This is a genomic window from Streptomyces sp. NPDC107521, from assembly GCF_055598485.1.
This window is the reverse complement of the sequence record NZ_JBVKAT010000012.1, coordinates 57,672-115,342: the sequence shown is the minus strand read 5'-3', so window position 1 is coordinate 115,342 and position 57,671 is coordinate 57,672. Positions and strand designations below refer to the sequence as shown.

At 74.2% G+C, this 57,671-nt stretch carries 43 protein-coding genes (2 of these 43 cut by a window edge); 6 read left to right on the top strand and 37 right to left on the bottom strand.

The window, feature by feature from the left end; genetic code table 11:
• Positions 1 to 369, bottom strand: partial view of an acyl-CoA carboxylase subunit beta gene (locus ACZ7LB_RS19350; protein ID WP_471469667.1) — the 5' end (the start) only. It extends 1,215 nt beyond the left edge of the window; the window shows 369 of its 1,584 coding nt (coding positions 1-369); it begins with the start codon at positions 367 to 369; its stop codon lies off the left edge, out of view.
• 298 nt (positions 370 to 667) lie between these two features.
• Between ACZ7LB_RS19350 and ACZ7LB_RS19345 the strand changes: the two genes are divergently transcribed.
• A complete protein-coding gene (locus ACZ7LB_RS19345; RefSeq protein ID WP_471469803.1) occupies positions 668 to 1,273 on the top strand; it encodes a YceI family protein in 606 nt (201 codons plus the stop codon).
• 1,648 nt (positions 1,274 to 2,921) lie between these two features.
• On the opposite strand, the gene ACZ7LB_RS19340 is transcribed toward ACZ7LB_RS19345, so the two are convergent.
• From ACZ7LB_RS19340 to ACZ7LB_RS19305, 8 genes are all read right to left on the bottom strand, one after another.
• Positions 2,922 to 4,355 (bottom strand): hypothetical protein, encoded by a 1,434-nt coding sequence (locus tag ACZ7LB_RS19340; protein WP_471469665.1) that lies wholly within the window; start codon positions 4,353 to 4,355, stop codon positions 2,922 to 2,924.
• Between the two features lie 97 nt (positions 4,356 to 4,452).
• Positions 4,453 to 6,057 (bottom strand): citramalate synthase, encoded by a 1,605-nt coding sequence (cimA, locus tag ACZ7LB_RS19335; protein ID WP_161224789.1) that lies wholly within the window; start codon positions 6,055 to 6,057, stop codon positions 4,453 to 4,455.
• A 336-nt stretch (positions 6,058 to 6,393) separates the two neighbouring features.
• Positions 6,394 to 7,482, bottom strand: coding sequence for a branched-chain amino acid aminotransferase (locus ACZ7LB_RS19330; protein ID WP_471469663.1), 1,089 nt, complete (start codon positions 7,480 to 7,482; stop codon positions 6,394 to 6,396).
• A gap of 273 nt (positions 7,483 to 7,755) precedes the next feature.
• On the bottom strand, positions 7,756 to 8,799 hold the full coding sequence (locus tag ACZ7LB_RS19325) for a 3-isopropylmalate dehydrogenase (RefSeq protein ID WP_471469661.1): 1,044 nt from the start codon (positions 8,797 to 8,799) through the stop codon (positions 7,756 to 7,758).
• A 75-nt stretch (positions 8,800 to 8,874) separates the two neighbouring features.
• The gene (locus tag ACZ7LB_RS19320; protein WP_265294565.1) at positions 8,875 to 9,006 is read right to left on the bottom strand and encodes a hypothetical protein; all 132 of its coding nucleotides are present in this window, start codon (positions 9,004 to 9,006) and stop codon (positions 8,875 to 8,877) included.
• A 266-nt stretch (positions 9,007 to 9,272) separates the two neighbouring features.
• Positions 9,273 to 9,806: a GNAT family N-acetyltransferase gene (locus ACZ7LB_RS19315; RefSeq protein WP_471469660.1), complete on the bottom strand. Its 534-nt coding sequence runs from the start codon at positions 9,804 to 9,806 to the stop codon at positions 9,273 to 9,275.
• An 88-nt stretch (positions 9,807 to 9,894) separates the two neighbouring features.
• Positions 9,895 to 11,526, bottom strand: a complete 1,632-nt coding sequence (gene pruA, locus ACZ7LB_RS19310) for an L-glutamate gamma-semialdehyde dehydrogenase (protein ID WP_471469659.1) — start codon at positions 11,524 to 11,526, stop codon at positions 9,895 to 9,897.
• Between the two features lie 91 nt (positions 11,527 to 11,617).
• Positions 11,618 to 12,544, bottom strand: coding sequence for a proline dehydrogenase family protein (locus ACZ7LB_RS19305; protein ID WP_471469657.1), 927 nt, complete (start codon positions 12,542 to 12,544; stop codon positions 11,618 to 11,620).
• 172 nt (positions 12,545 to 12,716) lie between these two features.
• Between ACZ7LB_RS19305 and ACZ7LB_RS19300 the strand changes: the two genes are divergently transcribed.
• Positions 12,717 to 14,000, top strand: coding sequence for a PucR family transcriptional regulator (locus ACZ7LB_RS19300; protein WP_471469656.1), 1,284 nt, complete (start codon positions 12,717 to 12,719; stop codon positions 13,998 to 14,000).
• A gap of 385 nt (positions 14,001 to 14,385) precedes the next feature.
• Here the strand turns inward: ACZ7LB_RS19300 and serA are convergent, their stop codons facing one another.
• The 6 genes from serA to ACZ7LB_RS19270 form a co-directional block, all read right to left on the bottom strand.
• A complete protein-coding gene (gene serA / locus ACZ7LB_RS19295; protein ID WP_471469654.1) occupies positions 14,386 to 15,975 on the bottom strand; it encodes a phosphoglycerate dehydrogenase in 1,590 nt (529 codons plus the stop codon).
• A gap of 267 nt (positions 15,976 to 16,242) precedes the next feature.
• Positions 16,243 to 17,241: a ketol-acid reductoisomerase gene (gene ilvC / locus ACZ7LB_RS19290; RefSeq protein ID WP_471469653.1), complete on the bottom strand. Its 999-nt coding sequence runs from the start codon at positions 17,239 to 17,241 to the stop codon at positions 16,243 to 16,245.
• Between the two features lie 115 nt (positions 17,242 to 17,356).
• Positions 17,357 to 17,881: an acetolactate synthase small subunit gene (gene ilvN, locus ACZ7LB_RS19285; protein WP_161224780.1), complete on the bottom strand. Its 525-nt coding sequence runs from the start codon at positions 17,879 to 17,881 to the stop codon at positions 17,357 to 17,359.
• 34 nt (positions 17,882 to 17,915) lie between these two features.
• Positions 17,916 to 19,763, bottom strand: coding sequence for an acetolactate synthase large subunit (locus tag ACZ7LB_RS19280; RefSeq protein WP_471469651.1), 1,848 nt, complete (start codon positions 19,761 to 19,763; stop codon positions 17,916 to 17,918).
• 241 nt (positions 19,764 to 20,004) lie between these two features.
• Entirely contained in the window at positions 20,005 to 23,238 is a 3,234-nt protein-coding gene (locus tag ACZ7LB_RS19275) for a putative bifunctional diguanylate cyclase/phosphodiesterase (RefSeq protein ID WP_471469649.1), read from the bottom strand.
• Positions 23,239 to 23,678: 440 nt separating this feature from the next.
• Complete coding sequence (locus ACZ7LB_RS19270) at positions 23,679 to 24,620, bottom strand: 2-hydroxyacid dehydrogenase (RefSeq protein WP_471469647.1); 942 nt, start codon at positions 24,618 to 24,620, stop codon at positions 23,679 to 23,681.
• A 74-nt stretch (positions 24,621 to 24,694) separates the two neighbouring features.
• Here ACZ7LB_RS19270 and ACZ7LB_RS19265 point away from each other — a divergent pair, with 74 nt between their 5' ends.
• Together ACZ7LB_RS19265 and ACZ7LB_RS19260 are read left to right on the top strand one after the other, a co-directional pair.
• Entirely contained in the window at positions 24,695 to 25,693 is a 999-nt protein-coding gene (locus ACZ7LB_RS19265) for an aldo/keto reductase (RefSeq protein WP_471469646.1), read from the top strand.
• Positions 25,694 to 26,194: 501 nt separating this feature from the next.
• On the top strand, positions 26,195 to 27,367 hold the full coding sequence (locus tag ACZ7LB_RS19260; RefSeq protein ID WP_471469802.1) for a PQQ-dependent sugar dehydrogenase: 1,173 nt from the start codon (positions 26,195 to 26,197) through the stop codon (positions 27,365 to 27,367).
• A gap of 591 nt (positions 27,368 to 27,958) precedes the next feature.
• Here the strand turns inward: ACZ7LB_RS19260 and ACZ7LB_RS19255 are convergent.
• The 15 genes from ACZ7LB_RS19255 to ACZ7LB_RS19185 form a co-directional block, all read right to left on the bottom strand.
• Complete coding sequence (locus ACZ7LB_RS19255) at positions 27,959 to 28,189, bottom strand: DUF6191 domain-containing protein (RefSeq protein ID WP_471469644.1); 231 nt, start codon at positions 28,187 to 28,189, stop codon at positions 27,959 to 27,961.
• Between the two features lie 40 nt (positions 28,190 to 28,229).
• Positions 28,230 to 31,349 carry a helix-turn-helix transcriptional regulator gene (locus ACZ7LB_RS19250; RefSeq protein ID WP_471469643.1) on the bottom strand — a complete coding sequence of 1,040 codons (3,120 nt, stop codon included), beginning with the start codon at positions 31,347 to 31,349 and terminating at the stop codon, positions 28,230 to 28,232.
• A gap of 842 nt (positions 31,350 to 32,191) precedes the next feature.
• Positions 32,192 to 32,365, bottom strand: coding sequence for a hypothetical protein (locus ACZ7LB_RS19245; RefSeq protein ID WP_471469641.1), 174 nt, complete (start codon positions 32,363 to 32,365; stop codon positions 32,192 to 32,194).
• A gap of 232 nt (positions 32,366 to 32,597) precedes the next feature.
• A complete protein-coding gene (locus ACZ7LB_RS19240; protein ID WP_471469639.1) occupies positions 32,598 to 33,263 on the bottom strand; it encodes a hypothetical protein in 666 nt (221 codons plus the stop codon).
• A gap of 35 nt (positions 33,264 to 33,298) precedes the next feature.
• Positions 33,299 to 33,874 carry a GNAT family N-acetyltransferase gene (locus ACZ7LB_RS19235; protein ID WP_471469637.1) on the bottom strand — a complete coding sequence of 192 codons (576 nt, stop codon included), beginning with the start codon at positions 33,872 to 33,874 and terminating at the stop codon, positions 33,299 to 33,301.
• Positions 33,852 to 36,173, bottom strand: a complete 2,322-nt coding sequence (locus tag ACZ7LB_RS19230; protein ID WP_471469635.1) for an MMPL family transporter — start codon at positions 36,171 to 36,173, stop codon at positions 33,852 to 33,854. Before ACZ7LB_RS19230 ends, ACZ7LB_RS19235 begins: the two co-directional genes overlap by 23 nt.
• A 562-nt stretch (positions 36,174 to 36,735) precedes the next feature.
• Positions 36,736 to 38,250, bottom strand: a complete 1,515-nt coding sequence (gene gatB, locus ACZ7LB_RS19225) for an Asp-tRNA(Asn)/Glu-tRNA(Gln) amidotransferase subunit GatB (protein ID WP_471469633.1) — start codon at positions 38,248 to 38,250, stop codon at positions 36,736 to 36,738.
• Between the two features lie 15 nt (positions 38,251 to 38,265).
• Positions 38,266 to 38,508, bottom strand: coding sequence for a hypothetical protein (locus ACZ7LB_RS19220; protein WP_471469632.1), 243 nt, complete (start codon positions 38,506 to 38,508; stop codon positions 38,266 to 38,268).
• The gene (gene gatA, locus ACZ7LB_RS19215; protein WP_471469630.1) at positions 38,505 to 39,998 is read right to left on the bottom strand and encodes an Asp-tRNA(Asn)/Glu-tRNA(Gln) amidotransferase subunit GatA; all 1,494 of its coding nucleotides are present in this window, start codon (positions 39,996 to 39,998) and stop codon (positions 38,505 to 38,507) included. Before gatA ends, ACZ7LB_RS19220 begins: the two co-directional genes overlap by 4 nt.
• 5 nt (positions 39,999 to 40,003) lie before the next feature.
• A complete protein-coding gene (gatC, locus tag ACZ7LB_RS19210) occupies positions 40,004 to 40,300 on the bottom strand; it encodes an Asp-tRNA(Asn)/Glu-tRNA(Gln) amidotransferase subunit GatC (RefSeq protein ID WP_030421655.1) in 297 nt (98 codons plus the stop codon).
• A gap of 1,011 nt (positions 40,301 to 41,311) precedes the next feature.
• Positions 41,312 to 43,552 carry a putative bifunctional diguanylate cyclase/phosphodiesterase gene (locus tag ACZ7LB_RS19205; protein WP_471469628.1) on the bottom strand — a complete coding sequence of 747 codons (2,241 nt, stop codon included), beginning with the start codon at positions 43,550 to 43,552 and terminating at the stop codon, positions 41,312 to 41,314.
• Positions 43,553 to 43,811: 259 nt separating this feature from the next.
• Complete coding sequence (gene ligA, locus ACZ7LB_RS19200) at positions 43,812 to 46,016, bottom strand: NAD-dependent DNA ligase LigA (RefSeq protein ID WP_471469626.1); 2,205 nt, start codon at positions 46,014 to 46,016, stop codon at positions 43,812 to 43,814.
• A 15-nt stretch (positions 46,017 to 46,031) separates the two neighbouring features.
• Complete coding sequence (locus tag ACZ7LB_RS19195; protein WP_471469625.1) at positions 46,032 to 47,033, bottom strand: methionine synthase; 1,002 nt, start codon at positions 47,031 to 47,033, stop codon at positions 46,032 to 46,034.
• A 599-nt stretch (positions 47,034 to 47,632) separates the two neighbouring features.
• A complete protein-coding gene (locus ACZ7LB_RS19190; RefSeq protein ID WP_471469624.1) occupies positions 47,633 to 48,331 on the bottom strand; it encodes an SDR family oxidoreductase in 699 nt (232 codons plus the stop codon).
• Positions 48,332 to 48,349: 18 nt separating this feature from the next.
• On the bottom strand, positions 48,350 to 48,889 hold the full coding sequence (locus tag ACZ7LB_RS19185; protein ID WP_471469622.1) for an LOG family protein: 540 nt from the start codon (positions 48,887 to 48,889) through the stop codon (positions 48,350 to 48,352).
• A 107-nt stretch (positions 48,890 to 48,996) separates the two neighbouring features.
• Here ACZ7LB_RS19185 and ACZ7LB_RS19180 point away from each other — a divergent pair, with 107 nt between their 5' ends.
• The gene (locus tag ACZ7LB_RS19180; protein WP_471469620.1) at positions 48,997 to 49,320 is read left to right on the top strand and encodes a DUF427 domain-containing protein; all 324 of its coding nucleotides are present in this window, start codon (positions 48,997 to 48,999) and stop codon (positions 49,318 to 49,320) included.
• Positions 49,321 to 49,387: 67 nt separating this feature from the next.
• Here ACZ7LB_RS19180 and mnmA read toward each other — a convergent pair whose 3' ends face one another.
• Positions 49,388 to 50,518 (bottom strand): tRNA 2-thiouridine(34) synthase MnmA, encoded by a 1,131-nt coding sequence (mnmA, locus tag ACZ7LB_RS19175; protein ID WP_471469618.1) that lies wholly within the window; start codon positions 50,516 to 50,518, stop codon positions 49,388 to 49,390.
• Between the two features lie 59 nt (positions 50,519 to 50,577).
• On the opposite strand from mnmA, the gene ACZ7LB_RS19170 reads away from it, so the two are divergent.
• Positions 50,578 to 51,276 carry an N-acetylmuramoyl-L-alanine amidase gene (locus ACZ7LB_RS19170; protein WP_471469616.1) on the top strand — a complete coding sequence of 233 codons (699 nt, stop codon included), beginning with the start codon at positions 50,578 to 50,580 and terminating at the stop codon, positions 51,274 to 51,276.
• Between the two features lie 54 nt (positions 51,277 to 51,330).
• On the opposite strand, the gene ACZ7LB_RS19165 is transcribed toward ACZ7LB_RS19170, so the two are convergent.
• From ACZ7LB_RS19165 to ACZ7LB_RS19140, 6 genes are all read right to left on the bottom strand, one after another.
• Positions 51,331 to 52,494, bottom strand: a complete 1,164-nt coding sequence (locus ACZ7LB_RS19165) for a cysteine desulfurase family protein (RefSeq protein WP_471469614.1) — start codon at positions 52,492 to 52,494, stop codon at positions 51,331 to 51,333.
• Positions 52,495 to 52,758: 264 nt separating this feature from the next.
• Positions 52,759 to 53,619 (bottom strand): thioesterase family protein, encoded by an 861-nt coding sequence (locus ACZ7LB_RS19160; protein WP_471469613.1) that lies wholly within the window; start codon positions 53,617 to 53,619, stop codon positions 52,759 to 52,761.
• 137 nt (positions 53,620 to 53,756) lie between these two features.
• The gene (locus ACZ7LB_RS19155; RefSeq protein ID WP_471469611.1) at positions 53,757 to 54,416 is read right to left on the bottom strand and encodes a trimeric intracellular cation channel family protein; all 660 of its coding nucleotides are present in this window, start codon (positions 54,414 to 54,416) and stop codon (positions 53,757 to 53,759) included.
• 86 nt (positions 54,417 to 54,502) lie between these two features.
• Positions 54,503 to 55,822, bottom strand: a complete 1,320-nt coding sequence (locus ACZ7LB_RS19150) for an ABC transporter ATP-binding protein (RefSeq protein ID WP_471469609.1) — start codon at positions 55,820 to 55,822, stop codon at positions 54,503 to 54,505.
• A complete protein-coding gene (locus tag ACZ7LB_RS19145; protein WP_471469607.1) occupies positions 55,819 to 56,904 on the bottom strand; it encodes an ABC transporter ATP-binding protein in 1,086 nt (361 codons plus the stop codon). The genes ACZ7LB_RS19150 and ACZ7LB_RS19145 overlap by 4 nt, the downstream gene beginning before the upstream one ends.
• A protein-coding gene (locus tag ACZ7LB_RS19140; protein WP_161224756.1) for an ABC transporter permease crosses the window boundary here: on the bottom strand, positions 56,901 to 57,671 show its 3' portion. 237 nt of this gene lie beyond the right edge of the window; 771 of the gene's 1,008 nt are visible here — the last part of the coding sequence; the start codon falls outside the window, past its right edge; its stop codon occupies positions 56,901 to 56,903. The genes ACZ7LB_RS19145 and ACZ7LB_RS19140 overlap by 4 nt, the downstream gene beginning before the upstream one ends.

Below are 57,671 nucleotides of genomic sequence, written 5' to 3'. Positions count from 1 at the left end.
CTTGTGGATCTTCGCCGCATGGGCCTCGCCCAGGGCACCGCCGAAGATCCGGAAGTCGTGCGCGTAGACGAAGACCGTCCGGCCCTCCACCGTGCCCCAGCCCGTCACGACACCGTCCGTGTACGGCCGCTTCGCCTCCAGGCCGAACCCGCTCGCCCGGTGCCGCCGCAACTGCTCGACCTCACGGAACGAATCCGGGTCCAGCAGCAGCCCGATCCGCTCCCGCGCCGTCAGCTTGCCCTTGGCGTGCTGCGCCTCGGTCGCCTTCTCGCTCGGCCCGGCCAGCGCCTGCGCACGGATCCCGTGCAGCTCGGCCACCCGTCCACGCGCGTCCGTCGGCTCACCCGGCGCCTCATCCAAAACGGTCATGCAGCGACTCTACGAACCCGGACACCGTTTGCGAGCCGTCGACTCCGAACAGTCCTCAGCGCGTTTTCCTGGTAATCCTGAACAGGAGCCACCCCACTTTGGGCTGTTTCGACTGCTCAGAGCCCCCGACCCTTGTGGAGGTCACACAAAGCAGCCACCCGAGAGGCGCCTCACATTCCCCCGTGGTTCATACCACCTCCGGAGTGACGCGAGACAAAGGTTGAAACTTCAACGGAATGCCGCTACAGTCGAGCCCGTTCGATTGATTCAACGTTCAACCAAACCCCAGGAGATCATGATGGGCATCTTCGGCAAGAAGTCCGCCGCCACCCCCGCTGCCGCCCCCACCGCCGTCAACCCGGACCTCGCCGCCGTCACCGGCGACTACACGGTCGACCCGTCGCACACCACGATCGGCTTCGTCGCCCGCCATGCCATGGTCACGAACGTCAAGGGCAAGTTCCTCGACTTCAGCGGCACCCTGCACCTGGACGGCACGAACCCCTCCGCGTCCACCGCGACGCTGGACATCACGATGGACAGCATCGACACGGGTTCCGCCGACCGGGACGGCCACCTCAAGAGCGCGGACTTCTTCAAGACGGAGGAGTTCCCGACCATGACGTTCCGCTCCACCAAGGCCGAGGCCCTCGGTGGCGACGACTACCGCATCACCGGTGACCTGACCATCCTCGGCACCACCAAGTCCCTCACCATCGACCTGGAGTTCAACGGCGCCGCGACCGACCCCTTCGGCAACGAGCGCGTCGGCTTCGAGGGCAAGGCCGAGATCCTGCGCTCCGAGTGGGGCCTGACCTGGAACGCGGCCCTGGAGACCGGCGGCGTCCTGGTGTCCGACAAGATCAAGCTCAACTTCGACATCTCCGCCATCAAGCAGGCGTGAGGCCGTCGGCAGCCCCCGGGAGACCGCCCGCGGACCCTGCCGCGCCACCGCCGGAGTTGGGCCCGGGACCCGCGTCCCGCCATGACCGTCCTGCACCTCGACACGCGATACGCCGTCGGGGTGCACGGCCATGTCCGGACGGGACCGGATGCCCGGACGGGACCGGAAGGTGCCCGCGCCCCCGGGAGGCCGGCGGAAGCGCGGCGGGGAGAGGCACTCCGGGCGCATCCGGCACCGGAGAGGTGACCGTGAGGCCCGCCCGCTTCCCTGCCAGGGTCGTGCTTCCGCGGGCCGCGTCAAGGGCGCTGCGCGTCGCCTGCGGCGATGGGCCTACGGCCCACCCTTGACCCGGCCCGCTCCAGCACGGGGAAGAAGCGAGCGGGCGGCCCGGGGAAACGGGTGTCCCACCGCCGGCCACCCCCGGCCCCGGTCACAGGGCACCGGCGACACGGGACGCGACCGCGCCTCGCCAGCACGCCACGCCACCTCAGCGACACCCCACCGGTGACACGGCACACCGACGATCACCGACACGCACACCTAGATCGTCGGCACCCCCTCTCCGGACCGCCCTCCCCACCGGGACCAGAAGCCGGCCCCCGGGGAACGCGGGAGGGCACGAGGGCCCGCGGCCCGCAGGGCTCGCGGCCAACAGGACTCGCCGCCCGCAGGACTCGCGGCGGCCGGCTGATGCTGCGGGGCGGGGGAACGCATGGGCGACAGGCATCCGTACGGTCGCCGGAGGCGTGGCCCCGCCGCCACCATCCGGACACGGCAGCGCCCATCCACCCGGCCGCCGGAAGTGCCTGACGCCGCGTCGGCCGGTTCGAACGACTCACCGCACCACCCGGCCGGACACGCGTACAACCCGTCCCAGAAGCGTGACGCTCCGCCGAACCCCTTCCCCCGGAACGGATTCCGGCACCAAACTCCCTCCACGGCCTTCGTCCTGGTCACCTGCACCTTGGTCGGAGCACACGACCGGGCGAAGGCCGCCCACCCGTCCAAGACCGCCCACCATCCGTCCTCGCACCACCAAGGGGCCGGGTGCCACGTCGCCCCGCCCCCGGCCCCCGCCCGTCGTCCCCGGCCTCGGACATGAGGACGGAAGCCGGGGACGGGCGACATCGTGTGGAGGTGGCAGGGGGGCGGGTAGGTGGGGTCCGGAATCCGTGAACACTTTCCCTCGAAGTGTTCACGGATTTCGATTCACCTACCAGGACCGTGCCGACCGGTGGAGAGGTCCCGGGCGGAGAGCACGCTCCGCCCCTCGGAGACGCATCGAGAGAACCGGGTTCCGGCGGTGGACGCCGAACCGGCGGGGCGTGCCGACGGGGCGCGACGGCGTTCCCTCGACACCGGTACGGGCCGGGAGACGCAGGGGATCACCCCGTGGGACACCCCTTTCCCCGGGGCGCCCGCTCGCTTCTCCCCCGTGCTGGAGTGAGCCGGGTCAAGGGTGGCCCGCAGGGCCATCGCCGCAGGCGACGCGCAGCGCCCTTGACGCGGCTCACGGAAGCACGACACTGGCCGAGAAGCGGGCGCCCCTCCCCCGACTCAGAACCCTCCCCCGGCCCAGATCCCTCCGCCGGCCCAGCCCCTTCTCCCGGCTCAGAACGCTTCCCCGGCCCCAGCCCCTCCGCCGACCTCAGAACCCGCCCCCGAAATCGCCACCCCCACCACCACCGCCGAAGTCCCCGCCCCCACCGAACCCGCCCCCGAAGTCCCCGGGATCGAAGTCCCCGCCGGACACGTCGCCTCCCGCGGACCCACCGCCGTCGCCGTCGCCGAAGTCCCCGTACCCCGCCCCGTAGTCCGCCGCGTACGAGGGCGAGGCCATCACGCTCCCGAGCATCGTCCCCACCAGCAGACCGGGCAGCATCCCACCGCCGAAATACCCCCCGGCCCAGGGCCCGTACGACGGCCCCGCGTCCCAGTACGGCCGCCGCCCGGCATCCGTGTCCACCTCCCGGACCACCGGCTCCCGGCCGTCGGCCAGCCGCGCGCGGTCGGCGGCGCAGACCGGCACCTCCCGGGTGCTGCCTCCCGGCGGGGTCCAGGCGGCGTCCGCGACCGACGGTCCGTGGCGGGGGTCGAAGAAGCACGGCGGACGCCGTTCCGGCAGCGGCCGGCCCTCGCGGCGCGCGGCGAGCCGGGCGAGGGAGAAGCGCCCGTTCTCCAGGGCCTCCGTCACCGCGCGCACGTCCTCGGGGCGGCGGGCGGCGGCCATCTCCGCCTTCGCCCGGTCGTAGGCGTCCAGACCCCGCGCGTAGTCCTCGCGCATCGCGTCGTCCGCGCCGGGCTCGGCGGGGTGGAAGTCGAGGCGGTCGAGTTCCTCGCCGAACGCGGTGATGTCCTCGTCGACGACCACACGCAGCCGTTCCAGGGCCTCCCGCCGCTCCTCCTCCCGGCGCCGCCGTCCGCGCCGCACGACGAGGTAGGCGCCCGCGGCCCCGGCCGCGACGATGCCGCCCGCGGTGATCAGCGCGGCCGTCGGGGTGGAGCCGCCACCGCCGGGGTCCCAGGAGGAGGGCGCTGAGCCGTGCACGCTGCGCGCGGCGTCGTCGACGAAGGCGTCGAGCTGGGCCTTCGGGTCGCTGACGCCCCGGGCGGCGGTGACGAGGTTGTCCACGCCCCGGCGCCCGAGCACCGCGCCGTCGGCACGGGCGTCGAAGCGGTCGCCGAGCCGGACGCCGTACAGGCCGGTGATGCCGGTGCTGGTGCGCAGGTTCCGGAAGAGGTCCGCCGTGGGGTGGCCGGGCGGCAGGACCACGACGAGGACGGGGACGTCCGCCCGTCTGATCCGCGCGGCGAGGTCGTCGGCGTCCGCGGCGGAGAGGAGACCGGAGGCGGCGGGATCCACGTACACCGGCCCGTCGCGCAGGGCCGCGCCGATCCGGGACGGGCCGGTGTCGGCCCGGGGACCGGCCACGGTGTCGGCACGGGCACCGGGCGCGCCGGCCGTCAGCACCGCCAGCGCGGCGACGACCGGCACGGCCAGCAGCCGCAGGAGCCGCGGCCCCGGGACGGGCGGCCGCGGAAGGAGCGGCCGTGGGAGGAGCGTGGTGCGGACGCCGTTCATACGGCGGAGGTACCCGTTTCCCCCTCCGTGAGACATCGGCGGCCGCCGGGGGCCGCCGGGGCCGGGGGCCGCGGAGGGGGGAACGGGAACGGCGGGGTCACTTCGCGGGGGCGACTCCGGCGCGCAGCAGCCCGTAGGTGTAGGCGTCCTCCAGCGCCTGCCAGGAGGCGGCGATCACGTTCTCGGCGACGCCCACCGTGGACCACTCGCCGGTGCCGTCGGTGGTGGCGATCAGGACCCGGGTCGTGGACTGGGTGCCGTGCACGCCCTCCAGGATGCGGACCTTGTAGTCGACGAGGTCGAGCTTGGCCAGCTCGGGGTAGATCTTCTCCAGGGCGACCCGCAGGGCGCGGTCCAGGGCGTTGACGGGCCCGTTGCCCTCGGCGGTGGCGACGATGCGCTCGCCCTTGGCCCAGAGCTTGACGGTGGCCTCGTTGGCGTGGCTGCCGTCGGGGCGGTCCTCGACGATGGCCCGCCAGGACTCGACGCGGAAGTAGGTGAGGGGGCGGCCCTCGGCCTCGGCGCGCAGCAGCAGTTCGAAGCTGGCGTCGGCGGCCTCGTAGGTGTAGCCCCGCAGCTCGCGTTCCTTGACGCGTTCGACGACCCGGCCGACGAGTTCCCGGTCGCCGCCGAGGTCGATGCCGAGTTCCTTGCCCTTGAGCTCGATGGAGGCGCGGCCGGCCATGTCGGAGACGAGCATCCGCATGGTGTTGCCGACCAGCTCGGGGTCGATGTGCTGGTAGAGGTCCGGGTCGACCTTGATGGCGGAGGCGTGCAGCCCGGCCTTGTGGGCGAAGGCGGAGACGCCGACGTAGGGCTGGTGGGTGGAGGGGGTGAGGTTGACGACCTCGGCGATGGCGTGGGAGATCCGGGTCATCTCGCGGAGCCGGCCCTCGGGGAGGACCGTCCGGCCGTACTTGAGCTCCAGGGCGGCGACGACGGGGAAGAGGTTGGCGTTGCCGACGCGCTCGCCGTAGCCGTTGGCGGTGCACTGGACGTGGGTGGCGCCGGCGTCGACGGCGGCGAGGGTGTTGGCGACGGCGCAGCCGGTGTCGTCCTGGGCGTGGATGCCGAGGCGGGCGCCGGTCTCCGCGAGGACGTCGGCGACGGTGGCCTGGACCTGCGCGGGGAGCATGCCGCCGTTGGTGTCGCAGAGGATGACGACGTCGGCGCCCGCGTCGGCGGCGGCGCGGACGACGGCGGTGGCGTACTCCGGGTTGGCGCGGTGGCCGTCGAAGAAGTGCTCGCAGTCGACGAAGACGCGGCGGCCCTGCGCCTTGAGATGGGCGACGGTGTCGGCGACCATGGCCAGGTTCTCGTCGAGGGTGGTGCGCAGGGCCAGCTCGACATGGCGGTCGTGGGACTTGGCGACCAGGGTGATCACCTGGGCCCCGGAGTCCAGCAGGGCCTTGACCTGCGGATCGTCGGCGGCGCTGGTGCCGGCGCGGCGGGTGGAGCCGAAGGCGACGAGCTGGGCGTGCCGGAAGTCGATCTCCTGTGCGGCGCGGGCGAAGAACTCGGTGTCGCGCGGGTTGGCGCCGGGCCAGCCGCCCTCGATGAAGCCCACTCCGAAGTCGTCCAGGTGCCGTGCGATGGCCAGCTTGTCCGCGACGGTGAGATTGATGCCCTCGCGCTGGGCGCCGTCGCGGAGGGTGGTGTCGAAGACGTGGAACGAATCGTCGAGTTCGCTGGTTGCGGTCATGATCTGAGGACTCCTGTAGGGGGATCTCGGTCTACCGGAATAACCGGTTCCACCGTCCGTCTATGATCCCGCGTGCTCTCTTCCCGGTGCGGGGTGGGCCGGGAAACAGAAAAACCTCTCGCGGGTGCGAGAGGTCTGCGCGCGGGTCGAGGACGACGGTGTCCACCCGTACCTGGTCGTACGAGGTGGTCACTGCGGACCGGCGCGCCTGCTGCCAATAATCGTGGCGAACGAGAGCACGGTCGCAGTCTGGCACAGTCCGCGCCGTCTCCACCGCCCGTCTCAGGATGCGAACGGCGGGCGTCCGGGACCGGGGTCCGGACGCCCGCCGGGAGATCAGGCCAGGCGGTGCATCCAGCCGTGGGGGTCGGGGGCGGTGCCGCGCTGGATGTCGAGCAGGGCGTCCCGCAGCCGCTGGGTGACCGCACCGGTCTCGCCGCCGCTCTGCCGCCATTCGGCCCCGGCCCGCTTCACCGTGCCGACGGGGGTGATCACGGCGGCGGTGCCGCAGGCGAAGACCTCGGTGAGGGTGCCGTTCTCGGAGTCGCGCTGCCACTGGTCGACCGTGACGCGGCCCTCCTCGGCCTCGTAGCCGAGGTCGCGGGCGACGGTGAGGAGGGAGTCGCGGGTGACGCCCTCCAGGATGGAGCCGGTGAGGGACGGGGTGACGATCCGGTCGCCGTAGACGAAGTACAGGTTCATCCCGCCCAGCTCCTCGACCCAGCGGTGCTCGACGGCGTCGAGGTAGCAGACCTGGTCGCAGCCCTTGGTCGCGGCCTCGGCCTGGGCGAGCAGGGAGGCGGCGTAGTTGCCGCCGGTCTTGGCGTCGCCCATGCCGCCGGGGACGGCGCGGACGCGGTCCTCGGAGATCCAGATGGAGACGGGCTTCAGCCCGCCGGAGAAGTAGGCGCCGGCCGGGGAGGCGATGACCAGGAAGAGGTATTCGTTGGCGGGGCGGACGCCGAGGCCGACCTCGGTGGCGATCATGAAGGGCCGCAGGTAGAGGGATTCCTCGCCGCCGTGCCCGGGGACCCACTCGCGGTCCTGGCGGACCAGCGCGTCGCAGGCCTCGGTGAACGTCTCGACGGGCAGTTCGGGCATGCCGAGGCGGCGGGCGGACGCCTGGAAGCGGCGGGCGTTCTTCTCCGGCCGGAAGGTGGCGACGGAACCGTCGGGCTGCCGGTACGCCTTCAGCCCCTCGAAGATCTCCTGCGCGTAGTGCAGCACCATGGTGGCCGGGTCGAGGGCGAGGGGGGCGTACGGCACGAGCTGGCCGTCGTGCCAGCCGCGGCCCTCGGTCCACTTGACCGTCACCATGTGGTCGGTGAAGTGACGGCCGAACCCGGGGTTGGCCAGAATCGTCCGGCGTTCCGCGTCGGAGAGGGGGTGGGCGGAGGGCTTGAGCTCGATCGTGGGCGTCGTCATGGGTCGTTGTCCTCACCGGTGTGGTTGTGACGAGCCGCTGTCACGCCCGCACGGCCGGTGGCCGGTGCTGGGACGTCCGAGCATTCCCTCACGTCGCGGCTTCATGTCCGATTATCGCGCATGGGGGAACGCCGGGACGGTGACGGCCGAACGGCGTGGCAGCGGCCCGGGGTTCGATAATCGCACCCGGCGGGGACGGGAGAAAGCCGCCGGGTGCCCTGTGTCATGGACCCGGCGGCTTCGAAGGGATGTGCTCGAGGTGCTCGGCGGGTGTCAGCCTGCCACGCGTACCGCGAGCGCGTCACCGATCTCGGTGGTGCTGCGGGCGGGCTGTCCGGCGCGCTCGCCGAGGTCGGCGGCGACCGCCTCGTCGATCCGGGCGGCCTCGGCCTCGTAGCCGAGGTGGCGCAGGAGCAGGGCGACGGACAGGACCGTGGCGGTGGGGTCGGCCTTGCCCTGGCCGGCGATGTCCGGCGCGGAGCCGTGCACCGGCTCGAACATCGAGGGGAACTCGCCGGCCGGGTTGATGTTTCCGCTGGCGGCGACGCCGATGCCGCCGGAGACGGCCGCGGCGAGGTCGGTGATGATGTCGCCGAAGAGGTTGTCGGTGACGATCACGTCGAAGCGCTCGGGCTGCGTGACGAGGTAGATCGTCGCCGCGTCCACGTGCATGTACTCGGTGGTGACCTCGGGGAACTCGGCGGCCACGGCGTTGAAGACGTTCGTCCACAGGTGACCGGCGAAGGTCAGCACGTTGTTCTTGTGGATGAGCGCGAGCTTCTTGCGGGGGCGGGCCTGGGCGCGGGCGAAGGCGTCGCGGACGACGCGCTCGACACCGAAGGCGGTGTTGACGGAGACCTCGGTGGCGACCTCGTGCTCGGTGCCCTTGCGGATCGTGCCGCCGTTGCCCGTGTAGGGGCCCTCGGTGCCCTCGCGGACGACGACGAAGTCGATCTCCGGCTCTCCGGCGAGGGGGCTGGCGACCCCCGGCAGCAGCTTCGACGGACGCAGGTTCACGTGGTGGTCGAAGGCGAAGCGGAGCTTGAGCAGGAAGCCGCGCTCCAGCACGCCGGAGGGGACCGACGGGTCGCCGATCGCGCCGAGCAGGATGGCGTCGTGGCCCTTGAGGGCGTCGAGGTCGGCGTCGGTGAGGGTCTCACCGGTGGCGTGGTAGCGCCGGGCGCCGAAGTCGAATTCCCTGGTCTCCAGCTTCACGTCCTGCGGAAGGACGGCGGAGAGGACCTTCAGACCCTCGGCCACGACCTCCTGGCCGATGCCGTCACCGGGGATCACTGCGAGATTGATGCTGCGAGACATGACGGCACCGTACTCCCTGTCCCACGGGATGACACGCGGCGTCCGCGATACGGACAGCGCGGGTCGGACCGTGTCTCAGTGGCCGGTGGAGCCGCCGTTGTCGCGGCGGTCGAGGGCGCGCTGGAGCGCCGCGGCGGCGTTCCTGCGGTCGGAGTCGCTGGTACGGGAGTGGTGACGGACACGGCGGCGGACGGCGGTCTCGGCCATGGGACAGCTCCTTCGGCACGGCACACGACGGTGCGGGGAACGGTGCGGAGAAAGGGGGTTCGAGACGCCGGAGTGGGCGGGGAGCCGGTGCCGCAGGGGTTTCCTGCGCAGGGGCACGGCTCACGACCGCCATTCGCCTGGTCGGCGAGTACGTTCGGCTCCTACAAAAGTAAGGGAGCGGGGAGTGTCTGTCTGCACAATTACTCGGGCTTCCTACTATCTGAGACGGTGAACCCCCTCACACCCCGCTGACCTGCGGTGATCTCTCAGAGGACATCGCCGTCGCGCCAGTCGAAGAGCAGCTCGGGGTCCTCGGCGGCGTCCGGGGCGGGCCAGACGCGGGTGCTGCCCTCCTCGTCGGCCAGCCGGACGGGGCCGCCGGGGCCGAGGGCGAGGAGGCGTCCGCTCCACACGGTCCAGCCGCGGGAGGCGTAGAGGGCGGCGCCGTCGGCGGAGGCGGAGAGCGCGCCGAAGTCGTAGGCGCGGGTGACGACGGTCTCCAGCGCGTCCATCACCAGGCCGCCGAGGCCGGTGCGCCGGACGTCGGAGCGGACGGCGACGCCCTCCACGTAGCCGACGCGCCGCCACCGCCCGGCGTGCCGGACCCGTCGCATCACCACCGCGCCGTGCGCGGCGAGGCCCCGCCCGTCGTGGACGAGGGCGTGCAGTCCACCGAGGGTGTGGTCCCAGTCGTCGTCGCTGAAGTCGCCGTCGAAGGCGTCGTCGAGGAGGACGCGGACGGCGGCCAGCTCACCGGGGGCGAGGTCGGCGGTGTGGGCGAGGCGCGGTCGAGGGGTCATGGGGCCATTGTCGCCGCGGGCCCGGCGCGGGGACGCGGAACGGGCCAGGTCCTCGGGAGGACCCGGCCCGTCGGGATCGCGCCGGACGTCAGCCCATGTGCGGGTAGGAGTAGTCGGTCGGCGGGACCAGCGTCTCCTTGATCGCGCGGGTCAGCGTCCACCGCATGAGGTTCTGCGGGGCACCGGCCTTGTCGTTGGTGCCGGAGGCACGGCCGCCGCCGAAGGGCTGCTGGCCGACGACGGCGCCGGTCGACTTGTCGTTGATGTAGAAGTTGCCGGCCGCGTAGCGGAGCTTCTCCATGGTGTACGCGGCGGCGGCGCGGTCCGCGGAGACGACCGAGCCGGTGAGGGCGTAGTCGGAGACGGCCTCCATCTGCGTCAGCATCTCGTCGTAGGCGTCGTCCTCGTAGACGTGCACGGCGAGGATCGGGCCGAAGTACTCGGTGCGGAAGACCTCGTTCTCCGGGTCGGAGCACTCGATGACGGTCGGGCGGACGAAGTAGCCGACCGAGTCGTCGTAGGTGCCGCCGGCGACGACGGTGCAGGTCGCGTCCTCGTGGGCGCGGTCGATGGCGGCCTTGTTCTTGGCGAAGGACCGCTCGTCGATGACGGCGCCGACGAAGTGCGAGAGGTCGGTGACGTCACCCATGGTGAGCCCGTCGATCTCGGCCGCGAACTCCTCCTTGAAGCCGTCGTTCCAGATGGACGCCGGGACGTAGGCGCGGGAGGTGGCGCTGCACTTCTGGCCCTGGTACTCGAAGGCGCCGCGGGTCAGGGCGGTCTTGAGCACGGCGCGGTCGGCGCTCGGGTGGGCGACGAGGAAGTCCTTGCCGCCGGTCTCGCCGACCAGGCGCGGGTAGGTGCGGTACTTCTCGATGTTGGCGCCGACCGTCTTCCACAGGTACTGGAAGGTCCGGGTCGAGCCGGTGAAGTGGATGCCCGCGAGGTCGCGGTGGTTCAGGGTGACCTCGGAGACGTCGATGCCGTCACCGGTGACGAGGTTGATGACGCCCTTGGGCAGCCCGGCCTCCTCCAGGAGGCTCATCAGCAGCACGGCGGCGTGGGTCTGCGTCGGGGACGGCTTCCAGACCACCACGTTGCCCATGAGGGCGGGGGCGGTGGGCAGGTTGGCGGCGATGGCGCTGAAGTTGAACGGCGTGATCGCGTAGACGAAGCCCTCCAGCGGGCGGTGGTCCATGCGGTTCCACACGCCCGGCGAGTTGGCCGGGGGCTGTTCGGCGAGGATGCCGCGCGCGTAGTGGACGTTGAACCGCCAGAAGTCGACCAGCTCGCAGGGGCTGTCGATCTCGGCCTGCTGGGCGGTCTTCGACTGGCCGAGCATGGTGGAGGCGGCGATGGTCTCGCGCCAGGGGCCGGCCAGCAGCTCGGCGGCGCGCAGGATGATCGCCGCGCGGTCGTCGAAGGACATCGCGCGCCAGGCGGGGGCGGCGGCCAGGGCGGCGTCGACGGCGTCCCGGGCGTCCTGCTGGGTCGCGTTCGCGTACGTGCCCAGGCGGGCCTTGTGGTTGTGCGGCTGCACGACGTCGAAGCGCTCGCCGCCGCCCATCCGCTTCTCGCCGCCGATGGTGCAGGGCAGGTCGACGGGGTTGTCGGCCAGCTCCTTGAGCCGCGCCTCCAGACGGGCGCGCTCGGGCGAGCCGGGGGCGTAGCCGTGGACCGGCTCGTTGACGGGGGTGGGGACCTGGGTCACAGCGTCCATAAGTTCCGGGACTCCTTGACGTTGAGCGGTTTCGAGCTGTGCTGCGGGATCGGTGGGCTGCTCCGCCCCGAGGGGCGAGGGCCCCGGCCGCTCAGCCCTTGCTGACCATCGAGCGGACGAAGAAACGCAGGTTCGCCGGCTTCTCCGCCAGACGGCGCATGAAGTAGCCGTACCAGTCGGTGCCGTAGGCGGTGTAGACGCGCATGCGGTGGCCCTCGGCGGCCAGCCGCAGGTGCTCGTCGCCGCGGATGCCGTAGAGCATCTGGAACTCGTACTCGTCGAGCTTGCGGCCCGCGAGCCGGGCGAGTTCCTGGGCGATGGAGATCAGACGCGGGTCGTGGGACCCGATCATCGGATAGCCCTCGCCCTCCATCAGCGTCCTGAGGATGCGGACGTACGCCCTGTCGATCTCGTGCTTGTCCTGGTACGCGACCTCGGCGGGCTCCTTGTAGGCGCCCTTCACCAACCGTACGCGAGAGCCGCTCGCGGCGAGGCGGCGCGCGTCGTCCTCGGTGCGGAAGAGGTACGCCTGGATGACGCAGCCGGTCTCGGGGAAGTCCTTCCGCAGCTCCTCGTGGATGGCGAACATCGAGTCGAGGGTGGTGTGGTCCTCGGCGTCCAGGGTGACGGTGGTGCCGACGGCGGCGGCGGCCTCGACGACCGGGCGGACGTTCTTCAGGGCCAGCTCGTGGCCCCCGTCCAGCGCCTGGCCGAACATGGAGAGCTTGACGGACATCTCGGCACGGGTGCCCAGCTCCAGCGGGCCGAGGTGCTCGATCAGCTCCAGATAGGCGTCGCGGGCGGCCTCGGCCTGGTCGGGGCGGGTGATGTCCTCGCCGACGACGTCCATCGTCAGTTCGAGGCCCCGATCGGTCAGGTCGCGGATGATGGGGAGGATCTGGTCGACCCGCTCACCCGGGATGAAGCGGTCGACGACCGGCTTGGTCACCGGCGCGGCGGAGACCAGACGGCGCATCCGGTCGCTGCGCGACGCGGCGAGAATCACGGGACCCAGCACGGGGCACCTCCACTTACCAACCAGAACGGGGCCGGTCCGACGGGAACGGACGTTCCGGGAACGGCACGGAGAACCACCGTGAAATCTAGGTTCGCCCCGGTTCCCGGGCTATCGACAGACGTCACGCATCCGTGCCCCGGATCTCAGACATCTGTCTGAAAAGCACGGCGTCATGCGACAGAATGTCCGGGTGACGTCGGATTCCAGAGGCTCAGGAGACCCCCGGGAGGCCAGCGGTCCCGGCGCGGCCGGGGACAGCGGGGACCGGGGCGCCCCCGGGGGCACGGGGGGCGGTGCCGTCCGGGCCCGGGGCGAGTACCAGGAGCTGGTGGACGAGATCTCCGAGCTGCTGGGCGCCCCGGCCACGCTGGAGAACCGGGACTTCGAGCTGATCTCCTTCGGCGTCTACGACAGCGAGGGGGACCTCGACCCGTCCGCGCTGGACCCGGTGCGCACCCGCTCGATCCTCACCCGCCGCTCGACGGCGGCGGTGCGGGAGTGGTTCGAGGGCTTCGGCATCACCCGCGCCACCGGCCCGGTGCGCATCCCGCCGACGCCGGAGGCGGGCGTGTACCGGGGAAGGATCTGCCTGCCGGTACGCCATCGGGGTGTCGTCCTCGGCTACGTCTGGCTGCTGGACACCGAGCCGGGCCCCACGGAGCGGCAGCTCGCCGCGGCCATGGAGGTGACCGCCCGGATCGGCGCGCTGCTCGCGGACGAGGCGCAGCAGGGCGCGGACCTGAGCCGGGAGCTGCGGGCGGTGCTGACCGCCGAGCGGGACTGGCAGCGGGAGATGGCGGTGGCGGAGCTGCGCTCCGCGCTGGGGGCCCGCGCCGACACCCCGCACACGGTGGTGTGCGTGGCGCCCTGGGCCTCGGCGCCGGACGACGCGCCGTCGGTGCGCACGGTGCCGGGGGCGGAGGCGCTGTGCACGGTGCCGTGGGGGCCGGCCGGGCACGCGCTGGCGCTGCTGGTGCGGCTGCGGTCGACGGACGTGCCGGGTCCGGCGCTCGCGGCGGCGGGGCGGCTGCTGGAGCGGGCCCGGGGCGCGGCGGCGGGGGTGGCGGGGCCGCGCACCGGGCTCGCGGAGCTGGCCGAGGCGTGGCGGGAGGCGTCGGCGTCGGCGCGGGCGGCGCTGGCGGAGCCGGGGTTCGGGCCGGTGGCCCAGTGGGCGTCGATCGGGCCGTACCGCCTGCTGACCGCGCTGCCGCCGCGCGCGGGGAAGGACGTGGCGGTGCGGGCGCTGCTGGGGCCCGCCCACCGGGAGCTGGCCCGCACCGCCGAGGTGTATCTGGACCGGGCCGGGCAGGCCGGGCGCACCGCCGCCGAGCTGGGCATCCACCGCCAGACGCTGTACTACCGGCTGTCCCGGGTGGAGCAGCTCACCGGGCTGGACCTGGACGACGGCGAGGACCGGCTGCTGCTGCACATGGCACTCAAGGCGCACCGCCTGTAGCGCCTCTCCCGACGCCGCCACCCGGGGAGACGGGGCGCGGGGCCCAGGGTGACGGGGCGCGGGGCCTGTGCCCCGGACGGCCGCGGGGGCGGAGGGGCTCCGCGGGCGGCGGCTCCACGGACAGGGCTCGGGGCGGGCGGCGGTCCGCGGACAGGGGCCCGAGGACGGCGGCTCCGCGGACAGGGGCCCCGAGGACGGCGGCTCCGCGGGCGCGGACGCTGCCCGCCGGCGCCCCGTATACCCGGCGTCCGGCGGCACCCGGCCCCCAGGGGGCAGCCACCGGGCGCGGAACGGGTGCCGGAGCGGGCGCGGAAACGCCGGACGGGCCGACCTCGCTGGTCGGCCCGTCCGGCGTGGAGGGCGGCCCCGTACGGGGCCGGGCGCCTCAGGCCAGGTTCACCGAGCGGGCGGACGTGGCGCCGATCTCGGCCTCGACCTCGGCCAGCACCCCGGCGGGCACGGTGTCGTCGACGGTGAGCACGGCGAGCGCCTCGCCGCCGACGGTCGAGCGGGAGACCTGCATGCCGGCGATGTTGAGCCCGGCCTCGCCGATGACGCGGCCGACGGTGCCGACGACACCGGGGCGGTCCTCGTAGCGCAGCACCACCATGTGGTCCGCGAGGGCGAGGTCGACGTCGTACGCGCCGATGGCGACGATCTTCTGGAGGTGCTTCGGACCGGCCAGCGTGCCGGAGACGGAGACCTCCTGGCCGTCCGCGAGGGTGCCGCGCACGGTGACCACGTTGCGGTGCTCGGGCGACTCGGAGCTGGTGGTCAGCCGGACCTCGACGCCGCGCTCCTGCGCGAACAGCGGGGCGTTGACGTAGGAGACGGTCTCGTCGACGACGTCCTCGAAGACGCCCTTGAGGGCGGACAGCTCCAGCACCTTGACGTCGTGCTGGGTGATCTCGCCGTAGACCTCGACGTCGAGACGGACGGCGACCTCGCCGGCCAGCGCGGTGAAGATCCGGCCGAGGCGCTCGGCCAGCGGCAGGCCGGGCTTGACGTCCTCGGCGATGACACCGCCCTGGACGTTGACCGCGTCCGGGACCAGCTCGCCGGCGAGGGCGAGGCGCACCGACCGGGCGACGGCGATGCCGGCCTTCTCCTGGGCCTCGTCGGTGGAGGCGCCGAGGTGCGGGGTGCAGACGACCTGGTCGAACTCGAACAGCGGCGAGTCGGTGCAGGGCTCCTTGGCGTACACGTCGAGGCCGGCGCCGGCGACCCGGCCCTCCTTGAGCGCCGCGTACAGCGCCTCCTCGTCGACGATGCCGCCGCGCGCGGCGTTGACGATGCGGACGCTGGGCTTGACCTTGCGCAGCGCCTCCTCGCCGATCAGGCCGAGGGTCTCGGGGGTCTTGGGCAGGTGGACGGTGATGAAGTCGGCGACCTCCAGCAGCTCGTCCAGCGGCAGGACCTTGACGCCCATCTGGGCGGCGCGCGCGGGCTGCACGTAGGGGTCGTAGGCGACGACCTTCATGCCGAAGGCGGACATCCGCTGGGCGACCAGGGCGCCGATGCGGCCGAGGCCGACGACGCCGAGGGTCTTCTCGGCCAGCTCGACACCGGTGTACTTGCTGCGCTTCCACTCGCCGTTCTTCAGCGCGGCGTTGGCCTGCGGGATGTGGCGGGCGGTGGCGACGAGCAGACCGCAGGCCAGCTCGGCGGCGGTGACGATGTTGGAGGTCGGGGCGTTGACGACCATCACGCCGGCCTTGGTGGCGGCGGAGACGTCCACGTTGTCCAGGCCGACACCGGCGCGGGCGACGACCTTCAGCCGGGTGGCGGCGGCGATGGCCTCGGCGTCGACCTTGGTGGCGGAGCGCACCAGGATGGCGTCCACGTCGGCGATGGCGGGCAGCAGCTCGCTACGGTCCGCGCCGTTGCAGTGGCGGATCTCGAAGTCGGGGCCAAGCGCGTCCACGGTGGCGGGCGACAGCTCTTCAGCGATGAGTACGACGGGTTTCGAGCTCACGTGAGTCCTCACAGGTCCAATGCGGACGGCCGTCCCGACGGCCGCATGCGGTGGAGGGTTGAGTGGCCGCGTGGAAGACGCACGACGCTGTGAGCCTGACGCGTTGTTGTGCAGCAGTGTAGTGGCGCGGCGGGCGGCGTCCTGCGCCTCTGCCAAACGATCACCCGTTGGTGGGCGGATGAGGGGGCGGCACCGTGGGAGCGGTGCCGCCCGGCGTGGGCCGGGGGGTCCGGGACGCTCGTCCGGGACCCCCTTGCGGCCGGGGCCCTACGCCTCCTCGTCGACCCAGCTCATGAGCTTGCGCAGCTCCTTGCCGGTGGTCTCCAGCAGGTGCTCGGCGTCCTGCTGCTTGTACTCGTTGTACTTCTTCAGACCGCTGTGGTACTCGTCCATCCAGTTCTTGGCGAAGGTGCCGTCCTGGATCTCGCCGAGGACCTTCTTCATCTCGGCCTTGGTGGCGTCGGTGATGATGCGGGGGCCGGTGACGTAGTCGCCCCACTCGGCGGTCTCGGAGATCGACCAGCGCATCTTCTCCAGGCCGCCCTCGTACATGAGGTCCACGATCAGCTTCAGCTCGTGGAGGCACTCGAAGTAGGCGATCTCGGGCTGGTAGCCGGCCTCGACCAGGGTCTCGAAGCCCGCCTTGACCAGGGCGGCGGTGCCGCCGCAGAGCACGGCCTGCTCGCCGAAGAGGTCGGTCTCGGTCTCCTCGGTGAAGGTGGTCTTGATGACGCCGGCGCGGGTGCCGCCGATGCCCTTGGCGTAGGACAGGGCCAGCGCGAACGCGTCGCCGGTGGCGTCCTGCTCGACGGCCGCGATGCAGGGGACGCCGCGACCCTCCTCGTACTGGCGGCGCACCAGGTGGCCCGGGCCCTTGGGGGCGACCATGCAGACGTCGACGCCGGCCGGGGGCTTGATGAAGCCGTAGCGGATGTTCAGGCCGTGGCCGAAGAACAGGGCGTCGCCGTCCTTCAGGTTGCCGGCGATGTGCTCCTCGTAGACCTGGGCCTGGATCGGGTCCGGGACCAGGATCATGATGACGTCGGCCTCGGCGGCGGCCTCGGAGGGGCTCACCACGCGCAGGCCCTGCTCCTCGGCCTTGGCCTTGGACTTGGAGCCCTCGTGCAGACCGACGCGCACGTCGACACCGGAGTCGCGCAGCGACAGGGCGTGGGCGTGGCCCTGGCTGCCGTAACCGATGACCGCGACCTTGCGGCCCTGGATGATGGACAGGTCGGCGTCGGCGTCGTAGAACAGCTCGGCCACTGGGTATCTCCTTGTGTGCGGTGTTGCGTCCCACCGTATGCCGGTGGGGGGAGGGCGGGTCTCGGGGTCTCGGAATGCGGGCGGCGCCGGTGACCGGGGCCGCCCGCCTCCGTCGTTACGCGGAACGGTCCAGGGCGCGCAGGGAGCGGTCCGTGATCGAACGGGCACCGCGGCCGATGGCGATCGTGCCGGACTGGACGAGTTCCTTGATGCCGTACGGTTCCAGCATCCTGAGCATGGCGGCGAGCTTGTCGCTGCTGCCGGTGGCCTCGATGGTGACGGCCTCCGGGGAGACGTCGACGGTCTTGGCGCGGAAGAGCTGCACGATCTCGACGATCTGGGAGCGCGTCTCGTTGTCGGAGCGCACCTTCACCAGAACGAGTTCGCGCTGAACGGCGTGATGGGGTTCCAGCTCGACGATCTTGAGCACGTTGACCAGCTTGTTGAGCTGCTTGGTCACCTGCTCCAGGGGGAACTCCTCGACGCTCACCACGATGGTGATGCGGGAGATGTCCGGGTGCTCGGTGACGCCGACGGCGAGGGAGTCGATGTTGAAGCCGCGGCGGGAGAAGAGGGCGGCGATCCGGGCGAGGATGCCGGGGGTGTTCTCCACCAGGACGGAGAGCGTGTGCTTGGACATGGTCTTCGGGTCTCTCTCGCTCAGTCGTCTGCGGTCAGTCGTCTTCGTTGTCGCCGAAGTCGGGGCGGACGTCCCGGGCGGCCATGATCTCGTCGTTGGAGGTGCCGGCGGCGACCATCGGCCACACCATGGCGTCCTCGTGGACGATGAAGTCGACGACGACCGGACGGTCGTTGATGGAGTTCGCCTCTTCGATGACCTTGTCGAGATCGGCCGGGTCCTCGCAGCGGATGGCGTGGCAGCCCATGGCCTCCGACAGCTTCACGAAGTCGGGGACGCGGGTGCCGCGGGCCTCGGGGTTGACGTCGTCGGGGCCGGAGTGCAGCACGGTGTTGGAGTACCGCTGGTTGTAGAACAGGGTCTGCCACTGGCGGACCATCCCGAGGGCGCCGTTGTTGATGACGGCGACCTTGATCGGGATGTTGTTCAGGGCGCAGGTGGTGAGTTCCTGGTTGGTCATCTGGAAGCAGCCGTCGCCGTCGATGGCCCAGACGGCGCGCTCGGGGCGGCCGGCCTTGGCGCCCATGGCGGCGGGGACGGCGTAGCCCATGGTTCCGGCGCCGCCGGAGTTGAGCCAGGTGGCGGGCTGCTCGTACTGCACGAAGTGGGCGGCCCACATCTGGTGCTGGCCGACGCCGGCCGCGAAGATGGTGCCCTCGGGTGCGAGCTGCCCGATGCGCTCGATGACGGCCTGCGGGGAGAGCGAGCCGTCGGCGGGCTGCTCGTAGCCCAGGGGGTAGGTCTCGCGCCAGCGGTCGAGGTCCTTCCACCAGGCGGTGTAGTCGCCGCGGTTGCCCTCGCTGTGCTCCTTCTGCACGGCCTGGACCAGGTCGGCGATGACCTCGCGGGCGTCACCGACGATGGGCACGTCGGCGGCGCGGTTCTTGCCGATCTCGGCCGGGTCGATGTCGGCGTGGACGATCCGGGCGTGCGGGGCGAAGCTGTCCAGCTTGCCGGTGACGCGGTCGTCGAAGCGGGCGCCGAGGGCGACGATCAGGTCGGCCTTCTGCAGCGCGGTGACGGCGGTGACCGCACCGTGCATGCCCGGCATTCCCACGTGCAGCGGGTGGCTGTCGGGGAACGCGCCGAGCGCCATCAGGGTGGTGGTGACGGGCGCTCCGGTGAGCTCGGCGAGGACCTTCAGCTCGGTGGTGGCACCCGCCTTGATCACGCCGCCGCCGACGTAGAGGACGGGCCGCTTGGCGGCGGTGATCAGCTTGGCGGCCTCGCGGATCTGCTTGGCGTGCGGCTTGGTCACCGGGCGGTATCCGGGCAGGTCCATGACCGGCGGCCAGGAGAAGGTGGTCTTCTTCTGGAGGATGTCCTTGGGGATGTCGACCAGGACCGGGCCGGGGCGGCCGGTGGAGGCGATGTGGAACGCCTGGGCGATCACCCGGGGGATGTCCTCGGCCCTGGTCACCAGGAAGCTGTGCTTGGTGATCGGCATGCTGATGCCGACGATGTCCGCCTCCTGGAAGGCGTCCGTGCCGATCGAGGAGGAGACCACCTGGCCGGTGATCGCGACCAGCGGCACGGAGTCCATGTTGGCGTCGGCGATCGGGGTGACCAGGTTGGTGGCGCCGGGGCCGGAGGTCGCCATGCAGACGCCGACCTTGCCGGTGGCCTGGGCGTAGCCGGTGGCCGCGTGGCCGGCGCCCTGCTCGTGGCGGACGAGGACGTGGCGCACCCGGGTGGAGTCCATCAGCGGGTCGTAGGCCGGAAGGATCGTGCCGCCGGGAATGCCGAATACCGTGTCGGCGCCGACCTCCTCCAGGGAGCGGATGAGGGCCTGCGCACCCGTGACGTGCTCGGTGGCGGACTGCTGTCCTCCGGAACGGGGCCTCGGCTGCGGGTGCTGGGCCCCGGTTGCCTGCTCGGTCATCGGCATTCTCTTCTCGATGCTGAGGTGTTTTGCCAGGTTTGCGCGGTTGGTGACCGCGGTGCTGCGGTGTTTGTGCAACAAAAAACCCCTCGTGCCAAAAGGCAAGCGAGGGGAGCGCGCCGGGTGTGGGTCGCGGGGAGTCCGGTCGGCCCGGACGTCACCTGCTTCAGCCGACGCGCTTTCCAAGTACGAGAATTCGGGTGCGCATGGCTCTGACCCTCCCCCCGGCACGCGTCCACTGTCAAGTGGGTGGGACGGGAGTCTCAGCATGTGGTCGCAGGGCCGTCCCACCGGTGAGGACGGCGGGCAGCCCGGGAGGCACCGAGCCGTTGACGCCCGCAGGGTACCCGGCGGGCACGGCGCCGCCCGCGGCGCCGGGATGGACCACGGGGTGCACGGCGGGCCGGCCGGCGGGGTAGACGCCCCCGCCGCCCGCGTGGACGGGCCGGGGCGGACCGATCGGCACCGGGTAGTGCCCGGCGCCCAGGGCCCTGCGCAGCCGGTACTCCTCCAGCGGGCCGGAGAAGGCCATGCCCTGCCCGTGGGTGCAGCCCATGGCGCGCAGGGCGACGACCTGCTCGGGCAGGTCCACCCCGTCGGCCACGGACTTCAGCCCGAGGTCGGAGGCGATCCGCAGCAGCCCGCTGGTGATCTTGTGCAGCCGGGCGGACTCGACGACGCCCTCCACCAGGCCGCGGTCGAGCTTGAGGACGTCGACGGGGAGCCGCCGCAGCGCGGTGATGGCCGCGTGGCCGTTGCCGAAGCCGTCCAGCGCGATGCGCACGCCGACCCGCTTGAGGGCGTTCAGCCGGCGCTCCAGCTCGTCCAGGGCGATCCGGGGGTCGGTGTCGGACAGCTCGATCACCAGGGCGCCCGGCGGCAGCCCGTGCCGGGTCAGCAGGGCCTCCACCGAGCCCAGGGTCATCGAGCGGTCCAGCAGCCGCCCCGCGCCCAGGCGGACCGCCACGGACACCCCGAGCCCGGCCGCGGCGCGCTCGGCGGCCTGCTCGACGGCCTCCTGGAGCACCCAGCGGTCCAGCTCGGCGGTGCGGTCGCCGTCGTCCGCGACGCGCAGGAACTCGGCCGGGGTGAAGAGCACGCCCTGCGAGGAGCGCCAGCGCGCCCGCGCGCAGACCGAGTCGATCCGGCCCTCGGCCAGGGAGACCACCGGCTGGTGCAGCAGCGCGAACTCCCCGTGGTGCAGCGCGGCCCGCAGCCGCGAGGCCAGCTCCGCCCTGCGGACGACGTCCTGCTGCATCTGCGGCCGGTACAGCTCGACGCGGCCCTTCCCGGCCGCCTTGGCCCGGTACATGGCGAGGTCGGCGTTGCGCAGCAGCTCCCCCGCGCCGAGGCCCGGCTCGGCGAGGGCGACGCCGATGGAGGCGTTGACCCGGACGTCGTTGCCGTCGATGGCGTAGGGCTCGGAGAGGGTGGTTCTCAGCCGGTCGGCGAGCTCCAGGAGGTGGCCCTCGCGGGCGGCGCGGTCCCGGGTGCCGTCACCGGCGATCAGGGCCGCGAACTCGTCGCCGCCCAGCCGGGAGGCGGTGTCCCCCTGGCGGACGGAGTCCTGGAGCCTGCGGGCGGCCTGGACGAGCAGTTCGTCGCCCGCCTGGTGGCCGATGGTGTCGTTGACGGCCTTGAAGCCGTCCAGGTCGATGAAGAGGACCGCCGTGCCGCGCTGGGCGGCGCCCCGGTCGGCGGCCCGGCGGCCGGACAGGGCCTGCTGCACCCGCCGGGTGAACAGGGCCCGGTTGGGCAGGTCGGTGAGCGGGTCGTGCTCGGCGTTGTGCTGGAGCTGCGCCTGGAGGCGCACCCGCTCGGTCACGTCCCTGCTGTTGAAGATCAGGCCGCCGTGGTGGCGGTTGACGGTGGACTCGACGTTGAGCCAGCCGCCGTCGCCGGACCGGAACCGGCACTCGATGCGGGTGGTGGGCTCCTCGGCGGGGCTGGCGGCGAGGAAGCGGCGCACCTCGTGGACGACGCAGCCGAGGTCCTCGGGGTGGATGAGGCCCGCCAGCTCGCCGCCGACCAGCTCCTCGGCGGGGCGGCCGTAGACCCCGGCGGCGGCCGGGGAGACGTAGCGCAGCACACCGTTGGGGGCGGCGATCATGATGACGTCGCTGGAGCCCTGCACCAGGGAGCGGAAGTGGTTCTCCTTCTGGGCCAGTTCCTGGGTGAGGGTGATGTTGTCGAGGAGCATGATGCCCTGGCGCACGACGAGGGCGAGCACCACGGTGCCCCCGGTCAGCAGCACCACGCGGTCGACGCTGCGGCCGTTGAGCACGTTGTACAGGATGCCCAGGGTGCAGACGGCGGCGGCGAGGTAGGGCGTCAGCGCGGCCAGTGATCCGGCGAGGGGCCGGGCCCCGGGGTGCCGGCCGTGGTCGCCGCCCGGCGCGGGGGCGTCGGGGACCGCCGGGCCGCCCGCGCGCGGCCCCGCGAACACCGGGGGCGCGGAGGGCGGGTGCGCGGAGGGCGGGTGCGCGGAGGGCGGCCCGGCGAACGGCGGGGGCGCGAACACCGGGGGCGCGGAGGTCCCGTCCGGAGGGCCCGCGGCGCGCTGGGCGGGCAGGTGCTCGCGGAGCGGCCGGCCGAACCCGGCGACGGTCTCCCCCGCCGCGGGCAGGCTGTGCCGGGAGGCGGCCCAGGGCGCGTAGGCGAGCAGCAGCGATCCGGCGAACCACCCGGCGTCGAGCAACTGCCCGCTGCGGTAGCTGTTGTGCAGCAGCGGCGAGGTGAACAGGGCGTCGCACATCACCGTCAGGGCGAGCCCGCCGATGGCGGTGTTCACGGCGGACCGGTGCACCGGGGAACGCCGGAAGTGCAGCGCGAGCACCATGCTGACCAGGGCGATGTCCAGCAGCGGATAGGCGACGGAGAGCGCGGAGCGCGCCACGCCCGTGCCGCCGTCGGCCTTGGCGGCCTGGGCGAGCGCGAGGCTCCAGGCGAGGGTCAGCAGGGAGCCGCCGATCAGCCAGGCGTCGAGGCCGAGGCAGATCCAGCCCGCCTTGGTCACCGGCCGCTTGGCGAGCACCAGCAGGCCGACGATGGCGGGCGGCGCGAAGCACAGGAAGAACAGGTCGGCGTAGCTGGGGGTGGGGACGGGCCGTTCGAGCACGACCTCGTACCACCCCCACACCAGATTGCCCAGCGAGGCCATGGCCGAGGAGAGGGCGAACAGCGTCCAGGCGGGCCGGAACCGGGCCCGGCCGCTGCGCGCGTACAGCAGGCAGGAGACGGCGGCGGTGCCGGCCGCCGCGCTCAGCCCGAAGTCGCCCATGACCTGGGCCGCGTGGGGCGAGCCCCAGCCGAGCGCGGAGCCCACGGCGAAGACGGCGCAGACCAGGGCCAGCAGGAGCTGGCGGAGCAGGGACCGGCCGCCGCCGGAGGCGGGCGGGCGGCGCGGGCGCGGGGCCGGCGCGGGCCGGGCGCGCGGGGCGTCGTCCAGCGCGGTCAGGGCGGGCGGCGGGCTCATCGTGACCCCCGGGTCCGCACCGCCCCCGCGTCCCTCGGGGCGCGGTGGAGCTGTTTCCGGCGGCAGCTCGGACGGCGCTGGTGCGGGCCGCGCGGCGGGCACCCGCCGTCCTGGCGGTCGCGGTGGCCGCGGCCGGGCGGGGCCGCGTGCCAGGGCCGTCGGCGGCGGCTCCGCCGCGTCGGATCGTTCGTCCACAGGCCGTGCATTGCCCGTCGCCCCCCATCGCTGTCTGCCAAGTCCGTCCCCGGCGCCCCACGGTGTGCGGCGCTTTTCCCCTGTCGGACGATACACCAGTCTCGTCACTCAGGGACATAGGTTCTCTACGCTCCGTGACGACCAGCGGGAATGCGGGCACCGGCGGCGCCGGGGGGAGCGCGGAGGGTGCAGGAGCCGGTGGCGCGCGCCCCGGAGGGCGGGGCGGTCCGCCCCGGCCGCCGGGGTCAGCCGCCGGTCGTCAGCATCACGTTGCGCAGCGGCTCGCCCTTGACGAAGCGGGTGAGCTGGTCGGCGATCAGCCGCTTGGCGCGCGGCCAGTACGCGGCCGTCGGTCCGCCGGCGTGCGGGCTGATCAGGGTGCCGGGAGCGGTCCAGAGGGGGTGGCCGGGCGGCAGTGGCTCGGGGTCGGTGACGTCGAGGGCGGCGGTGAGGCGTCCGGCGCGCAGTTCGGCCAGCAGCGCGCCGGTGTCGACGACGGGGCCGCGGGCGACGTTGACCAGCAGGGCGCCGTCCTTCAACCGGGCCAGGAAGGCGGCGTCGGCCAGGCCCCGGGTGGCGTCGGTGAGGGGCGTGGAGAGGATGACGACGTCCGCCTCCGGCAGCAGTCCGGGCAGGTCGGTGTACGGGTGCACGGGGCCGCGCTCCGTCGTGCGCGCGGAGCGCGCGACGCGCACGACCGGCGCGACCTCGAAGGGCGTGAGCCGGTCCTCGATGGCGGCGCCGATGGAGCCGTACCCGACGATGAGCACCCTGCTGTCCGCGAGCGCGGGGCGGAAACCGGCCAGCCACTCCCCCCGGTCCTGGGCCCGGACGAAGTCGGGCAGTCCGCGCAGGGACGCCAGGATCAGGGCGAGGGTCAGCTCGGCGGTGCTGGCCTCGTGGACGCCCCGCGCGTTGCACAGCAGGACGCCCGGGGGGAGGTCCGCGAGCGCGGGCTGCACGTGGTCGATCCCGGCGGACAGCGTCTGGACCGCGCGGACGGAGCGCATCAGGGGCATCGGGCGGGTGACGACGCCGCTGGGCCTCAGATAGGGCACGACGTAGTAGGCGCAGTCGGCGGGGTCGGCCGGGTACTCCTCGCCGCCGTTCCAGAACCGGTAGGCGGGCCCCTCGGGGAGTCCCTCGATCTCGTCCGGCGGGATGGGCAGCCACACGTCAGCAGTCATGCCAGGAGGCTATGTCAGGGCGTCAGGCGGCAGAGGTTAGGTTGGGTGGCCTGACGAGGGAGGGTCACGAGCAGGTGGAGCGCAGGACGATCGGCGCGACGGCGCTCTCGGTGGGGGCCGTCGGTCTGGGCTGCATGCCGATGAACTGGGCGTACAGCGCCTCGCGGCAGCGGGGGGACGAGTCGCTCAGGACGGTGCACCGCGCCCTGGACCTCGGGGCGTCCCTGCTGGACACCGCCGACATGTACGGCCCGTTCACCAACGAGCTGCTGCTGGGGCGGGTGTTGAGGGAGCGACGGGCCGACGCGTTCGTGTCGACCAAGGTCGGGCTGCTCGTCGGCGACCAGCACGTCGTGGCCAACGGCCGCCCGGGGTACGTGCGGCGGGCCTGCGACGCCTCGCTGCGGCGGCTGCAGACGGATGTGATCGACCTCTACCAGTTGCACCGGGCCGATCCCGAGGTGCCGGTGGAGGAGACCTGGGGCGCGATGGCGGAGCTGGTGCGGGCCGGGAAGGTGCGGGCGCTGGGGCTGTGCGCGGTCGGGGCCCGGTCGTCGCGGCGGCCGGGGGCGCGGCTGCACGACCAGACCATCCGCCAACTGGAGCGGGTGCAGCAGGTGTTCCCGGTGAGCGCGGTGCAGGCCGAGCTGTCGGTGTGGTCGCCGGAGGCGCTGCGCTCGCTGCTGCCCTGGTGCGAGGCGCGCGGGATCGGCTTCCTCGCGGCGATGCCGCTCGGCAACGGCTTCCTGACCGGCACGCTGACGCCGGGCCAGGGGTTCGAGCCGCAGGACCTGCGGGCCCGGCATCCCCGGTTCACGGCCGAGATGATGGCGGCCAACCAGCCGATCGTGGCGGGGCTGCGCCGGATCGCCGCCCGGCACGGGGAGCGGGTGACCCCGGCGCAGGTGGCGCTGGCCTGGGTGCTGGCGCGGGGGCCGCACGTGGTGCCGGTGCCGGGCAGCAAGCGGGAGCGCTGGGTGACGGAGAACGCGGGGGCGGCGGAGCTGGAGCTGACCGGGGAGGACCTGGCGGAGATGGCGGCCCTGCCGCCGGCCCGCGGCTCGTGGGACTGACCGGGCCCGGGGCGGCACCGGACGGGGCGGGGCGGGGCGGGGAAGACGTGGCAGGACGGGACGGGATCGGGCGGGACGGGGCGGGACGGGGCGGGGCGGGGCGGGGTGCTCGGCCCGGTGGTCGTACGTCCGCCGACCGGCGGCGGGCCGGGATGTCGCGTCGGTCCTGAAGCGGGCCCCGTCCGGACCGGCCGGAGCGTGGACCGGCCGTGGACCGGCCAGGGTACGGACGGGTACGGACGGGCGCGGACCGGCCGGGGTACGGACCGGTCCGGACGGGGCGTGGGCCGGCCGGTCCGGACGGGAGAGCGCCCCTCCCCTGCCCGCCGCACCGGCGCGGTACCGGGCGGCCCCGGTGAGCCCCCGCGCGGGGCCGGGATCCGGGGGCGTCGGCCGGCCGGGGGCCATGGGATGCGCGGAACGGGAACCCGGGCGGCCCCGCCGGTGTATGACAGGGGGAACCGCCGCGTCGAAGGGACCGAGATCGTGCCACGTCCAACCGTGACGGCAGCGCTGGCCTGCGCCGCCCTGCTGCTGACGGCCGGCTGCTCCTCCGGCGACGGCGGATGGCCCCCGCTGACCGGGACCTCCGCGAGCCCCGGCCCCCCCGGTACGGCGGGCACCGCGCCCGGCGGCACCGGGTCGCCCCCGGGCGCGCCGACCGAGCAGGCACCGCCCGCGAAGGGCTCCGTGCGGGTGCTGCGGACGGTCGCCACGGAGCTGCGCAGCCCCTGGGGACTGGCTCCGCTGCCCGACGGCGGACTGCTGGTGTCCTCCCGCGACGACGCCACGATCACGCGGGTGGACGAGCGGACCGGGAAGCACACCGAACTGGGCGAGGTACCCGGGGTGGCGGCGGAGGGCGAGGGCGGCCTGCTCGGCATCGCCCTCTCCCCCGACCACGGCTCGGACCGCCTCGTCTACGCCTACCTCACCACGGTCTCGGACAACCGGATCGTGCGCATGCTGTACGACCCCCAGAAGCCGCCGGGACGGCAACTGGGCGCGCCCAGCACGGTGCTCCGGGGCATCCCGAAGGGCGTCGTGCACAACGGCGGCCGGATCGCCTTCGGCCCCGACCGGATGCTGTACGCGGGCACCGGCGACGGCGGCGACAAGGCGCTGTCGCAGGACAAGAAGTCGCTGGGCGGGAAGATCCTGCGGATGACGCCGGACGGCGAGCCCGCGCCCGGCAACCCGTTCCCCGGCTCCGTCGTCTACTCCTACGGCCACCGGAACGTGCAGGGCCTCGCCTGGGACGGCCGGCAGCGGCTGTTCGCCTCGGAGTTCGGGCAGGACACCTGGGACGAGCTGAACGCGATCGGGCCGGGCGGCAACTACGGCTGGCCCGACGTGGAGGGCAGGTCGGACGACCCCGCCTTCCGCAACCCGGTCGCCGAGTGGCCGACGGACCGGGCCAGTCCCAGCGGCATCGCGTTCGCCGGGGGCTCGGTCTGGATGGCGGCACTGCGCGGACAGCGGCTGTGGCGCGTCCCGCTGAAGGGCACGGAGGAGTCCGCCGCGCCGCAGGCGTTCCTCGACGGCGAGTACGGGCGGCTGCGCACGGTCGCGGCGGCGGGCGGCGGCAGGCTGTGGCTGGTCACCAGCAACACGGACGGCCGGGGCGACCCGAAGCCCGGCGACGACCGGATCCTGGAGCTGAAGGTGGACTGAGGCCGTCCGGCCACCGGCGGCGCGCCCACCGGCTCGCGGCCGGCGACGCGGGGCAGGCAGCCGGCGAACGGGGGCACGCCGCCGACACGCGGGCGGCGGGGTTCCCGGGTCTCCGAGGCACCGGGAGGATCCCGCGGTGGCCCCCGCTCCGGCGGGAGCGGCGTGGACAACCCCACGGGAACCGGACCGGACCGCCTGACCGGGGCCGGGGCGGACAGCCCCGTGGGAGCCGCCCGGCGGGGGCCAGGGCGAACCGCCCGGCGGGGGCCAGGGCGAACCGCCCGGCGGGGGCCAGGGCGAACCGCCCGGCGGGGGCCAGGGCGAACCGCCCGGCGGGGGCCAGGGCAGACCGCCTGACCGAGCCGGGGCAGACCCGCCCTGTGAGAGCCGTCCGGCGGGGGCCGGAGCGAACCGCCCGACCGGAGCCGGGGCGGTCCGCCCTGGGGGAGCCGCCCGGCAAGGGCCGGGGCGCACCGCCCGGCGGGCGGGCACGGCGGGCGAACGGGGCAGGCGGGCGGGGCAGGCGAACGTGGCCGTCGGGCCTTCGGCGGGCCGCCGTCGCGGGGCCCGCCTCCGGGCCCGGCGGTGGTTCTAAGCCGGGTCTCCCCCACCCGGCGCGGGCCGGTCGCCGGAGCGACCGGGGGGCTCCTCGGACGCCGGCGGCTGCGGGGCGCGGACGACGACCCGGCCGGAGGAGAGGTCTATCGGGCCGTGGCCCGGGTCGGCGTCCCCCACGTCCTCGCGGGTCAGTTCCAGCCGGTTCCGTTCGTCGCGGGTGTGCTCGCGGCCCGGGGCGAAGACTTCGTCGAACACGTTGAACACGGGGGGCCTCCCTGCGCCGGTGTCCCCCTCAGGGTATGCCTCACGGCCGCGCCCCGGCGGGGAGCGTACCGGGCGGGAAGAGGCCGAGGCGGTGGGCGACCGCCGCCGCCTCGCCCCGGCCGGAGACGCCCAGCTTGGCGAGGATGTTCGAGACGTGGACGCTGGCGGTCTTGGGCGAGATGAACAGTTCCCCGGCGATCTGCCGGTTGGTGCGGCCCTCGGCGACCAGGCGCAGCACGTCCCGTTCGCGGCCGGTCAGCCCCAGGGCCCCGGCCGGGTCGGCGTCCGCCCCGGCAGCCCCGGCCGCCCCGGCAGCCCCGGCCGGCCCGGCGGAGCCGGGGTCGAGGGGCAGCCGGGCCCGCTGGGCGAGCAGGGTGACGGCCTCGGCGAGGGGCCGGGCGCCGAGGCGGTCGGCGGCGGCGGCCGCGAGGCGGAGCGGTTCCCCGGCGCGGGCGCGCCCGTCCTCGCCGCCAGTGGCCAGCAGGGCGGCGGCGAGCCGGTGCCGGACGCGGGCGAGGGCGTAGGGCCGTCGCAGCGGTTCGAAGGCGGTGACCGCCGCGGACCAGGGCTCCGGTGTGTCCCGTTCCCGGGCGCGGTCCAGTTCGGCGCGGAGCCAGAGGGAGTACGCCTGCCAGAGGGGGACGCGGGTGGTGAGCCGGTCGGCGGTGCGGGCGATCCGGTCCAGCGCGGCGGAGCGGCCCTCCTCGGCCCCGGGCCGCCCGAGCGCGTCGGCCTCGGCCGCGGCGGCGGAGCGCAGCAGGGGCCAGGCGTAGCGCTCGGTGCCGGGCGGGAAGCCGGACTCCAGGACGCCGTCGAGGGCGGCGCGGGCGTCGAGGACGCGGCCCCCGGCGGCGGCGAGGTCGAGGGTGAGGGAGGCCAGCGGCAGGGTGTACTGGGGCATGGGGTCGTGGGTGCCGTAGGAGCCGCGGGCCTCGGCGAGGAGCCGTTCGGCGTCGGCCACCCGGCCCCGGGCGAGGGCGATCACGGCGAGCTTGAGGGCGGCGGCGCCGTTGGGCGTGGGGGCGCGGTGGGCGGCGACGTGTCCGGCGGCCTCGGCGGCCTCGTCCCAGCGGCCCAGGGAGATCAGGGAGTCCGCGAGGTTGCCCCAGACCCAGGCCTCGGACTCCAGCAGGCCCTTGCGGCGGGTGAGGGCGATGCCCTCGCGCAGGATGGCGACGGCCTCCTCGGAGCGGCCGACGCCCTCCAGGACCGAGGGCAGGTTGACGTGGCTGCGGCCCACCACGGCGGGGTGCCCCTCGGCGGCCACCTCCTCCCGGACCCGGGCCATCTGCGCGAGTCCGGCCTCGATGTCACCGGCGTCGACCATCAGCCCGCCGAGGGTGACGCGGGCGTTCAGCTCGATGTCGTGGGCGCCGACCCGGTGGGCGTACTCGACGGCGCGCTCGGCGGCGACGACGGCGTCGGGGCCGGGATCGCGCAGCATGGCCCAGTTGGCGGCCATGGCGAGCACCTCGGCGTGCACCTCGGAGGGCGGCAGTCCGCGCACCAGGTCCTGGGCGATGCCGAGTTCGCGCCGGCCGTCGCCGCGCCCCTGGGCCTGGACCAGCAGGGAGCGCTGGGTCCAGAACCAGGCGGCGCGCTGGGGGTCGCGTCCGGCGGGGCGGGAGCCGGGGAGGCCGGTGCCGTGGCCCTCGTCCAGCAGGGCCAGCGCCCGCTTGATGATCTTCATGGCCCGTTCCCGCTCCCCGCACAGCCGTCCTGCGACGGCGGCCTCGGCCATCAGGTCCAGGTAGGACAGCGGGGTGGTCGCCGGGTCGCCGCCGCAGGGCGGGTAGGCCTCCGCGTGATCGACCGGGCGCAGGGCGGCGCGGGTCTCCTCGGGGGCGTACTCCCAGAGCTCCATGGCCCGTTCCAGGAGCCGCAGTTGCTCGGCGTAGGCGTGCCGGCGGCGGGCCTCGACGGAGGCGCCGAGGACGGCGGGCAGTGCCTCGGCCGGGTCGTGGGCGTGGTACCAGTAGCTGGCCAGGCGCAGGGTCCGGTCGGCGGGCGGGACCAGGGCGGGGTCGGCCTCGATGGCCTCGGCGTAGCGGCGGTTGATGCGGGAGCGCTCGCCGGGCAGCAGGTCGTCGGCGACGGCCTCGCGGACGAGGGAGTGGCGGAAGCGGTAGCCGTCGCCGTCGGGCGCGGGGAGCAGGATGCCGGCGTGGACGGCGGCGCGCAGGGCCTCGATCAGGTCGTCCTCGGAGAGCCGGGAGACGGCGGCGAGCAGCCGGTGCTCGACGGTGGAGCCGCCCTCGGCGGCGACCCGGGCGATCCGCTGGGCGCTGTCGGGGAGCGCCTCGACGCGGACGAGGAGCAGGTCGCGCAGGGAGTCGGTGAGTCCGGCGCGGCGTCCGGCACGGGCGGCGACGGCGAGTTCCTCGACGAAGAAGGCGTTGCCGTCGGAGCGTTCGAAGATCTCGTCGACCTGGAGCGGGTCGGGTTCGGCGGCGAGGATGCCGGCGATCTGGCGGCCGGCCTCGTCACGGGTGAAGCGGCCGAGTTCGAGGCGGCGGACGGTGCGCAGCCGGTCGAGTTCGGCGAGCAGGGGGCGCAGCGGGTGGCGGCGGTGGATGTCGTCGGAGCGGTAGGTGGCGAGGACGACGAGGCGGCCGGTGCGCAGGATGCGGAAGAGGTAGGCGATCAGGTGGCGGGTGGAGGCGTCGGCCCAGTGCAGGTCCTCCAGGACGAGGACGACGGTGTGCCGGGCAGCGAGGCGTTCCAGCAGGCGGGCGGTGAGGTCGAAGAGGCGGGCCGTGCCCTCCTCCTCGTGCCGTCCGAGGTGGGCGGCGGGGGTGGGGTCGCCGAGTTCGGGCAGCAGCCGGGCCAGCTCCTCCTCCTGGCCCTCGGCGGCCCCGGCCAGTTCCTCGGGCAGGGCGCGGCGCAGGGCGCGCAGGGCGGCGGAGAACGGGGCGAAGGGGAGTCCGTCGGCACCGATCTCGACGCAGCCGCCGAGGGCGACGACGGCGTCCCGGCGCCGGGCCGCGGCGGCGAACTCCTCGACGAGCCGGGTCTTGCCGACCCCGGCCTCGCCGCCGAGCAGGACGGCCTGGGGTTCCCCGGCCTCGGCGCGGGCGAGCGCGTCGTCCAGGGTGTCCAGTTCGCCGGTGCGGCCGATGAACACGGGGCTTGCTGACCTGGTCTCCACGGTGCCGAGCATCGCACGGGGCCGGGGCCGGGGCGCACCGGTTTTCCGCGCACCCCCGACCGCGCGGAGCACCGCCCCGGGGGCGTCCGGGCTGGGCGCGGGGACGCCGGACGCGGCGCCGGGGGCTCGGGCGGAACCACCGGACGCGACTCCGGGGGCGGCGGCCGAACCACCGGGCACGGCACCGGGGCCGCGCGGGACCGGACGGGAACGGCGCGCATCCCCCTCCGGTACGCCCTCCACCGCGCCAGGGACGACCTCGGGAACGTCAGGGACAGGGGCGGGGACGCCGGACGCGGCGCCGGGGGCTCGGGCGGAACCGCCGAACGCGGCGCCGGAGGCGGCGGCCGAACCACCGGGCACGGCACCGGGGCCGCGCGGGACCGGACGGGAACGGCGCGCATCCTCCTTCCGTACGCCCTCCACCACGCCGGGAGCGTCCGGTGCGGGGACGCCCGGGGCGGTGCCTGGGCCGATGGCCTTCCCGGCGGATGCGGTACCCGGGGTGGTGGCGGAACCGCCCGGGGCGGGGACGCCGGACGCGGCGCCGGGGGCTCGGGCGGAACCACCGGACGCGACTCCGGGGACGGTGGCCGAACCACCGGGCACGGTGCCGGTCCCGCGCGGGACCGGGGCGGCGCGCCGGGCCGGGGCGGAGGTCCCGGGAGAGGCGGCGCCTCCGGGAAGGGCGGAGGTCCCGGGAGGGGCTGGTGCGGTGGGCGGGGGGAACGGGGCTCCCGTCGCGCCCGACGTCGTCGGTCCGGTCGGCGGCGGGTCCGGTGCGGTGGGCGGCCGGGCGGAGGGAGCGCGGTGCGGGAGGGCTGCGCGGGGGCCGTCCTCCCGCGGTGCGGTGGTCACGCGGCCCGGGGGGACCGGGACCCGCGCGGGCCGGTGTCATGGCTCTCGGCTCCGCCCGCCCTCCCGCGGGCGCCGCGGCGGGCGCGCAGGGCCTCGCGGACCAGCCGGGCCCGGTCGGCACGGCGGATCAGCTCGTCGTAGCGGTACTGGTGCAACTCGTACTCGAACATGGCGTGTCCTCACGGGCGGAAGAGGGGCGGTCGTCGCGTCGGCCGGACGGCGGTTCGGTGCCCGGACTCCGCGATGCCTCCACTCTCGTGTCCCAGGGGGGTGCGCCACATCGGGCGTCTGCCGCATCCTCGGGCCCCTCACGGGTGCCCGGACGCGTCTGAGGGGCCTTAGACGCGCGTCCGGACGGCGCCGGACGGGCTAAGGCCCCTCAGAAGGGGGGTGCGCCGGGGGTCAGCCGGCCGACGGCAGCCCCAGCAGGACATCGGTGTACTTGAGCACGGCGAGCAGCAGGCCGATCACGCCGAGGGCGATCCCGGCCCAGGAGACGGACCTGATCCAGGGGGCCTGGGGCGCGCCGGGCGCCCCGAAGGCGGGCCGGGCCAGGACGACGACGCCCACGATCAGCGCGGTCAGCGCGAACAGGCCGCCCCAGAGGGCGGTGGCCTGCCAGGCGTTGCCGTAGCCCTTCTCGATCATGGTGGCGACGTCCGAGGAGGCGCTGGTCTCCAGCTGGCCGATCACGGATTCCCGGGCGGAGGCCACGGTGCCGATCCAGCCGCCGGTCAGCGAGACCACGCCGAGCCCCGCGGAGACGACGGCGCCCGCGCCCTGGCCGACGCCGGGGGCCGGGGCGGCGGCCGCGTCGGACGCCCCGGCGACGGCGGCCCCGTCCTCGGCGGCGTCCCCGTCCGCCACGGCACCCGCGTCCCCGGCGGCGGCCACGTCCCCGGCGGTCCCGTTCGCGTCCCCGGCGGCCCCGGTGGCGGGGGCGGCCGCGGGGCCGTCCTCCCCGGTGGCCGGGCGGGTGACGCCGCCGTCGGCGGTCCCGGCCGCGGTCGTGCCGGTGGTGCTCTCGTCGGACGTCGCGCCGCTCTCGTCCACTGTCCTCGTTCCCATGTCCCGCACCGTACGGACGCTCTCTGAGAGGTCCCTTAACGGCCGGCCGCGGCCCCGTGCTCGCGCGCCGCGCGCCACTCGGGCGCGAGGACCGACCACACCTCCATGTCCTGGCGGACGCCCCGGTAGGGGAAGCTCTCGCGCCGGACGCCCTCCAGCGTCATGCCGAGCCGCCGGGCGGCGTTGACGCTGGGGAGGTTGGCGGCGGAGGCGTGCCACTCGACGCGGTGCATGCCGCGCCGGTCGAAGGCCCAGTCGATCAGGACGCGGGCGCCGCGGGCGACCAGGCCCCGGCCGGTGGCGGCGGGCTCCAGCCAGCAGCCGATCTCGCAGACCCCGGTGGCGGCGTCGAAGTCGGGGAAGAGGACCCCGCCGACGAGCGTGCCGTCCAGCCACAGCCCGTGCAGGAAGCCGGTGTCGGCGGCGTGCCGGTCGGCGTAGGAGCGGAGCAGGGCGCGGGCGGAGTCGAGGTCGGTGGCGCGGGAGCCGAACGGGACGTGCTCGTTGATGAAGTCCCGGCCGCGGTCCAGGTGGGCCAGGAACTCCTCGGCGTGCCAGGTCTCCAGGGGGCGCAGTTCGGCGCCGTCGTCACCCAGTGGTATCGCGTACATCGTGCTGCCGCTCCTCGTCCGCCGGGGCGGCGGCCGCCAGCGCGTCCCCCGTCCGGTCACCCTCGTCCAGGGGGCCCCGGGCCGGGACGCCCTCGGTCAGGACGTCCGCCACCGCGGCGTCCGTCGCGGCGGCCAGCCTCTCATGGGCCGCGCGGCACTCGGGCGGCTCGATGCTCAGGCGGGGCAGCAGGGCGTCCAGGCGGCGGGGCAGCCACCAGTTGGCGCGGCCCAGCAGGTGCATCAGGGCGGGCACCAGCAGGGTGCGCAGGACGAAGGCGTCCAGGGCGACGGCGGCGGCCAGGGCGATGCCGAACATGGCGATGATCCGCTCGCCGCTGAGCACGAAGGCGAGGAAGACCGAGATCATGATGACGGCGGCGGAGTTGATCACCCGGCTGGTCTCGGCGAGGCCGACCCGGACCGCCCGGCGGTTGTCGCCGGTCTCCAGCCACTCCTCGTACATCCGGCTGACCAGGAAGACCTGGTAGTCCATGGAGAGCCCGAAGAGGACCGACACCATGATCACCGGCAGGAAGGGCTCGATGGGACCAGCGCTGCCGAGGCCCAGCAGTTCGCTCCCCCAGCCCCACTGGAAGATCGCCACGACGACGCCGAAGGAGGCGGCGACGGCGGCGACGTTCATCGCGGCGGCCTTGAGGGGGATCCCGACGGAGCGGAAGGCCAGCAGGAGCAGCAGGCAGCCCAGGCCGATGACGACGCCGACGAACAGCGGCAGCTTGCCGATGATGACCCGGGCGAAGTCGTCGTACCCGGCCGTGACGCCGCCGACGTGGACGTCGAGGGTGGTGCCGGCCTCGGCGCGGGGCAGCACGTCGGCGCGCAGCCGCTGGACGAGGTCGCTGGTGGCCTCGGACTGCGGGGCCGACTCGGGCACCACGGCGAGCCGCGCGGTGTCGCCCCCGGCGTTGTAGGTCACGGGGCTGACGGAGGCGACGCCCTCGGTGGTGCGCAGGGCGGTGCCGAGGTTGTCCAGGGCGAGCCGGTCCCCGGCGCCGTCGACCTCGGTGACGAGGGTGAGGGGGCCGTTGACGCCGGGGCCGAAGCCGTCGGCGAGCAGGTCGTAGGCCTGGCGGGTGGTGGTGGAGCGGGGGTCGTTGCCCTGGTCGGAGGTGCCCAGGCGGAGCCCGAGGGTGGGCAGGGCGAGCAGGGTGATGACCACCAGGGCGAGGGCGCCGAGCAGCTTGGGCCGGCGCTCGACGAAGGCGGACCAGCGGGCGGCGAAGCCGGTGGGCAGTTCGGGCTGGGGCCCGGAGCGGGCCAGGCGGCGCCGTTCGCGGCGGCTCAGGGCGCGCGGGCCGATGTACGACAGCAGGGCCGGGAGGAGGGTGACGGAGGCGGCGACGGTGAGGACCACGGTGAGGCCGGCGGCAATGGCGACGCCGTTGAGGAAGCTCAGCCGGAGGATGAGCATGCCCAGCAGGGCGATGCACACGGTGGCGCCCGCGAAGACGACGGCCCGCCCGGTGGTGGCGACGGCGTTCTCGGCGGCCTCGGCGACGGACAGGCCCCGTTTCAGCCCCCGTCGGTGCCGGGTGACGATGAACAGGGCGTAGTCGATGCCGACGCCGAGCCCGATGAGGGTGCCGAGCATCGGCGCGAAGTCGGCGACGGTCATGACGTGGCCGAGCAGGGTGATCCCGGCATAGGCGGTGCCGACCGAGACCAGGGCGGTGGCGATGGGCAGCAGGGAGGCGGCGAGCGAGCCGAAGGCGACGAAGAGCACCACCGCGGCGACGGCGACCCCGACGATCTCGGCCAGGTGCCCGCCGGAGGACTGGGTGAGGGCGATGGCGCTGCCGCCCAGCTCGACCTGGAGCCCGTCGGCGCGGGCCTGCCCGGCGGTGTCGACGACGGCCTCGGCGCGGGCCGGGTCGAGGTCCTGGGCGGCGTCGGCGAAGGTGACCGTGGCGTAGGCGGTGCGGCCGTCCTCGCTGATCATCCCGGAGCCGGGACCGTCGTAGGGCCCGGTGACCGAGACCACCCCGGGCAGCTCGGCGACGCGGTCCAGGGTGCGGGTCATGGTCTGCTCGACGTCGGCGGCGCGGACGCTGCCGGAGCCGGTGTGCCAGACGATGGTGTCGCTGTCCCCGTCGAGGCCCGGGAAGCCCTCGTGGAGGAGCTGGTAGGCACGGTCGGCGTCGGTGCCGGGGATGCCGTAGTCGTTGGCGTACGAGGATCCCGCGACGAGGGCGGCCGACCCCACGCCGCCGAGGGCGAGGAGCCAGAGCAGGACGACGAGGAGCCGCCGCCGGAGACACCAGCGTGCGAGGGATGCCACGATCATGCTCCCGGGGGGTGTGATGGTGGATCTTGGCCGGAAACCGTCCGTCACGGAATGGCGGGCATTCGGGGAATGAACGGCCGACGAAGAACACATGAGCCGTGCGCATCCCACTCTCGCAGCCCGAAATGATCCTTTGCGGACTTCGTGTGCTTATTCACAGCAGTGCGGGAGGTTCTCCCCCACCCGCCGGGCGGGCCGGTTCCGGCGGACCGCGCCCGCCGGAACCGGGGCCCGATCCGGGGCCCGATCCGGGGCCCGATCCGGGGCCCGATCCGGGGCCCGATCCGGGGCCCGATCCGGGGCCCGCGGGAACGGCCCGCGGCCTGCGGGCTGCGGGCTTGCGGGCTTGCGGGCTTGCGGGCTTGCGGGCTTGCGGGCTTGCGGGCTTGCGGTGCGTATCTCCCACGGCGGTCCCGCCGTCGGCCGCGACATGGGCGGCCCGCCGTTCCCCGGCCCGGTCCCGGCGCGGGGAACGCCGAAGGGGCGGTGCTTCGGGACCGGGTCCCTCGCACCGCCCCTTCGGGCACCGCCGCCGGGCCGGGCCCGGCGGCGTGGATCAGCCCTCGGTGACGCCGAGCCGCTCCAGGATCAGCTCCTTGACCCGGGCCGCGTCCGCCTGGCCCCGGGTCGCCTTCATGACCGCGCCGACCAGGGCGCCGGCCGCGGCCACCTTGCCACCGCGGATCTTGTCCGCGATGCCCGGGTTGCCCGCGATGGCCTCGTCGACGGCAGTGGTCAGGGCGCCCTCGTCGGAGACGACCTTCAGACCGCGCCGGTCGACGACCTCGTCCGGGGTGCCCTCCCCGGCGAGCACGCCCTCGATGACCTGGCGGGCCAGCTTGTCGTTGAGATCGCCCCCGGCGACCAGCTCGGACACCCGGGCGACCTGCGCCGGGGTGATCGCCAGCTCGTCCAGCGCGGTGCCGGACTCGTTGGCGCTGCGGGCCAGCTCGCCCATCCACCACTTGCGGGCGGAGGCCGCGTCGGCACCGGCGTCGATCGTCGCGACGATCGGCTCCAGGGCACCGGCGTTGAGGATCGCCTGCATCTCGGTGCCGCTCACGCCCCACTCCTCGCGGAGCCGGCTGCGGCGCACCAGCGGCAGCTCGGGCAGCGCGGCGCGGATCTCCTCGACCCACTCGCGGGACGGGGCGACCGGCACCAGGTCGGGCTCCGGGAAGTACCGGTAGTCCTCCGCCTCCTCCTTCACGCGGCCCGAGGTGGTGGACCCCGTGTCCTCGTGGAAGTGGCGGGTCTCCTGGATGATCGTGCCGCCCGAGGAGAGGACCGCGGCGTGCCGCTGGATCTCGAAGCGGGCGGCGCGCTCCACGGAGCGCAGCGAGTTGACGTTCTTGGTCTCGCTGCGGGTGCCGAACCGCTCGCGGCCGTGCGGGCGCAGCGACAGGTTGACGTCGCAGCGCATCTGGCCCATCTCCATGCGGGCGTCGGACACGCCGAGCGCCCGGATGACCTCGCGCAGCTCCCGGACGTACGCCCGCGCGACCTCCGGGGCCCGCTCGCCCGCGCCCTCGATGGGCCTGGTGACGATCTCGATGAGCGGGATGCCGGCCCGGTTGTAGTCGAGCAGGGAGTGCGAGGCGCCGTGGATACGGCCGGTGGCGCCGCCGACGTGCGTCGACTTGCCGGTGTCCTCCTCCATGTGGGCGCGCTCGATCTGCACCCGGAAGGTCTCGCCGTCCTCCAGCTGTACGTCGAGGTAGCCGTCGAAGGCGATCGGCTCGTCGTACTGGGAGGTCTGGAAGTTCTTCGGCATGTCCGGATAGAAGTAGTTCTTCCGGGCGAAGCGGCACCACTCGGCGATCTCGCAGTTCAGCGCGAGGCCGATCCTGATCGCGGACTCCACTCCGGTCGCGTTGACGACCGGGAGCGCGCCGGGCATGCCGAGGCAGACCGGGCAGGTCTGGGTGTTCGGTCCGGAGCCGAGCGCGGTGGAGCAGCCGCAGAACATCTTGGTGCGGGTGCCGAGTTCGACATGGACCTCAAGGCCCATGACGGGGTCGTACGACGCCAGCGCGTCCTCGTACGACACCAGGTCGGTCGTGGTGGTCACGGTGAAACTTCCCTCTCAGCCCAGCAGGACGTCGTCGTCGCCGAGGCGCTTCACCTCGCGGTAGAGGATGGCGAGGCCGGTGACGATCGCGGCGGCGGACACGGCGGCGTCGACCAGCCGGAGCGTGTCGCTCTCGGCGCGGGCCTGCCTGGCCTGCTTGGCGATGCCGAGCGCGCCGAACGCGGTGGTGGCCATGGACAGGTAGAGGCCGTTCCTGGACTTCTTGAAGCCCTTGGCCTTCGACAGTGCCTTGCTCACAGCGACGGTGCCTCCTCGATCAGCGGGTGACCCCACTGTTCCACGAAGGCGGCCTCGACGGCGGCGCCGACCCTGTAGAGCCGGTCGTCCTTCATGGCGGGGGCGATGATCTGCAGTCCCACCGGCAGGTTGTCCTCGGGGGCGAGCCCGCAGGGCAGCGACATGGCCGCGTTGCCCGCCAGGTTGGTGGGGATGGTGCACAGGTCGGCCAGGTACATCGCCATCGGGTCGTCGGCGCGCTCCCCGATCGCGAAGGCGGTGGTCGGGGTGGTCGGCGAGACGATCACGTCGACCTGCTCGAAGGCCCGCTCGAAGTCGCGCGTGATCAGGGTGCGGACCTTCTGGGCGCTGCCGTAGTACGCGTCGTAGTAGCCGCTCGACAGGGCGTAGGTGCCGAGCATGACGCGCCGCTTGACCTCGGGGCCGAAGCCGGCCTCGCGGGTCAGGGAGGTGACCTCCTCGGCGGAGTGCGTGCCGTCGTCGCCGGTCCGCAGGCCGTAGCGCAGGCCGTCGAAGCGGGCGAGGTTGGAGGAGCACTCGGAGGGGGCGATCAGGTAGTACGCCGAGAGGGCGAGGTCGAAGGACGGGCAGTCCAGCTCGACGATCTCGGCGCCCAGCCCGCGCAGCAGCTCGACGGACTCGTCGAAGCGCTGGACGACACCGGCCTGGTAGCCCTCGCCGCGGAACTGCTTGACGACGCCGACGCGCATCCCCGCGACGCTGCCGTTACGGGCGGCCTCGACCACCGGCGGGACGGGCGCGTCGACGGAGGTGGAGTCCATCGGGTCGTGGCCGGCGATCACCTCGTGCAGCAGGGCCGCGTCCAGGACCGTGCGGGCGCAGGGGCCGCCCTGGTCGAGGGAGGAGGAGAAGGCGACCATCCCGTAGCGGGAGACGGCGCCGTAGGTCGGCTTGACGCCGACGGTGCCGGTGACGGCGGCCGGCTGGCGGATGGAGCCGCCGGTGTCGGTGCCGATGGCGAGCGGCGCCTCGAAGGAGGCGAGCGCGGCGGAGGAGCCGCCGCCGGAGCCGCCGGGGATCCGGGTGAGGTCCCAGGGGTTGCCGGTCGGGCCGTAGGCGCTGTTCTCGGTGGAGGACCCCATGGCGAACTCGTCCATGTTGGTCTTGCCGAGGATGACGACGTCGGCGGCCTTGAGCCGCTTGGTGACGGTCGCGTCGTACGGCGGGATCCAGCCTTCGAGGATCTTGGAGCCGACGGTGGTCGGCACGCCCTCGGTGGTGAAGATGTCCTTCAGCGCGAGGGGCACGCCGGCCAGCGGGCCGAGCTTCTCGCCCCGGGCGCGCTTCTCGTCGACGGCGCGGGCCTGGGCGAGGGCGCCCTCGCGGTCGACGTGCAGGAAGGCGTGCACCTTCTCGTCGACGGCCTCGATGCGGGCCAGGTGGGCCTCGGTGACCTCGACCGCGGTCAGTTCACCGGCGGCGATCTTCGCGGCGATCCCGGCCGCGGTGAGCCTGATGATGTCGCTCATGACGGTTACTCCTCCCCCAGGATCTGCGGCACCTTGAAACGCTGCTGCTCCTGGGCCGGGGCGCCGGAGAGCGCCTGCTCGGGCGTGAGCGACGGACGGACCTCGTCCGCCCGCATGACGTTCGTCAGCGGGAGCGGGTGCGAGGTCGGCGGTACGTCTTGGTCGGCGACCTCGCCGACGCGGGCGACCGCGCCGATGATGTCGTCGAGCTGTCCCGCGAAGTGATCGAGCTCTTCGGGCTTCAGCTCCAGACGCGCCAGCCGGGCGAGGTGGGCGACCTCCTCGCGCGTGATGCCAGGCATGCAGCGTTCCTCTGGGGTGAGTGTGTGTGGTTTGGAGCCAATCCTATGGGGCCGGGCCGGATGGTCGTACATCGGTTTCCCCGGCCCGGCGACGGCCGGGCGGCGTCCCGCTCGATACGGGGTGATGTTCACCCGTTCGGTGGATTCGTCGGGTGCCGTGCCGAAGGGCGGACCCGCCCGCACGGGAGACGTCCGGCGGGCGCGTCCCGCGGCGGACGGGCGCACAGGGGTGTCCCGGGCGGGAGGGCGGACGCCGGGGCCGTCCCGACGGGCGGGCCGCCGGGAGCCGCCCCGGTGGACGGGCGAACCAGGGGGCGTTCCGGCCGATGGAGGGACGCCGGGAGCCATCCCGACGGGCGACCGAACACCGAGGCGTCCCCGGGGACGGGCGGGTGCCGGGGCTGCCGGCCCGGACGGGCGCTGCCGGGCCCGGCAGCCCGGGTCGGCCCGGGGCCCGGCGAACGGGCGCGGGCGGTGCACGGTGGGCCTCCGGCCCGGCGTCGGCGCTCGGGCCCGGACACGTCAGGGGCCCGCGGGTTCCGCGCCGGGCCACCGGGCGCGTCGGCCGGGCGCGCAGAGAGTGCCGGGGGTCCGCCCGTGTCCGCCCATCGGGCGGTCCGCCACCGGGGCGAGTCCGCCGTGCGCGTGGGCCCGGCGAGCGGGCGCGGGCGGTGCACGGTGCGCCTCCGGCCCGGCGTCGGCGCTCGGGCCCGGACACGTCAGGGGCCCGCGGGTTCCGCGCGGGAGTCCGCCCGTGTCCGCCCATCGGGCGGTTCGCCACCGGGGCGAGTCCGCCGTGGACGCCGGTCGGGCGTACTCGCCGAGTGTGCCGACCGGGCGTGCCGACCGGGGCGCCCCGGTCAGGGTGCCGTCCCGCCAGGGCGAGCCCGCTGTGGACGCCGGTCGAACGTGCCCGCGGGGCCTGCCGGTCGGGCGGGCCCGCCGGGGCAACCCGGTCAGAGTGCCCGTGCCGGACCCGGCCCCCGTGGCGACGCCCCGGTCGGGGTGCCGTCAGGGCGTCCGGCGGGGTTCGTCGACCCGGGCGGCGGGCAGCGCGGCGGTGGAGCGCTGCCAGCCCCGGGCGCCCCGGGCGAGCAGCCAGGCGGTGGTCTCGTCCGGCGGCATCGCGGCGGCCACCAGCCAGCCCTGCACGGCGTCGCAGCCGAGGTCGCGCAGCCGCTCCCAGGTCTCGTCGTCCTCGACGCCCTCGGCGACGACCAGCAGGCCGAGGGAGTGGGCGAGGTCGACGGTGCAGCGCACGATCTCCGCGTCCTCGGTGTCCACGGCCAGCCGGGCCACGAACGAGCGGTCGATCTTCAGCTCGCTGACGGGGAGCCGGCGCAGGTGGACGAGGGAGGAGTAGCCGGTGCCGAAGTCGTCCAGCGACATCTTGACGCCGTGCCCGGTCAGGGCGTTGAGGGTGTCGGCGGCGCGCTGCGGGTCCTCCAGCAGGACGTGCTCGGTGATCTCCAGCTGGAGCGCCCCCGCCGGGACCCCGTGCCGGGCGAGCCGGGCGGCGACCGATCCGGCGAAGCCGGGGCTGTGCACGTCGCGCGGGGAGACGTTGACGGCGACCGGCACGAACAGCCCCTGCGAGCGCCACTGGGCGACCTGGGCGAGCGCCGTCTCCAGCACGTACTCGGTGAGGCGGGGCATCAGCCCGGAGGACTCGGCGATGGCTATGAACTCGTCCGGCGGCACCTTGCCCCGCTCCGGGTGGACCCAGCGGACCAGCGCCTCCAGCCCGGCCACCTGGCCGTCGAAGCGGACCTTGGGCTGGTAGTGGAGGCGCACCTCGTGGGCGTCCAGGGCGCGGCGCAGGTCGCCCAGGAGTCCGAGCCGGTCGGGGGTGTTGGAGTCGCGCTTGGACTCGTAGGCCTCCACCCCGGTGCGGTCCCGCTTCGCCTGGTACATCGCCACGTCGGCACGGCGCAGCAGCCCCTCGGCGTCGAGCGCGTGGTCGGGGAAGACCGCGACCCCGGCGCTGGCCTCCAGGACGAGGGTGAGCCCGTCCAGGTCGAGCGGGGAGCTGAGTTCGGTGACCAGGCTCCGGGCGACCCGGGCGGCGGCGGTGGTGGAGTCCGCGACCGGCAGTAAAACGGCGAACTCGTCGCCGCCGAGCCGGGCGGCCTCCGCCCCGCGCGGGAGGGCCTGGCGGAGCCGGTCGGCGGTCTGCAGCAGCAGCCGGTCGCCCGCCAGGTGCCCGAGGGTGTCGTTGACCGAGCGGAAGCGGTCGAGGTCGATCAGCATGAGGGCGGCGCGGGCCCCGGCGCGTTCGGCGTCGTCCAGCGCGGTCCAGGTGCGCTCCAGCAGCCACTGCCGGTTGGGCAGCCCGGTGAGCGGGTCGCGGAGCTGCTCCTCGGCGCGGGCGCGGGCGATCCACAGGGTGGAGTCGAGGGCGATCAGGGGGATGGAGAACAGCGGCAGCAGCAGCGGCTTGGCGACGGCCACCACGCAGATCAGCGGGGCGATGCCGAGCAGGGCGACGGCCAGCAGCCCCTGCCGCAGCAGGGCGGTGCGGGCGACGGTGGGCAGCCCGGGGCGCGGGGTCTGGAGGTACCAGAGCAGGGCGCGGGTGACGACGAGGTAGGCGAGGGCGACCAGCGCCACCTTGGGCACCGCGTAGGGCCCCCAGGCCGTCGGGTCCCAGGGGTGCTCGACGGTGGGGACGGAGCCGCAGACGCCGAGCACCAGGGCCCCGGCGGCGATGCCGAGGATGTCCACGGCGCCGTGCAGGACGCCCTGGCGCCAGCTCCCCCGGCGGGCGATGCCGACCAGGACGACGACGGTGAGGCTGACCATCCCGGCCGGCACCCAGCCGTGGAGCAGCAGGACGGCCAGGGTGAGCGCCGCGCCCGAGCCGGTCCCTCCCCACCAGCGGGAGCGGCCGAGCATGACGAGGTGTCCGACCACGATGCCGGCGAGCACGGCCAGCGACCAGCCCGCGGTCCCGGAGGGGAAGAGGGGGTGGCCGCCGCTGAGGGCTCGGTAGTACCCGGCGCCCAGCACGAACGCGGCGAGGGCGACGATCACGGCGGGCAGCGCGGGCCAGGCCGGATGGCGCTCGGCGTCGGCGTGCTCCTCCGAGCGGCAGGGCAGCGCGAGGGCCGTCCGGTGCCCGGCGAGGCGTCCGGGCACCGCCGGGCGCGGTGTGCCGCCCCCCGGTGCGGGGGGTCTGATGCCCCGCCAGGCGCTGACCAGTCGCCGCAGGCGCAGCCGTGAGCCCGCGGCGGCGCTCTCGGTCGGTTCCATTCCCGTCCCTCTCACAGCCGGCGGTGCCCACCACGCGGCCCGACGCCCGACATCCATCAGCGGCTCCGCGTGGGAGACCCCTTCCCCCTGTTCCGTGGGCAGGGGCCATGCGACCCGGCCGTGACCGGGCACGGCGGGCGCACAACCTCAACAGTAGGCCGCGGAGGGCTTCCTGGGGCACCGGTCGTCAACGGTTGCCCGAATGCGGCCTGGCCACCCGTATGCATCTGGTATGCGCCGATCCAGCGACGTTCAACCGTTATTCCTCGGCCGAAAGCGCGGCGGCGGTCGCGGCCTCGGGGCCCTGGCCGAGCAGGACGGCGAATCCGTCCTCGTCCAGGACGGGCACCTTGAGTTGAACGGCCTTGTCGTATTTGGAGCCGGGATTGTCCCCGACGACGACGAAGGAGGTCTTCTTGGAGACCGATCCGGTCACCTTGGCGCCGCGGCTCTGGAGGGCGTCCTTGGCGCCGTCCCGGGTGTGGCGCTCCAGGGTGCCGGTGACGACGACGGTCAGGCCCTCGAGAGGACGGGGGCCCTCCTCCTCTCCGGTGGCGTGGTCCTCCAGCGGGACGCCGGCGGCCTTCCACTTCCGGACGATCTCGCAGTGCCACTCCTCGGTGAACCACTCCTTGACGGCGGCGGCGATGGTGCCGCCGACGCCGACGGTGGCGGCGAGCTCCTCCTCGGTGGCCTGCTCGATGCGGTCGACGGAGCGGAACTCGCGGGCGAGGGCCTGGGCGGCGACCGGGCCCACGTAGCGGATGGAGAGGCCGTTGAGGAAGCGGGCCAGCGGGCGGGTCCTGGCCTCCCTGATGTTCTCCAGCAGGGCGACGGTGTTCTTCCTGGGCTCGCCGTCCTTGGTGGCGAAGACGGGGACGATCTTCTCCTCGCCGGTCTTCGGGTCGCGCTTGGGCAGCCCGCTGTCCGGGTCGAGGACGTACGCCCGGATGGGCAGGAGCTGTTCGAGGGTGAGGTCGAAGAGGTCGCCCTCGTCGGCGAGCGGCGGCTCGGCCGGTTCCAGCGGCCGGGTGAGGGCGGCGGCGACGACCCCGCCGAAGTGCTCGATGTCGAGGCACTCGCGGCCCGCGAGGTAGGTGAGGCGCTCGCGGAGCTGGGCCGGGCAGGTGCGGGCGTTGGGGCAGCGCAGGTCGATGTCGCCCTGCTTCTTCTCCACGAGCGTCGTCCCGCACTCGGGGCACCGGGTCGGCATGACGAACCTGCGCAGCTCGTCCTCCCTGCCCTCGCGGAGGTCGGCGACCGGGCCGAGGATCTCGGGGATCACGTCCCCGGCCTTGCGCAGCACCACGATGTCGCCGATGAGGACGCCCTTGGCCTTGACGACCTCCTGGTTGTGCAGGGTGGCGAACTCCACCTCGCTGCCCGCCACGGTGACCGGCTCGACCTGGGCGTAGGGGGTGACGCGGCCGGTGCGGCCGACGCCGACCTTGATGTCGATCAGCTTGGTGTTGACCTCCTCCGGCGCGTACTTGTAGGCGATGGCCCAGCGCGGGGCCCGGGCGGTGGAGCCGAGGCGGCCCTGGAGGCGGATCTCGTCGAGCTTGACGACGACGCCGTCGATCTCGTGCTCCACGGAGTGCCGGTGCTCGCCGTAGTACGCGATGAACTCCCGGACGCCGTCGAGTCCGTCGACCACCCGGTTGTGCGGGGAGGTGGGCAGGCCCCAGGTCTCCAGCAGGCCGTACGCCCCGGAGAGCCGGGTCAGGCCGGTGTAGCCCTCCAGCGCGCCGATGCCGTGGACGACCATGCGCAGCGGGCGGGTGGCGGTGACCCTGGGGTCCTTCTGGCGCAGCGATCCGGCCGCCGCGTTGCGCGGGTTGGCGAAGGGCTTGTCGCCGGCGGCGGTCAGCCGGGCGTTCAGCTCCTGGAACTTCTCCATCGGGAAGTAGACCTCGCCGCGGATCTCGACGAGGTCGGGCACCTCCTCCCCGGCGAGGCGGTCGGGGATCCCGGCGATGGTGCGGACGTTGGGCGTGATGTCCTCGCCGGTGCGGCCGTCGCCGCGGGTGGCGGCGCGGACCAGGCGGCCGTGCTCGTAGGTGAGGTTGACGGCGAGTCCGTCGACCTTCAGCTCGCACAGGAAGTGGTACTCCTGGTCGCCCAGCTCCTTGGCGATCCGCTCGGTCCAGGCCGCGAGTTCCTCGTCGTTGAAGGTGTTGTCGAGGGAGAGCATCCGGGAGCGGTGCTCGACGGCCGTGAACTCCGTCTCGTAGGTGCCCGCGACCTTCTGCGTCGGGGAGTCCGGGGTGCGCAGCTCCGGGTACTCCTCCTCCAGCGCCTCCAGGGAGCGCAGCAGCCGGTCGAACTCCGCGTCGCTGACGACGGGGGCGTCCTTCACGTAGTACCGGAAGCGGTGCTCCTCGATCCGCTCCGCGAGCCCGCCGTGCTCCTCGCGTGCCTCCGCGGGCACGTTCGTCGTCTCCGCCTGCTTGTCGCCGGCCACCGTGTCGTCCTCCCGTTACTCAGGGTTGTCCGCGAGTGATCTCGCCGCCCGGACGCAGTGGGCCAGCGCCCGGCGGGCGTACTCGGGGGACGCGCCCGCGAGTCCGCACGCCGGGGTGACCGTGACCGCGTCCGCGAGAAGCCCCGGAGACAGCCCCAGCCTGCGCCACAACGTTCTGACGTCCCCGACGCTACCGGCAGGCTCGGACAATGCGGTGTCCGTCCCCGGCACGACACCGGCGAACAGCCGGGTCCCACCCTCGACCGCCTCCCCGATCGCCTCGTCGTCACGTTCGGTGAGCAGCGAGACGTCGAAGGAGACCCCGGCCGCCCCGGCCCGGCGCAGCAGGGCGAAGGGGACGGCGGGCGCGCAGCTGTGGACGACGGTGGGGCCGCCGTCGTGCGCGGCGACGAGGTCGCGGAGGGCGGCCTCGACCTCCTGGCGGTCCACGGCGCGGTGGGTGCGGTAGCCGCTGGCGGTGCGGACCCGGCCGGTGAGGACGGCGGTCAGGGACGGCTCGTCGAGCTGGAGGACGGGGGTGGCGCCGGGCACCCGCCGCCGGATCTCCGCGAGGTGGAGGCGCAGGCCCTCGGCGAGGGAGGCGGTGAGGTCGCGGCGGGCGCCGGGGTCGGAGAGGACGGCCTCCCCGTTGCGCAGCTCCAGGCCGGCGGCGAGCGTCCAGGGGCCGACGGCCTGCACCTTGAGGGGTCCCTGGTGGCCCTGGGTGAACTCCTCCAGCGCGTCGAGGTCCTCGGCGAGCCAGGCGCGGGCCCGCCGGGTGTCGCGGCCGGGGCGGTCGCCGAGCCGCCAGCCGCTGGGCTCCACGCGCGCGTACAGCTCCACGAGCATCCCGGCGGTGCGGCCGGTCATGTCGGCGCCGGGGCCGCGGGCGGGCAGCTCGGGGAGGAAGGGGAAGTCCTCGAAGCTGCCGGTGGCGGTCCGGGCGGCCTCCCGGGCGTCGAGGCCGGGCAGCGAGCCGATGCCGGTGGCGGGGCCGAAGGGGCGGTTGTCGTTCACGGGGAAAGCGTACGCAGGCGGCGGGGGTGCGGTGCGCCGGACTCCCGCCGTACGCCGCCCCCGGAGGGCCCGGGGACGCGGCCGGTCCGATCGCGGGCTTGCGGGGGCGGTGGGGGTCCGGGCGCACGCGGTGTCCGGGCGGTGCGGCCCGGGACATGCCCCCGGGCGGACGCGCGGGGGCGGGTACGGCGACGCGGCCGGGCGCGAGCCCCGGCCGGGCGCGGGCTCACCCGCGGGCACGGGTGTCCGGACACGACCCCGACGGACGGACGGGGCCCGTACGGCATCGCGGCCGGGCGCGAGACCCCGGACAGGGCGCAGGTGTCCGGGCCGTGCGGCACGGGACACGACCCCGGGAGACGCGCGGGGCGGCGGGTACGGCGACGCGGCCGGGCGTGAGCCCCGGCCGGGCGCGGGCCCCCGGCGGGCTCAGGTGTCCGGACGAGTGACGGCTCCGGGCGGAGCCGCCCCGCCCCCGCACCGTCCCCGGCGGACGCGTGGCCCGCCCCGCGCGGTGGTCCGGGGTGCGGGCGTTCGTCCGGCGTACGGCCCCTGCCTGGCGCGCGGGCCCGGCGCGCGGGCCCGGGCCCCGCCCCCGGTTACCGTCCCGGGCGGATCGTCAGGTCGTTGACCTCGGCGTCCCTGGGGAGGTCGAGGGCCGCCAGGAGGGCCGTGGCGACCGACTCCGGGTCGATCCAGCGGGCCGGGTCGTACTCCCTGCCCTCCTGGCTGTGCACCTTGACCTGCATGGGGCCGGCGGTGCGGCCGGGGTAGACGGAGGTGACGCGGACGCCGTGGGCGTGCTCCTCCTGGCGCAGGGAGTCCGCGAGGGCCTTCAGCCCGTGCTTGGAGGCGGCGTACGCGGACCAGTTGGCGGAGGCGTTCATCCCGGCCCCGGAGTTGACGAACACCACGTGTCCCTGGGCGGCGCGCAGTTGCGGCAGCAGCAGCCGGGTCAGCTCGGCGGGGGCGATCAGGTTGACGTTGAGCTGGTGGTGCCAGGTCCGGGGGGTGAGGTCCCCGACCGGGCCGAGGTCGACCACTCCGGCGATGTGCAGCAGGGAGTCGACGCGGTCGGGCGGCGACTGGTGGGACAGGGCCCAGGAGAGCCGGTCCGGGTCGGCCAGGTCCCCGACCAGGGTGGCGGCGCCGGGGAAGGCGGCGGCCAGTTCCCTGGCCCGGCCCGCGTCGCGGGCGTGCAGCACGAGGCCGTCGCCGCGCTCGTGCAGTCGGCGGGCCACGGCCGCGCCGATGCCCGAGCCCGCTCCGGTGATCACATGAGTAGCCATGGCCGCCATGCTCGCACCACCGGGGGGTCAGACCACGCCCCGGCTCTCCTCCAGGTGGGCGAGGGCGCCCACCGGCTCCTCGGCGAAGAACACGAGGTCGGTCAGGGGCCGGGGCAGGAAGCCCTCGTCCTCCATGCGGCGGAACTGCTCGCGGAGGCCGTCGTAGAAGCCCGCCGTGTTGAGCACGACGACCGGCTTGCCGGTGCGGCCGTGCTTCTTCAGCTCCAGGATCTCGGTCGCCTCGTCCAGGGTGCCGGTGCCGCCGACCATGACCACCACCGCGTCGGCCTTCTCCAGGAGCAGGCGCTTGCGCTCGCCGAGGTCCCCGGCGATCACCATCTCGTCGGCGTCCGCGCGGGCCCGGTCCGCGAGGAAGTCCACGGAGACGCCCAGCAGCCGCCCCCCGGCCTCCTGGACGCCGTCCGCGACCACCTTCATCAGCCCGACGTCGGAACCGCCCCAGACGAGGGTGTGGCCCCCCTTGCCGAGCAGGGTGGCGAACTCCCGCGCGGGACGGGTGTAGCGCTCGTCGAGGTCGGCGGCGGACAGGAAGACGCAGATGTTCATGGCCCCACGGTACGGCGCGGCCCGGGCGGGAAGAACGCGGCCTCCGGGCACGCTGTCCTGAAGGGGGCCGCCCATGTGACGGGGGCCACCGACCGAGGAGGACGATCGTGAGCGAGGGACACCGCATCACCGTCGGGCCCAGCGGACGGCACGTGCGCGTGGTGCGCGGCGGCCGGGTCCTGGCGGAGAGCGACGGGGCGCTGCTGCTGCGCGAGACGGGCTGCCCCGACCGGTACTACATCCCGGCCGGGGACGTGCGGCTCGATCTGCTGACCCCGTCGGGCACGCGGACGCACTGCCCGTTCAAGGGCGACGCGTCGTACTGGTCGCTGCCGGACGCGCCGGACCTGGCCTGGGCCTACCCGGAGCCGAAGCCGGAGGTGGCCGCGATCAGGGACCACCTGTGCTTCTACGACGTGGAGGTGTTCTGACCGGCGCGGCGGCGCCGCCGCAGGCGGCCCGGCCCGGCGCCCCCGGGGCGCGGGGCCCGGCCGCGGGTCAGGCGGCGCCGGCCGTGGCGCGCGTGGTGGAGGCGATGGTCGCCGAGCCCACCACCCGGCTGCCGTCGTAGAGGACGACGGCCTGGCCGGGGGCGACGCCGCGCACCGGCGCGGAGAAGGCGACCTCCAGGGTGCCGCCGACGACCTCGGCCCGGACCTCCGTCTCGCCGCCGTGGGCGCGGAGCTGGGCCGTGTAGGTGCCGGGGCCGGAGGGGGCCGCGCCGCACCAGCGGGGCCTGATCGCGGTGAGCGCGGTGACGTCCAGGGCCTCGGCCGGGCCCACCGTCACCCTGTTGTCCACCGGCGAGATGTCCAGCACGTACCGGGGCTTGCCGTCGGGGGCGGGGGTGCCGATGCGCAGGCCCTTGCGCTGGCCGATGGTGAAGCCGTAGGCGCCCTCGTGGGTGCCGAGCCGCTCCCCGGACTCGTCGACGATGTCGCCCTCGGCGCGGCCCAGGCGGCCGGCCAGGAAGCCCTGGGTGTCGCCGTCGGCGATGAAGCAGATGTCGTGCGAGTCGGGCTTCCGGGCGACGGCGAGCCCCCGCCGGGCGGCCTCCGCCCGGATCTCGTCCTTGGTGGTGACGGTGTCCCCGAGCGGGAACAGGGCGTGCGCGAGCTGCCGGTCGTCGAGCACACCGAGCACGTAGGACTGGTCCTTGGCCATGTCGGAGGCGCGGTGCAGCTCCCGGACGCCGTCCTCGCGCAGCACCACTCTGGCGTAGTGGCCGGTGCAGACGGCGTCGAAGCCGAGCGCGAGCGCCTTGTCGAGGAGCGCGGCGAACTTGATCTTCTCGTTGCAGCGCAGGCAGGGGTTGGGGGTGCGGCCGGCCTCGTACTCGGCGACGAAGTCCTCGACGACGTCCTCACGGAAGCGGTCGGCGAGGTCCCAGACGTAGAACGGGATGCCGATGACGTCGGCCGCGCGGCGGGCGTCCCGCGAGTCCTCGATGGTGCAGCAGCCCCGCGCGCCGGTGCGGAAGGACTGCGGGTTCGCGGAGAGGGCGAGATGGACGCCGGTCACGTCGTGCCCCGCCTCGGCCGCGCGGGCGGCGGCGACGGCGGAGTCGACCCCGCCCGACATGGCGGCGAGGACGCGGAGGGGGCGGGCGGGCCGCGGGGTGTCAGTCATAGCCCCTCCAGGGTACGGGGAAAGGGAACCGGGACCCTCGGATATCCGTTCTCCCGGGTATGGGGGAAAAGAGCGGATCGGGCGGGGCCGGCGGCCGGGAGCGGCACATCGGCCGGCGGGCGCTGTTGTTCGGCGGTACGGCGGTCGCCGTGGGCGGCGCGGCGCTGTGGTGGCGCGGGCCCGGGGAGCGGACGCCGCGGGTGCCGGGGGCGGTGGACTACGCGGGGGCCCGCTGGGTGGCCGCCTCGGAGGCGAACTGGCGGCGCGCGGACCGACCCGGCGACTACCGGATCGACCGGGTCGTCGTCCATGTCACCCAGGGCAGTCTGGCGAGCGCGGTGCGGGCCTTCCAGGACCCGGGCCACCGGGCGGCGGCCCACTACGTGGTGGGGCGCGACGGGCGGGTCACCCAGATGATCCGCGAGCTGGACGTGGCCTACCACGCGGGGAACAGGGAGTACAACGAGCGCAGTGTGGGCATCGAGCACGAGGGGTTCGTGGACCGCCCGCAGGACTTCACGGACGCCATGTACGCGGCCTCGGCCGAGCTGACCGCGGGGATCTGCGCCCGCTACGGGATACCCGTCGACCGCGCGCACATCATCGGGCACGCGGAGGTGCCGGGCGCCGACCACACCGACCCCGGGCCGCACTGGGACTGGGACCGGTACCTGCGGCTGGTGCGGCGCGCCCGCGCCTCGGTCCCGACGCCGGGCACCGGGACGGGCTCGCCGGGGACTGCGGTCGCGGGCGGCTGACGCCCCGGCGGGCCGGAGCCGCCCGGCGCGGGCGGGGTCCGGCGAGCCCCCGGTTCAGCTCAGGCCGGCCGCGCGGGCCCGCTCCACCGCCGGGCCGATGGCCTTGGCGACGGCCTCCACGTCGTCCGCCGTGGAGGTGTGGCCGAGGGAGAACCGCAGGGTGCCGCGGGCCAGTTCGGGGTCGGTGCCGGTGGCCAGCAGGACGTGGCTGGGCTGCGCGACCCCGGCGGTGCAGGCGGAGCCGGTGGAGCACTCGATGCCCTGGGCGTCGAGCAGCAGGAGCAGGGAGTCGCCCTCGCAGCCCGGGAAGGTGAAGTGGGCGTTGGCCGGGAGCCGGCGCACCGGGTCGCCGCCGAGCAGGGCGTCGGGCACCGCGTCGAGCACCGCCTCGGCCAGCCGGTCGCGCAATGCGCCGACCTCGCGGGCGAACCGGGGCTGCCGGGCGGCGGCGTGCCGGGCGGCGACCGCGAAGGAGGCGACGGCGGGGACGTCGAGGGTGCCGGAGCGGACGTGGCGCTCCTGGCCGCCGCCGTGCAGCACGGGCACGGGGCTGTGCTCGCGGCCCAGGACCAGGGCGCCGATGCCGTAGGGTCCGCCGATCTTGTGGCCGGAGACGGACATCGCGGCCAGTCCGGAGGCGCCGAAGTCCACCGGGAGCTGGCCCACCGCCTGGATCGCGTCGGCGTGCAGCGGGACGCCGAACTCGGCGGCCACGTCGGCCAGTTCGCGGACCGGCATGATGGTGCCGATCTCGTTGTTGGCCCACATCACGGTGACGAGGGCCACATCGCCGGGGTCGCGGGCGAGGGCCTCGCGCAGGGCCTCGGGGTGGACGGCGCCGTACGCGTCGACGGGCAGGTACTCGACGGTGGCGCCCTCGTGCTCGCCGAGCCAGTGGACGGCGTCGAGGACGGCGTGGTGTTCGACGGGGCTGGCCAGCACCCTGGTCCGGGCCGGGTCGGCGGCGCGGCGGGCCCAGTACAGGCCCTTGACGGCGAGGTTGTCGGCCTCGGTGCCGCCGGAGGTGAGGACGACCTCGCTGGGGCGGGCGCCGAGGGCCTCGGCGAGGGTCTCGCGGGCCTCCTCCACGGTGCGCCGGGCGCGGCGGCCGGACGCGTGGAGGGAGGAGGCGTTTCCGGTGACACCCAGGTGTGCGGCGAGTGCCTCGATCGCCTCGGGAAGCATCGGGGTGGTCGCGGCGTGGTCGAGGTAAGCCATGGTGCCCCCGATTCTACGGGGCGCCCCCGCACGCCCCCGGGCCGAGGGCGCCCCCGGGGCCGGACCCGACGGACACGGCCGTGCCCGGACCACACCCTCCGGCCCGGGCACGGGGTGGCGGGGCGGCCCGACACCGGGAGGGGCCGGGGCGGCGGGAAGGGGCCGGGGACCGACGGGAGCCAAGGCCGGGCACGGCGGCACGGGGCCGGGCGAGGCTCGGCCCCGGCCACGGGGTCCCGGGTCCCGGGCCCCGCGTCGCTGCCGTCAGGCCAGGCGGACGCGGGCCAGCTGGCGGGACTGGGCGACCAGCCGGTCCGCGCTGTCCCAGACCTCGGCGTCCTCCTCCAGGAAGCCCCCGGCGAGGTTGCGCGTGGTGACGGCGATCCGCAGCGGGCCGGGCGCCGGGCGGCAGCGCACGTGCGCGGTCAGCTCGACGGTGGGCACCCAGCCCTTGAGCCCCAGCTCGAACGCGGTGGGCGGCAGCGCGTCCACCGCGAGCAGCAGCGAGAGCGGGTCGGCGTCGCGGCCGTCGGCCAGTCCGAACCAGGAGCGCATCTCCCCCTTGCCGGAGGGCTGTCCGAGCGCCCAGCCCAGGGTGGCCGGGTCCAGCTTGAGCATCAGCCGGTCGGTGATGGCCGAGCTGCCCTCGACGGGGGCGGGGCCGTCCTCGGGGCCGAAGCACCGCTCCATGGGCGGCAGCACGGGCGGCCGCGCGGCGGTGCGGACGTCGTCGGGCAGGGTGCCCAGGTCGCCGTAGGAGGCGAGGACGCGGATGCGTTCGACCTCGGCGCCCTCGTCGTCGTACTGGAGGAGGGACGCCTGGCCGGTGGAGAGGGAGCGCCCGGTGCGGACGGTCTTGGTGCGGATCACGGCGGGGCCGGGCCGCGAGGCGGTGAGGTAGTGCGCCGTGATGGTGAACGGGTCCGGGTGCGGCAGGGCGTCGCCGAGGGCGCGGCCCAGGACGGCCAGGAGATAGCCGCCGTTGACGGCGCTGATGATCGTCCAGCCGGCGGAGAGGTCGATGCCGTAGACGCCCGGGGCATGTCGGACGACGGCGGTGTCACGGTCGAACTCGCTGTCGCCGATGGTGGCCCGGGTGACCGGCGCGGAGGCTGCTTCTGGCATGACGGCAACCGTACCCCAGGGATCTACTAAGCGGTAGCTTTGGCCCGAAAGGGACGCCTCGCCCCGGAGCCGGAACCGCCGGGAGCCGGGAGCCGGAGCGGGAGCCGCCGGGAGCCGGGGCCGGGACCGCCGGGCTCTCACTCGCCCTCCACCGCCGTCGAGCGCCGGTTCCAGGCGCGCGGGGCCCGCCAGTGGTAGCGCAGGGCGAGCAGCCGCAGTACGAAGGCGGTGACCACGGCGAGGCCGCCGGTGACGGGGGTCAGGGCGTCCTGACGGATGCACAGGGCGACCATGGCGGAGCCGACGACGGCCGGGACGGCGTACAGGTCGCGGTCCCAGCGCAGCAGCGAGGGCACCTCGTTGGCGAGCACGTCGCGCAGCACGCCGCCGCCGACGGCCGTGGCGAGCCCCAGACAGGCGGAGGCGGTCAGGCCGAGCCCGTAGTCGTACGCCTTGGTGGTGCCGGCGACGCAGAACAGGCCGAGACCGGCCGCGTCGAAGATGTTCACACCGGTCTGCAGGCGCTCGACGTGCGGGTGCAGGAAAAAGACCAGCACCGTGGCGAGGAGCGGGGTGACGAAGTACCCCAGGTCCGTGAAGGCCGCGGGCGGGACGGCGCCGATGACGAGGTCCCGGAACAGCCCGCCGCCCAGTGCGGTGACCTCGGCGAGGACGGCGATGCCGAACACGTCGAAGTTCTTGCGGACGGCCAGCAGCGCGCCGGAGATGGCGAAGACGAAGATCCCGATCAGATCGAGCGTGTGCTGGACGGTGGGACTGAAGAGTTGCTGGTACACCCTGACATTCTTACCCGACAGCGAACCCCCGCCTTGTAAACGAAGGCGGGGGCTCGCTGGACGGGCAGGTTACTTCTTGTCGCCGGTCACTTCCTGCCGCCGGGGGATTCCCCGGACTCCCCGGACTCCGCGGAGTCCCCGGAGCCCGCCGGGGCCGCGCCCTGCTCCGGCGCCGGGGACTCCCCGGCCGCCGGGGGCTCCCCGGCCGGTCCGGCGCCCCCGGCCGGCTCCGCCGCCGCGCCGCCGACCTCCGCGGCGACCGCCGCCGAGGTCGCCGCGGACTCGGCGAGCGCCTTCTCCGGGACCGTCTCCGCCGCCGCCCTGGCGTCGGAGAGCAGGACGACGTCCTGCGGCGCCTGGTCCGCGAAGTTCTCCGGGTGGTGGCAGGCGACCCGCTGCCCCGGCCGCAGCTCCTTCAGCGGCGGCTCGGTGGTCGCGCAGATCTGCGTGGCCTTCCAGCACCGGGTGTGGAAACGGCAGCCGCTGGGCGGCGCGATCGGCGAGGGCACGTCGCCGCGGAGCAGGATGCGCTCGCTCCTGGCGCCCCGGCGCTTCGGGTCCGGCACCGGCACGGCCGACATCAGGGCCTTGGTGTACGGGTGCATCGGCGCCTCGTACAGCGAGGTGCGGTCCGCCAGTTCGACGATCTTGCCCAGGTACATCACCGCGATCCGGTCCGAGACGTGCCGGACGACGGACAGGTCGTGCGCGATGATCACGTACGTCAGGCCCAGTTCCTGCTGGAGGTCGTCCATCAGGTTGACGACCTGGGCCTGGATGGAGACGTCCAGCGCGGAGACCGGCTCGTCCGCGACCACCAGCTTCGGCTTCAGGGCCAGCGCGCGGGCGATGCCGATGCGCTGGCGCTGGCCGCCGGAGAACTCGTGCGGGTAGCGGTTGAAGTGCTCCGGGCTCAGGCCCACCAGCTCCAGGAGCCGCTGGACCTCCTTCTTCACCCCGCCCTCGGGCTCCACGCCCTGGAGGCGGAACGGTGCCGAGACGATGCCGCCGATGGTGTGGCGCGGGTTCAGCGAGCCGTACGGGTCCTGGAAGATCATCTGGATGTCCCGCCGCAGCGGGCGCATCCCAGCCGTGTTCAGCCGTGTGATGTCCTGGCCCTCGAAGTGGATCGAGCCGCCGGTCGGGTCCTGGAGCCGGGTGATGACCCGGCCCATGGTCGACTTGCCGCAGCCCGACTCGCCGACCACGCCGAGGGTCTCGCCCTTGCGCACCTCGAAGTCGATGCCGTCGACAGCCTTGACCGCGCCGACCTGCCGCCGCAGGACGCCCTTGCGGATCGGGAAGTGCTTCTGCAGGCCCTCGACCCTGAGCAGCACCTCGCGCTCCCCGGGAGCCGCCGCCTGCGCCGGGACCTTCGTCCCGTCCGTCTTCTTCGTCTCACTCACAGCTTCGGCACAATCTCTTCGGTCCAGATCCGCGTGCGGTCCTCCGGCGAGAGGTGGCAGGCGGAGTAGTGTCCGCTGCCGACCTGCTGGAGCTCCGGGCGCACGGTACGGGTGACATTGCCCTTGGGGAGGTCGGCGTACGGGCAGCGCGGGTGGAAGGCGCAGCCCGAGGGGACGTTGATGAGGCTCGGCGGCTGGCCCTTGACCGGGATGAGCCGTTCGGAGGTCTCGCGGTCGATGCGGGGCATCGAGCCGAGCAGGCCCCAGGTGTAGGGGTGCTGGGGGCGCTCGAAGACGTCGTCGACCGAACCGCGCTCCACGCACCGGCCGCCGTACATCACGAGGACGTCGTCGGCGATCTCGGCCACCACGCCGAGGTCGTGGGTGATGAGCACGACGGCGGAGCCGAACTCCTTCTGCAGATCGCGGACGAGGTCGAGGATCTGCGCCTGGACGGTCACGTCGAGGGCGGTCGTCGGCTCGTCGGCGATGAGCAGTTCGGGGTTGTTGACCAGGGCCATGGCGATCATCGCGCGCTGGCGCATGCCGCCGGAGAACTCGTGCGGGTAGCTGTCGACACGCTTGCCGGGCTCGGGGATGCCGACCCGGTCGAGCATCTCGACCGCCCGCTTGCGCGCCGCCTTGCGGCTGACGGCGTGGTGGACCCGGTACGCCTCGACGATCTGGCTGCCCACCGAGTAGTACGGGTGCATCGCGGACAGCGGGTCCTGGAAGATCATCGCCATCTCGCGCCCGCGCAGCCGGCGCACCTCGTCCGGCTCGGCGGAGACCAGTTCCTTGCCGTCGAGCCAGATCTCGCCGGACATCCGGACGTTCTTGCCGCGGGGACCGAGGCGGTGCAGGCCCATGATGGCCAGCGAGGTGACCGACTTGCCCGAGCCCGACTCGCCGACGATGCAGAGGGTCTTGCCCTTCTCCACCTGGAAGCTGAGCCCGTCGACGGACTTGACCAGGCCGTCGTCGGTCGGGAAGTGCACCTTGAGGTCGCGGACCGTGAGGAACGCGTCGGGCGCGTTCGCGGGGGTGCCCGCGGCGGACGCGGTCCTGGAGAGTTCGGTCACGAGAGCCTCACCCGGGGGTCGGCGGCGGCGTACAACAGGTCCACCAGGAGGTTGGCGAAGACGACGAAGAAGGCGGCGAGCAGGGTGACGCCGAGGATCGGCGGCAGGTCGTTGTCGGTGATGCCCTGCACCGCGTACTGGCCGATGCCCGGCAGTGAGAACACCGTCTCGGTGATCACCGCACCGCCGAGCAGCAGGCCGAGGTCCATGCCGAAGACGGTGATGATCGGCGTCAGGGCGGCCCGCAGGCCGTGCCGGGTGACGACGGTGCGCTCGCGCAGGCCCTTGGCGCGGGCCGTGCGGATGAAGTCCTCGTTCATCGTCTCCAGCATCCCCGAGCGGGTGAGCCGCGCGTAGATGGCGGAGTACAGCAGGGCGAGCGAACACCAGGCCGGGAAGAGCGTGTTGGCCCATTGGCCCGGATTCTCGGTGAACGCCACATAGGTGCGTCCGAAGATGGGCCACTGGAAGGTGAACAGCAGCAGCGCCAGGTTGCCGGTGAAGAACATCGGCAGCGAGACACCGGCCAGCGCGACGCCCATGAAGGTGCGGTCGAAGACGCTGCGGGGCTTGAGCGCCGAGATGACACCGATCAGGACACCGGAGAGCAGCCAGAGCACGGCGGCGCCGCCGGCCAGGGAGAGCGTCACCGGGAGCCGGGAGGTGAGCTGCGGCCACACCTCGACGTGGTTCTTGAAGGAGTAGCCGAAGCACGGAGCGTCGCAGCGCGCCGTCGTGGGGCCCAGGTTGTAGGTGGCGCCGCTGAC

Coding starts and splice junctions, on each gene's coding strand:
- ACZ7LB_RS19345 (WP_471469803.1), top strand. CDS start 668: ATGGGCATCTTCGGCAAGAAGTCCGCCGCCACCCCCGCTGCCGCCCCC.
- ACZ7LB_RS19190 (WP_471469624.1), bottom strand. CDS start 48,331: ATGGCGGCCATGGCTACTCATGTGATCACCGGAGCGGGCTCGGGCATC.
- ACZ7LB_RS19185 (WP_471469622.1), bottom strand. CDS start 48,889: ATGAACATCTGCGTCTTCCTGTCCGCCGCCGACCTCGACGAGCGCTAC.
- ACZ7LB_RS19340 (WP_471469665.1), bottom strand. CDS start 4,355: ATGAACGGCGTCCGCACCACGCTCCTCCCACGGCCGCTCCTTCCGCGG.
- ACZ7LB_RS19315 (WP_471469660.1), bottom strand. CDS start 9,806: ATGACCCCTCGACCGCGCCTCGCCCACACCGCCGACCTCGCCCCCGGT.
- ACZ7LB_RS19250 (WP_471469643.1), bottom strand. CDS start 31,349: ATGCTCGGCACCGTGGAGACCAGGTCAGCAAGCCCCGTGTTCATCGGC.
- ACZ7LB_RS19270 (WP_471469647.1), bottom strand. CDS start 24,620: ATGACTGCTGACGTGTGGCTGCCCATCCCGCCGGACGAGATCGAGGGA.
- pruA (WP_471469659.1), bottom strand. CDS start 11,526: ATGGACGCTGTGACCCAGGTCCCCACCCCCGTCAACGAGCCGGTCCAC.
- gatC (WP_030421655.1), bottom strand. CDS start 40,300: ATGCCTGGCATCACGCGCGAGGAGGTCGCCCACCTCGCCCGGCTGGCG.
- mnmA (WP_471469618.1), bottom strand. CDS start 50,518: ATGACTGACACCCCGCGGCCCGCCCGCCCCCTCCGCGTCCTCGCCGCC.
- ACZ7LB_RS19165 (WP_471469614.1), bottom strand. CDS start 52,494: ATGGCTTACCTCGACCACGCCGCGACCACCCCGATGCTTCCCGAGGCG.
- ACZ7LB_RS19320 (WP_265294565.1), bottom strand. CDS start 9,006: ATGGCCGAGACCGCCGTCCGCCGCCGTGTCCGTCACCACTCCCGTACC.
- ACZ7LB_RS19240 (WP_471469639.1), bottom strand. CDS start 33,263: ATGGGAACGAGGACAGTGGACGAGAGCGGCGCGACGTCCGACGAGAGC.
- ACZ7LB_RS19280 (WP_471469651.1), bottom strand. CDS start 19,763: ATGACCGAGCAGGCAACCGGGGCCCAGCACCCGCAGCCGAGGCCCCGT.
- cimA (WP_161224789.1), bottom strand. CDS start 6,057: ATGACCGCAACCAGCGAACTCGACGATTCGTTCCACGTCTTCGACACC.
- ACZ7LB_RS19300 (WP_471469656.1), top strand. CDS start 12,717: ATGCGACAGAATGTCCGGGTGACGTCGGATTCCAGAGGCTCAGGAGAC.
- gatA (WP_471469630.1), bottom strand. CDS start 39,998: ATGAGCGACATCATCAGGCTCACCGCGGCCGGGATCGCCGCGAAGATC.
- ACZ7LB_RS19160 (WP_471469613.1), bottom strand. CDS start 53,619: ATGCCAGAAGCAGCCTCCGCGCCGGTCACCCGGGCCACCATCGGCGAC.
- ACZ7LB_RS19325 (WP_471469661.1), bottom strand. CDS start 8,799: ATGTCTCGCAGCATCAATCTCGCAGTGATCCCCGGTGACGGCATCGGC.
- ilvN (WP_161224780.1), bottom strand. CDS start 17,881: ATGTCCAAGCACACGCTCTCCGTCCTGGTGGAGAACACCCCCGGCATC.
- ACZ7LB_RS19330 (WP_471469663.1), bottom strand. CDS start 7,482: ATGACGACGCCCACGATCGAGCTCAAGCCCTCCGCCCACCCCCTCTCC.
- ACZ7LB_RS19245 (WP_471469641.1), bottom strand. CDS start 32,365: ATGTTCGAGTACGAGTTGCACCAGTACCGCTACGACGAGCTGATCCGC.
- ACZ7LB_RS19205 (WP_471469628.1), bottom strand. CDS start 43,552: ATGGAACCGACCGAGAGCGCCGCCGCGGGCTCACGGCTGCGCCTGCGG.
- ACZ7LB_RS19170 (WP_471469616.1), top strand. CDS start 50,578: ATGGGGGAAAAGAGCGGATCGGGCGGGGCCGGCGGCCGGGAGCGGCAC.
- ACZ7LB_RS19235 (WP_471469637.1), bottom strand. CDS start 33,874: ATGTACGCGATACCACTGGGTGACGACGGCGCCGAACTGCGCCCCCTG.
- ACZ7LB_RS19275 (WP_471469649.1), bottom strand. CDS start 23,238: ATGAGCCCGCCGCCCGCCCTGACCGCGCTGGACGACGCCCCGCGCGCC.